The following is a 51,147-nucleotide window of genomic DNA, read 5'->3' on the forward strand; positions in this document are numbered from 1 at the left end:
TTGGTGATCTGGATTTCGCCACCCATATCTATCGCACTCAGGCCCGCAAAGAAGGTGTACCTGCTTCTGAGATCGCCGCATCAATCGCTCAAAGTTTTGGTGTCAAACCCCCCATACTTTTGCCGACTAATGAGGTGGTTCAAACTCAAGTAGAAACGGAAGATGGCTGGCTTTCATTTCAAGAATATTTTGTTAAAAAACGCTGCCAGCCTGATGTTAAAGCCATTCGTTTTGAAGGCATTGAGCAGGCGAAACCTACTCCTGAAGCCTTAGCCGCTATTGCTGACGCTGATGTCATTGTATTTGCGCCAAGTAATCCGATTGTCAGCATTACACCTATTCTTAATGTGCCTGGTATCAGGGAGGCGATTAAAGAGAGTGCAGCGAGAAAAGTGGCCGTTTCTCCCTTTATTGCGGGTAAAACGGTGAAAGGGCCAGCAGATAAAATGATGGCAAGTGCTGGTGTGGACGATGGGCTTTTAGGCGTTGCTCAACTCTATCAAGGTTTGGTTGATGACCTTGTTATTGATACCCAAGATACTGCTTTCATCGACTTGCTTACTCAGATGAAATACGGGGTTCTTAGTCGTAACATCTTGATGCAATCCCTTGCCCAAAAACAAGCTTTAATGGCTGACGTTGTGAACTTTGCTTCTTCGAAATTAGATACTAATTTGCAGGTGGCAGGATGAAGACGATCAATCTTGTTATTCCTATGAAGGCACCAGCAGAGTCTAAACAGAGATTGAAATCAGCTTTAGGTCGGGATCAACGTTTCAAGCTTGCAATCAGCCTTTTTGAGCAAACACTGGCTTTCTTTCATCAACACTTTAATCACCTTCCTATTTTAGTGGTGACAAGTTCTGATCTGATCGCGAATTTAGCAAGACGATATGAGGCTAATGTTTTGCTTGAGGAGCAATCTGATGGTCTTAATTTAGCCTTAGAAAAAGCAACTCAATGGAGCATAGAGCAAGGCTTTGCTAGCCAGCTTATTTTGCCTGCGGATATTGCCTGTCTAAAAGTCGAAGAGATCGAGAAATTGCTTCATTTTGAGATGGGTAAACAAGGCGTTGCTATTGCACTTGCTAAGGATAAGGGGACCAATGCTTTATTGTGTTCTCCCCCAGATGCCATTCCTTTTTGCTTTGGATTTGAATCTTCAAAGGCACATCAAATTGAAGCTTTAAATAAATCCTTAGATTGTCATTTATTAGACCTTCCATTTCTCGGTCAAGATGTTGATTTACCAATAGATCTTGCTTATCTAAAGGCGCCTTTAGATGCTTTGAATCGCATCAATTTAATCTCTAAAAATACCTTAATAGGAGGGCAATATGCCAATCTCAATGGATGAAGAATTAAGTGTTTTTAGACTGCCAAACCTTGCTGACTTTAAGCCAGGTGATGATGCAGCGCTCGCTATTATAGAAGCGGTTAATCAACTCGAATCACCACTGCAAGAAGGTGATATTTTGGTGATTGCGCACAAGATGGTGTCTAAATGTGAAGGTGCTGTTGTCAATCTACATGAGGTGAAAGCTAGCCAAGATGCGATTCAGCTAGCCAAAGAAGTGAACAAAGACCCACGAAAAGTAGAGGTGATCCTATCTCAATCAAAGCGCATTGTGAGAGCCATTAAACGCCCTGATCAGGAAGAAGGTGTGCTTATCGCTGAGCATAAACTTGGCTTTATTTGTGCTAATGCGGCGGTAGATGAATCAAATGCAGATGAGGTAAATCAGTTAATAACCTTACCTAAAAATCCAGATAAAAGTGCAAGAGAGATTTGCCAACGCCTTGAAGAGGCATTTGCCTGTCGTATTGGTGTGGTGATCAGTGACACTTTTGGAAGGCCATGGCGTTTGGGCCAAACCAATGTGGCAATTGGTCTTGCTAATGTGCCCGCCATTACTCACATGCTTGGAGATCAAGATGCCTTTGGTCATGAATTAAAGGTGACAGCCCCAGCTTTTGCCGACGAGTTAGCAGGTGCATCGGGTCTTTTAATGAGTAAGAGTGGTAAGTGTCCCGTCATTATTTTTCGTGGTCTTGAGTGGCAAGCCGAGGATAGTCATGCCTCTGATTTGATCAGGGCAGCAAATGAGAACCTTTTTAAATAATCGCAAATTTTAATAAACAGTGTTGAAGACAATCAATGTGAGGGTAAAGGATGAGTATTGCAATTATTGGGGGCACAGGGCCTCAAGGTAAAGGCTTGGCATTACGTTTTGCTAGAGCTGGAATTGATGTTGTTTTAGGTTCTCGTGATGGAGAAAAGGCGGCTAAAGATGCTTCCCAAATGAGTGAATTGTTGCCAGCGGGTAGTGCCAGTATTTCGGGTATGGGCAATATAGAAGCGACTCAAGCGGCTGAGGAGATGGTGATTTTTGCCGTGCCTTTTAGTGCGCATGAGGCAAGCTTGTTGAGTTTGAAACCACATTTAGCAGGCAAGATATTAATCGATATTGTCGTTCCTTTGGCTCAAGGCAATCCAAAAGCGGTTGATATGCCAGCTGAAGGGTCTGCGACCGAAGCAGCGCAAGCACTTTTAGGTGAGGATATTCCTGTTGTCGGGGCTTTGCATAATGTCTCTGCTGTGACCCTCAATGATTTAGAACACGAGATAAATTGTGACGTTTTAGTTTGTGGTAACCAACTTGCTGCTAAGAAAAAAGTGATGGCACTGATTGATGTATTGGGTGTACGCACCTATAACGCTGGCCTTGCTGATAGTGCTCGTTGTATTGAGGCAATTACGCCGATTTTAATTCGTTTGAATATTTCTAAGGATGTGCCTTTTTCACATGCAGGTATAGGGGTGCTGCCACCTCAACATGACTAGATAACTTAGTTGTGCTGACAAAGGTATTTAACGGCTTTTGACATTATTCAAGAGTGGAACAGATTGTTAGACGTAAATGTAAGTAGATGAAAACAATAAAAACTTGAAGACAAAGAGGAATAAAGAATGGAATTTGGTATTACTTTTAAAGGCTTCGTGAGCCCAAATCGTGCTAGAAATTTAGTGAGACAAGCCGAAGAAGCAGGCTTTGATTATTGCTGGTTCTATGACTCTCATATTTTGTGGCGTGAATCATTTGTTGCTATGGCTATGTGTATGGAGCATACAAAAACCATGCGTTTTGGACCTTGCGTAACTAACCCTAATATTAGAGATTGGTCTCTTTCTGCTAGCCTTTATGGCAGCTTGGCAGCGCAAAGTGGCGGCCGTTTTGATATTGGCTTAGGCCGTGGTGACTCATCTATGAGGGTGATGGGTAAGAAGCCAGCACCTTTGGCTCGTGTGGCTGAATTTACACATAAAGTAAAAGCCATGGTTCGCGGTGAAGAAGTTAGTTATGGCGAGTGTGAAGAGCCTGTTAAGCTACCTTGGGCTGATGGCTATGAGTTACCCGTTTGGATTGGTGCATATGGCCCTAAAGCCCTTGCTACTGCAGGTGAAGTGGGTGATGGTGTCATTTTGCAAATTGCTGAACCCAGCTTGATCACCTGGTTTAAAGACCAAGCGATTACAGCGGGCGAAGCTGCCGGTAAAGACATGTCTAACTTTAAAGTTCAGGCTGCTGCTCCTGCTTACTTCGGTAAGATGGAAGATTGTGTCGAACACACTAAATGGTTCCCAGCTATGGTAGGTAACCATGTGGCAGATATCGTTGAGAAATATGGTGCTGATTCAGGGCTTGTACCAAAGAGTCTAACGGATTATATCGAAAACCGTAAAGGTTATGATTATTCAAAACATGGTCAAAGTGATAACCCTTATCTAGATTTCATCTCTGAAGATATTGTTAAAAGTTTCTGCGTATTAGGCGAGGTGGATGATCATATTGCGAAAATTCGCAATCTTGAAGAAGCGGGTACCACTCAGTTTAATATCTATTTAGATAATGGTGATGAAGAAAACATCATTGCCCAATACGGTAATCACATTATCCCTGAATTTAAAAAAGGGTAAGTTCAGGCTTTCTCCCTTGTGTGGCACTGTCATTTTCATGTTAGTGCCACTTTTCCTCTCTTCATTCCTGCTTGTTTATTCTCAAAGCGTTAACCTCTTGTTGTAGATATATAATTTTTTGTAATTCCACGGCATTAAATCCTTCCTATCAATGTGTTTTTTTCAATCCCTACTAATATTTACTAAGACAAAAAAATTTTGTTTGTCTTAGATAAGAAAACTTTATCAGGCATTTAAAAAGAAAGGCTTAGTTAAGGCTGTTTATGATAAAGAAGTCAGAAAATACGTTACATAAAGGCAGTGGGAAACTACATTGGTACCACTGGTTAGTTGTTGTTTTATCTCTCGTTTTAACCTTGAGTGCTTGGCAAGTGACATCTCGTTTAGCGGATCAGAAAAGTCAGATCCAATTTGATTTCCAGTCAGACCTTTTGGTCGAACTCGTGAAAGAAAGAATGCTGAAATATGAAGATGCTTTGTGGGCTGGTGTTGCTGCCATACACTCCCAAAAAAAAGTGGTTAATACTAAAACATGGAATGCCTTTGCTAACGCTTTATCGATTGAAGAAAAGTACCCAGGTATTAATGGTATTGGTGTTATAGATTATGTCGCACCCGATAAGTTGGATGATTATCTTGAAGAACAAAGACAGCTTAGGCCTGATTACCAAATTTACCCGACCCACGATAAAAATGAGTATTGGCCAATTACCCATATAGAGCCTGTTAAACTTAATAAAAAGGCTGTGGGTTTAGATATGGCCCATGAAAAAAATCGCCACACAGCCTCGATAAAAGCAAGAGATACCGCATCGGCTCAGATTACTGGGCCGATTATTCTCGTTCAAGATGCGAAAAAAACGCCGGGATTTTTGTTTTTCGCGCCTTACTATCAATTTGTTCAACCCCCTAACAGTATTCCTTTAAGACGCGCATCTTTTATCGCTAATGTCTATGCGCCTTTTATCATGGAAAACCTTATGCGAGGCACACTAAAAAATGAAAATCGACTTGTTAACTTTAAAATCAGCGATGGGGAAGATCTTCTTTATGATGAGTTAAAGCCAAACTCTGAAGGATATGATGTGTCTCCTTTGTTTTCGAAAACATTTGAAGTTGATATGTATGGCCGTAGTTGGACTTTTGAAATGCAATCAACAACACTCTTTCGGCATCAGGTTTCGAATGATCAACCTATGATGATTCTAATAGGAGGTATTAGCATTGATATTATGTTGCTTATTCTATTCATTGTACTGGCCAGGTCGAATAAAAAAGCCATTCTTTATGCGGGTGAGATGACCCGTGAATTGAAAGTGAGTGAGAAAAAGCTCACAACAACCATTAATAGTATGCGTGACATACTCATTACGATTGATAACTCAAATAAAATTCTAAGTTTTAATAAAGCAGCAGAAATTGCATTAGGACTTAAAGAGTCTGACGTGATTGGTCAAGACATATCCGTGGTACCTGATCCTAACCTAGTTGCATCAGATAGTGTTGAGAAACATTACTTAAATGTGAAAGGTAAGCACACCTACGAAGAGAAAAAAGTTATCAATATTGCTAACAAAGAGGGACGGTTGTTACCTATAGATTTAACCATTACTAAAGCCAGTTCAAATTCTACTAATTATTATATTGTTCTTATTCGTGATCTATCGAATGAAGTGAAAATCGAGAAAGCATTAGAAAGTTCTGAGGCCTTATTGGATACGGCCGTGAATGCTTCTTCAACTGGATTTGCTATTTTAAATCTAAACCTAGAATTTATTGAATTAAATAAATCGATTTGCTCATGGTTAAGCTTCAATCGGAACGACCTGATAGATGAAAATTTTAATAAGATATTATCAAATGAAGGTTCTTTGATAATAAATGACATGATAAAAAATATGTTAAAGCGTAAGCAATCCTCTATTCATGTTGAAAGTCAATTTATCAATAAAAATGGTAGCTATATTTGGGGCTTACTTACCGCAGCTTTGGTAATTGATAAAAATAATGTTATTTCTAACATTGTTATTCATATTGTAGATATTCAAAAAGAAAAAGGGCTTCTACAAAACCTCATTCTGCAAAATAAAGCATTAGAGAAGAGTAATGCAGACCTAGAACAGTTTGCCTATATTGCATCTCATGATCTGAAATCGCCATTAAATGCAATTCAACAACTGGCTCATTGGATTGAAGAGGACTGTGACAAAGCCTTATCAAAGGAGTCTAAAAATCACTTAGACCTGATGAAGGGCCGTTCTAGTCGTATGATAAGGCTTTTAGATGATTTACTAAATTACTCCCGTGTTAGTCGCTATGAATATAAACATGAAGCACTTGAGTTAAAGCATTTGGTTTATGATCAGTTTAATTTAATTGATAAACCAGATGAATTTATTTGTATTTCATCTAACTCATATTTATTAATTCCTAGAGTGCCATTTGAACTTATTATTCGAAATATTTTATCTAATGCTGTTAAACATCATGATAAAGATAAAGGTTTAATAGAAATTAAATTTAATAAAACCGATACAGATCAAATTATTACAGTTACCGATGATGGTCCTGGTATTCCGCCTGAAATGCATAAAAAAGTATTAGAAATGTTTCAAACACTTAAACCTAGGGATGATGTTGAGGGAAGTGGTATGGGGCTAGCTTTAGCGAAAAGAATAATTAATCACTATAGTGGTGATTTATTTATTGAATCTGATGGTGTAAGAGGGACGTCTTTCATTATTCGCTGGCCATTGCCTAATCAATAATTTTTTAAATTGAGGTTGAAATGAGTATTACAATTTTATTAATCGAAGATGATGATGTTGATGCAATAGGAATCAATAGAAGCTTTGTAAAAGCTGGTTTGAAAAATGAAATAGTAAGAGCAAAAAATGGTAAGGAAGCCCTCCATTTATTAAAAATGGGAGTCGTGGGATATCCTTTTATTATTCTTTTAGATTTAAATATGCCAATGATGGATGGGTTAGAGTTTTTAACTTATTTGCGTGAGTATGAGAAATTTAAGCAAAGTATTGTATATGTATTAACTACCTCTAAATCTGAGCAAGATATTGCCTTGAGTTTTGATAAAAATGTAGCAGGTTATTTTATCAAAAATGAAGTTGGAACGGGTTATGATTCCATTGTTGAATTTTTAGGGTCCTACATGAAAATTGCCCATTTTCCTAAATCAGTGTAACCACTGTTTTTAAGGAGGTCATCTTGAAAGTATTGATTGTAGATGATGATAAGGTTGATCAGGAGCTTGTCTTAAGAGCACTTAGGAAGAGCCACTTAGATGCTTCTATTGATACAGCTAAAACGGTCGATGAGGGTCTCGATCTCTATTAAGAGCATTCTTACGATATTATCTTACTTGATTATCGTATGCCTGAACGTGATGGCACAGAGATGATCTATGAACTTACTCAGTTACCTACAAGTTCAAATACAGCGATTGTTATGATGAGTTCATCGGAAGATGAGCAACTCGCTATAGATTGCCTAAAAGCGGGAGCCCATGACTTTTTAATGAAATCTGAGGTAACAGGCGTCAGGTTAAGACGGGCAGTACTTCAAGCGAAAGCGCGATTTGAGTTAGAGCAAAAACTAACTGAAAGTTATAAAAAAGTTAAGATTTTATCAGAGTCTGATCCTTTAACAGGACTTTCAAATCGGGCTTACTTCGAACATTCCTTAAGAATCAATATCGTTAACAACATTCGAGATAAGCATAAAATTGCTCTTTTATTAATTGATTTAGATAATTTCAAATTCATTAATGATACCTATGGTCATGATGTTGGAGATAGGTTACTGCTATTAGTTGTTGATAGTATTAAATCTTGTCTAAGAGGCAATGAACTGTTTGCAAGGTTAGGTGGGGATGAATTCAGTATTTGCTTATCTAACCTAGATACAGCTGAGGACGCCAGTAAGGTTGCTACTCGTGTGGTTGAAACCTTAACCAAGCCATTCTTGATTAATGAATCTGAAATCCATTCAACAGCCAGTGTTGGCATCTCAATTTATCCCGATAACGCCACAGATTTTGAAGAACTTTTTAAACAAGCAGATATTGCTATGTATCGAGCGAAGAAATTAGGCCGAAGCCGAGTTTGTTTTTTTGAAGAAGAGATGCAAGAGCAGTTTTATTTACGTGCACTATTAGAGAAAGAGTTAAAGTAAGCTCAAGAGTTAAGGCAATTTTTGTTACATTATCAACCCATACTTAATCCTAAGAATAAGACGTTATTTGGCTTTGAAGCTTTGATACGCTGGGGAGTAGATGGCCGCTTACGCTCACCCCGAGACTTTGTACCCGTTGCAGAACAAACTCAACAAATGGTTAGTATTGGACGCTGGATAATAAAAACAGCTATCTCTTCTTTGGGTAAATTTAATCAAGGCAGGGAAAACTTGCTGGTGATGACTATCAACTTGTCTACTATCCAGTTTCACGATGTTAAATTAGTGGATTATATTCAAAAGTGTCTAATTGAATATAAGGTCGCTCCTAGCTTAGTTGCATTTGAGTTAACTGAGAGTGCTTTTTCCGAAAAATCACATCACTCAATTAACATTATCAGAGAGCTAGATAAGTTGGGCTGTAAAATCGCATTGGATAACTTCGGCAAAGGCTCTTCTTCTGTTAACCATTTGAAAAAGTATCCTATTTCTTTGATTAAACTTGATCGTTCATTAATGCCGAAAAATCTAAATGACAGCCAAAATATGGTTTTAATCAAGGGACTAACTGTCATGTTACAGCTGTTAAAGCGTGAGGTAGTTGCAGAAGGTGTCGAGACGGAAGCGCATATTGCCGTGTGTTCTGAACTTGGAATTAACTTGATGCAGGGCTTTTATTTTTCTGAAGCTAAAGGCTATGAGGAGATAGTGCAGGATTATCTGTAATTAGATGATTAAGCACATCTATAAGTTTACTTCAAAAATGAGGCTTATTGATCCTGATACAAACCTGATAGAGGTATCAGGTTTGTGTTTGCAGATTTTAACTAGCAAGCTTGTGATCTAATCACTTTCTTATCCTAGCCATGTTGATTAATGGTTTTAATAATATCTGCTAACGCTTGATCTGCTTCTTCATTTGCCACTTGGCAAGTACCTGCATTCATATGACCACCGCCATTATAGGCTAGGCATAATTCGCCCACATTGGTGTTAGAGCTTCTATCTAGAATGGATTTACCGATTGCAAAAACCGTGTTTTGCTTTTTCAGGCCCCATAGTTTATGGATAGAAATATTACAATTAGGGAAGAGTGCGTAGATGATAAAACGGTTTGTTGCATAAATCGTTTCTTCATCTAGAAGATCAAGCACAACCAGGTTGTCATGACGCGTCGCACAACGGCGAATTTGCAACTTAGCTTGTTCATCATGATGACGATAAAGCTCGACTCTTTCTTTCACATCTTCCAGCTCTAGAATCTGTTCGATGGTATGATTCTTACAATAGTCGATTAGCTTCATCATAAGCTGATAGTTAGAAATACGGAAATCTCTAAAACGGCCTAAGCCTGTTCTCGCGTCCATAATGAAGTTAAGCAATACCCAGTCTTGTGGATTAATGATTTCTTCCTCAGAGAACTGGGCTGAATCGCCTTTATCAACCGCGTCCATCATATCAATTGAGATGCTTGGGAACTTCTTCCAACCACCATAATAGTCGTATACCACTCTGGCTGCCGATGGCGCGTTTGCATCTATAATATGGTTTTTAATATCCGCATCATTTCTAACTGTTTCGCTTAAGTGATGGTCAAAAGCCAGATGACAACCAGCCACATAAGGTAGGTTAGTGGTGATGTCGTTTTCTGTGATTTCTATTTTTCCATCCTGCATGTCTTTAGGGTGAACAAATAAAATATCATCAATAATATCAAGGTCTTTTAAGAGGACTGCGCAGACTAAACCATCGAAATCACTACGGGTAACAAGGCGAAATTTTGTTTCAGACATGATGTTTTCCAAATAGTTGTATAGAGAGTGCTACTTTCATATAGATTAAAGAATATAGTGAGTTCACCATACAAACAATATAATTATAGTTAAATTCAAATTTCATTCATTTATATAAGGTATTGATTTATATAAAGAGAATATCAATAAAAAGTCATGTTTATTTATGAAAAATAAAGTTTTCAAATGCTAATAAATGTTGACTCAACACTTCATATCCTTTTTTGTTTAAGTGTAATTCATCATCGCAAAAAAGTTCAGTTTTTAAACTTTTATCCTGTTTGGTAAAAGCAGAATAAACATCGATAAACTCTGTATTGGGTCTAGTGAAAGCTAATCTTTCTAACAATTTATTCACTTCAATGATTTCTTCATGATGCTTCATTCTAGCAGGACTTGGTTTAACACTGACAAGTGCAACAGGAAGGTCTGAAAAGTGTTGATCAACTTTTTCTAACAACTGAATATAGTGTTCTGTGATCTGGTTATAACTTTGTCGGTTACCTATATCATTATCACCTAGGTAAATAACCAATGACTTTGGCTGACGAGCTACCACTAAGCGCTCAAAATAATAGACGCAAGCTTCAAGTGTTGCGCCACCAAATCCAAGATTTACTGTGTTGATATGGCCTAGATTATGTCGAAGGTCATCCCAGAGTTTGAAGGTAGAAGAACCATAAAATGCGACTGCCTGGCTTTGATTGGATATTTGCGCAAGCTGACTTTCTAGGGCTCTCACGTCCGATTCGAACTCAGCTTCAACTTGATTGAGCTTTAACATGTTAGAGCGATATCCAGGCTGGTGGCTCAAAGAAGGCGTAATGGCTATTTCTCTAGCAAGCTGCCTAGCTTCACTAACATAGCCTTTAAATTCACTTTGATATTTCTTCAAAAACTTAGAAAGTGCATCTTTGCGGTTAAGGTTAACCCTATCCGAAAGTTTAAATGCAGGCTTGATCACGACAGAATATATGGTGTGATCGACTCGCTTATCAAAGTTTGCAACGGCAATAGGTACAATCCAAGGTTCTTCATTTAAAAGGTTTGATTGAGTTAAGGAAAAGGCAGACTCACCAAAAGTAGAGGGAGAGTCTTCCGTTGAAAAACGCGCGCCTTCAGGGGAAATAAGTAAAGGGATATCATCATTGATGACATTCGTTGCATCTTGAAGAAAGCTATTATTTGCCGTGTCATCCTGGCTTAATGATTGCCAACTATCAACAAAGATATGGCCAAACTTGTGGTAATAATCGTCTCGCCAGTATTCATTTTTTTGGCTACGACCAACGACCCTTAACCCTGTCACACCATACTGGTTATCTATGATTAAAGAGCTTATAAACTGAGCGTCTAAAGGAAAGTTAAAACCGTTAGGTAAGGTGGTGCTTTCAGCATTGGCTAGGTGGTTATATATAAACAGGCTACCCGCTTTTTTGGGAAGGTTTTCTAAACCTTTAATTACATAGGGGACTTTTTCAAAGGCTTGCTTAAATAGTTGGGCATTCTCACGCCTGATATCCATTTTAGGGGTATCTGAGTCCAGTTCTTTGACTCTGTCGTAGGCCTTTTGTAATTGTAGGTAAAATCCATTTTCCCTTTGCACATCTTTTAAAATATCAAGACACATGCCGGCAATGGTTTTTTCTAAAGCACTGCCAAAGTGAAGGCTTTGATATAAAAGGCCAAAGGCTTCATTTGTGGTGATCTGGCTCTTAAGTAGTTCGCTGATTTTATATAAAGGTGAGCTGACCGATAATAGTGCCGCATTTTGTGCAATAACATTGCTTACGGCTGTGACTTCGTTATTGAGGGTTTGGGATAAGAGCCTCATCCTTGCTGCTAACAAATGTGTACCGACTAACCAAATTAAGCGATACCAGTACTTATGTTTAATCTTAGGTGACATCTCTAACAGTTGATCTAGCTTTTCTTGGGATATATACAAGATGCTGCTATCTCTGGAAGCTATGATAGAAGTTCGGTTATTAATATTTTGATTTGGTGCTGTCCAACTAAGTACAGTACCCCTTCTTGATATCGTGCGTGTGGTTAAGGTTTTACCTTTATTTGTTTGGTAACTAACGATGACCTTACCCTTGATCAAAAGGTATAGGCCATCTGATACTTTTTCTTGTTGGCTAATAATATCGCCTTGATTCACTAAGAAAAAATTACCAGATTTACTGAAAATGCGTTTTTCTTGTTGGTTAAAGCCTTCAAAAAATGCGCTCGACTTAATTAAGTCAAATGCCTCTTGGGCAGAAAATTTATGATGACTAGTTGGTTCTAAGGGTCTCGTTTCATCAAAGGCTAAACTTTCGTTCGAGAAAAATGGTCGTGTTTGGTTTTGAACCTCTTCTAATACGGGCAGGCAAGAAGTATAGATAAATGACAAGATATCATTGCCGAACTCAGGGTTTTGATTAATTAAGGTGGTGAGGGCCTGTATTGGCAGCCTTAGTAACTGTGTTTTTTTATTCGCTATGTAAGTTGTTGTATAGCGAGCAGGTGATCTAAATGCAGACCAGCCTATGGGAGTATTCTTGATTTTGACACTGCCAATATTGTGCTCAACATTATTTTCTTTTAGTGGAATAAGTGTGCCGAGTTCCCCAGATAGAAGAAAATATAAATGCTGGCCAATATCAAACTGCTTAACTAAATACTCATCTTTTTCCAGCTCTATAATGTCGGCAATTTGAATTAAACTGCTAATGACTTCTGGTGCTGCTTTCTCGATAAAGGGCAGTTGCTTAATTTGCCTTGTTAAATTCACAGAACGTCCTCTTCTTATGACTAAATTTAGCTGGGTCTTTTAAGGGTTAGTTTTTCATTTAAAACACCATAATCACTACCGCCTAGTCGACTTAGGGGTGATAAACCTAAACTATCTATAAAATATCTGCCTTCGGCTTCACTTAGGATTGAATCTTCAACATGAATGTTCAGTACTTCTAGATAGCAGGCACTTTGGCTTTCACTTAGTTGATGTACATCATATAAGCGACAGTGCATGGCAACTTTAGCATCCGATAATCTCGGTAAATTTGGGCTAAAAGGGGTAAGTGCTAACCCTTGTTCACTCACTTCTGACTGACCATACTTTAAGGTTGCTGCACTTGTATTAACATCTTCTGCATTTTGCACACTAGGAATATGCAAAATGCATTCTTTATCTCTTAATAAGTTGGTTTTTGTATCTTTGTTCAGGTTTTTTTCTTTGTTACCTATGGAAACTACCAGTAAAGCCGGCTCTGAGCTTAATGCGGCAAAGTAAGAAAAAGGCGCTAGGTTGAAGCTGTCTTCTTCATTCGCTGTCAGTATCCATGCTATGGGCCTAGGTAACACTGTTTGAGTGATTAAATGGTACCTCTGATTTGCCGACATTTTTTCTAGTTCAAAAATCATACTTAGTTTCTCAATTGAATCCCGATATCTAACATTATTCTTTTTGCATCAATTTGTTAATAGACTTGCCGAAGTTTCGGACTGTGCTAAACCTTAGTTATGGAATCAACAAAAACTTTGCCAATAATAGGCAAAGAGTAATCTTGATTATAGGGGACAATAACATGAGTATATTTGACCATGTTCAATCTCGTTATGATTCTCAGCAAGACGAAGAGATGTCATTAGACGAATACTTGAACCTATGTAAAACGGATGTTGGTGCATATGCAACACCTGCGGAGCGCCTGCTAAAAGCCATTGGTGAACCTAAGATCATAGATACATCAAAAGAACCTAGGTTAAGCCGAATTTTTTCGAACAAATTAATTAAACAATATCCAAGCTTTGAAGCTTTTTACGGTATGGAAGAAGCCATAGAAAGGATAGTTGCTTTTTTAACACATGCTTCTCAAGGTTTGGAAGAATCAAAGCAGGTTCTATATCTGCTTGGGCCTGTTGGGGGGGGGAAATCCTCGCTTGCTGAAAAGCTAAAAGAATTAATGCAAAGTGTTCCTTTCTACGCGATTAAAGGATCACCTGTTTTTGAATCGCCTCTGTCTGTATTTGATGTCAGAGAAGATGGCGATATTCTTAATGAAGTCTATGGTATTCCAAGACGTTACCTTAAAGGTTCTATGTCACCATGGGCAACAAAACGCCTAACCGAATTTAACGGTGATATTAGCCAGTTTAAAGTGGTTAAGGTCTATCCTTCTATTCTTCAACAAGTAGCTATTTCAAAAACAGAACCTGGAGATGAAAACAACCAAGATATATCTGCATTAGTAGGTAAAGTTGATATTCGTAAGCTAGAGTTCTTCGAGCAAAATGATGCTGATGCTTATAGTTTCTCTGGCGGCTTATGCCGAGGCAATAGAGGTATCATGGAGTTTGTGGAAATGTTTAAAGCACCTATAAAAGTGCTGCATCCACTTCTAACGGCCACCCAAGAAGGTAACTACAATGGTACTGAGGGGTTAGGTGGTATTCCATTTGATGGCATTATCTTAGCTCACTCGAACGAATCTGAGTGGCAGTCATTTAAGAATAATAAAACCAATGAAGCTTTCATCGATAGGGTATATACCGTCAAGGTACCTTACTGTACTCGTGTCTCTGAAGAGATGAGTATTTATCAGAAGCTTTTGGAGCATAGCTCTCTTAAATCGGCACCTTGTGCTCCAGATACATTAAAAATGCTTGCTCAGTTTACTGTCTTATCTAGGGTGAAAGAGCCTGAAAATTCATCAGTTTACTCGAAAATGAGAATCTATGATGGTGAAACATTGAAAGATGTGGATCCAAAAGCGAAATCTTTGCAAGAGTATAAAGATGCTGCTGGTGTTGATGAAGGAATGGATGGTCTATCAACTCGATTCGCATTCAAAATTTTATCTAAGGTCTTTAACTTTGATCCGGTTGAAGTTGCTGCTAACCCAGTTCACCTTATGTATGTTCTTGAGCAGCAAATTGATCAAGAGCAGTTTGATCAAGAACGACATGATAGATATTTAAGAAGTTTGAAAGAGTATCTCGCTCCTAGATATGTCGAATTTATCGGTAAAGAAATACAAACAGCTTATTTAGAGTCTTATTCTGAGTATGGCCAAAATATCTTTGATCGATATGTGACTTATGCTGATTTCTGGATTCAGGATCAGGAATACCGTGACCCTGAAACTGGAGATATTTTAGATAGAGCATCAATCAATGATGAACTTGAAAAAATAGAAAAGCCAGCGGGCATTAGTAACCCTAAAGACTTCAGGAATGAAGTGGTTAACTTTGTTTTAAGGGCGAGAGCTAATTACAACGGTAAGAACCCATCCTGGTTAAGTTATGAAAAACTCAGGATAGTGATTGAGCGCAAAATGTTCTCCAATACGGAAGATTTGTTACCTGTTATCTCATTTAGTGCGAAATCTTCGACCGAAGATAAAACCAAACATAATGAGTTTGTGAAACGTATGGTGAAAAGAGGTTATACCGAGAAACAGGTGAGGCTACTTTCTGAGTGGTACTTAAGAGTGCGTAAATCACAGTAAAGAAAACCCAACAACACTTCCTATGTTGGAAGTGTTGTTAGCCTATTTCAGGCATTGGTGAGAAACCAGTGTCTCTTCTTTAAGCTGCATAGGAGGTGAGCCCATGTCTTATATAATTGACCGCCGCCTGAATGGAAAGCACAAGAGTAGTGTCAACCGACAGCGATTTTTACGCCGTTACCAAAAGCATATTAAAAAAGCGGTAGAAGAAGCTGTTAACGAAAGAAGCATTAAAGACTTGAATCGTGGTGAAAAAATCACCATACCACAACAGGATATACACGAACCTTCTTTTGGCCATGGCCAAGGAGGAACTGGCTCCATTGTTCACCCAGGTAATAAAGAGTTCAACACTGGAGATCGTATTCCAAAGCCACCTAGTGGTGGAGGGCAAGGCAGTGGCTCGGGTGATGCCAGTGATCAAGGGGAAGGGGAAGACGATTTTGTTTTTCAAATCTCACAAGAAGAGTTTCTCGACTATGTTTTCGAGGACCTTGAATTACCTAACCTTTTGCAAAAAGAATTAAAAGAAATTAAAGAGTTTTCTTTAAAACATGCGGGTATCGTATCAGACGGTACACCATCTAAATTGAACATAGTGCGTTCTATGCGAAATGCTCAAGCACGCCGTATTGTTATGAGTAGAAGTTCAAAACGGCTTTTACTTGAAATTGAAGAGCAGATTGAAGAAATTGAAAAAAAAGATGCTGCTCTTAAAGATGAAAGCTTGCTGAAAGAATTGTTATTACAAGCTGAACAGTTGCGTCAAAAAATTGATAAAACGCCTTTTCTAGACAGTTATGACCTTAGATACAACCATCATGTTAAAGAACCTAAACCAAGTAGTCAGGCGGTTATGTTCTGTATTATGGATGTATCGGGTTCTATGACCCAAGAAACTAAGAATATTGCTAAACGCTTTTATATTCTCTTATATCTATTTCTTCGCCGTAATTATGAAAAAATAGAAGTCGTCTTTATTCGGCATCATACGAGTGCAAAAGAAGTCTCTGAAGAAGAATTTTTCTACTCAAGAGAGACTGGTGGCACCATAGTATCGAGCGCACTCAAGCTTATGGATAAAATCATTCAAGATAGATATCCATCCAATGCTTGGAATATCTACGCCGCTCAGGCTTCTGATGGTGATAACTGGGATGATGATTCTGATACTTGTCGTAAAATCTTGGAAGAATCCATTATTGATCAGGTGCAATATTTTACCTATATCGAAATCACACCAAGAAACCACCAGAGCCTTTGGTATGCTTACGAGCAGGTTCAAAATACACATCCTAGCTATTTTTCCATGCGCCACATTACAGACCTGACCGATATTTATCCGGTATTTAGAGATTTGTTCCAAAGGAGGTTGCATGAGTCAAGCCAAAACTAAGCGGAATTTCTTGTCAACAGGATCTGATTGGACATTTGATTTAATAGAAACCTACGACAAAGAAATCGGCAAGATAGCAGCAGAGTTTGGTTTGGATACCTATCCAAACCAAATTGAAGTGATTAGCTCTGAGCAGATGATGGATGCTTATGCGTCTGTAGGTATGCCATTGGGCTATCACCATTGGTCATATGGTAAGCAATTTTTAGATGTTGAACAGAACTATAAGCGCGGCCGTATGGGGTTAGCTTATGAGATAGTGATTAACTCTTCTCCTTGTATTGCTTACCTTATGGAAGAAAATAATATGATGATGCAGGCCTTGGTAATTGCCCATGCCTGTTATGGCCATAATTCTTTCTTTAAAGGAAATTACCTTTTTAAAACCTGGACAGATGCAACGGCTATTATTGATTACCTTGTATTTGCGAAGAAGTATGTTCAAAAATGCGAAGAAAAATATGGCATAGAAGATGTTGAGCTCACTTTAGATTCATGTCATGCCTTGATGAACTTTGGGGTAGATAGGTATAAGCGTCCTGTGCCTCTATCAGCAGAAGAAGAAAAAGCAAGAGTTTCTGAAAGAGAGCATCAATTACAACAGCAAGTTAACGACCTTTGGCGCACTATCCCTAAGTCTGATAAGCCTGGAGATGGTGAAGATATTAGAGAATCTTTCCCTAGCGAGCCTCAGGAAAACCTACTTTATTTTCTAGAAAAACACGCGCCTCTTTTAAAACCATGGCAACGTGAATTAGTTCGGATTGTGCGCAAAATGGCGCAATATTTTTATCCTCAAAGACAAACTCAGGTAATGAATGAAGGGTGGGCGTCATTCTGGCACTACACGCTTGTTAATAGCTTATATGACAAAGGCTTAGTAGAAGATGGCTTTATTCTAGAGTTTTTACAGTCGCATACGAATGTGGTTTATCAACCTTCTTTTGATTCTCAGTTTTACTCTGGCATTAACCCTTATGCTCTTGGTTTTGCTATGTATACCGATATTAAGAGAATTTGTGAAAACCCAACCCAAGAAGACAGGGAGTGGTTTCCTGATTATGTTGATAAGCCTTGGTTAGAGGTTTTAGATTTTGCCATGCGTAACTTCAAAGATGAGAGCTTTATATTGCAGTTTTTATCACCAAAGTTAATGCGTGATTTTCGCTTTTTTGGCTTAGAAAATGATGTGTTAGATCCTTTTGTTGAAGTTAAAGAAATTCATAATGACGAAGGTTATCGTTTACTAAGAGACCGATTGGCACAACAGTACAACTTGAGCTATCGAGAGCCTAATATACAGGTGCAAAAAGTAAACATTTTGGGAGATAGGAGCTTAGTATTAAAACACACTATGAATGGTGATCGACCACTTAATGAGGACACAGTTGAAGTGTTAAAGCACTTTAGACGTTTATGGGGGTTCGATGTTAGGTTGGAATCATGGGGCAAAGATGGCTTAGTAAAAAGCTATACCTGTACCGACGATTCAGAGTAAAACAAACTGAGTAAACTAACTAGGGGAAAGTATTTAATGTCTGATGCTTTCCCCTTGATTCTCTTCCCTAGAATGTGATCTCATTTGTTGTTTAATGTCTTGAGCAACATTTCTTTTATGAATAAACCCCAAATAATTGATGCCATTGTTAGCATGCTTGAAAAGCGGTTTGAAACTGCCGCGGCAGCAGCCCTTCAAGCCTATGAAGCGGCTACGGATAAAGAAACTGTCGCAGAAAATAAATACGATACATTTGGTTTAGAAGCTTCCTATTTAGCCCATGGGCAATCTCAGAGAGTGATTGAATGTGAGAATGATTTAAAACACTTTTTAGCTACTGATTTTAAGCAATTTAGAGAAGATGATGAAATTGCTATGGGGGCTTTGATCCGCTTAACTCATGACTCGGGTAAAGTGATGAACTGTTTCATATCGCCTTGTGCTGGTGGACAAGCATTTGAGTGTGGTGAAATGAATGGTATTTTGATCACACCTAATTCACCTATGGGGAAATCGTTAATGGGATCCTTCCTTGAAGATGAAATAAAAGTGGCGATTGGCCATGAGACCAAGTACTACGAAATTACCTACCTTTGCTAATTTAATATATTTTTAAGTTGTCCATAGATAAACACTCGAATCATTTTTTTAGCTATGTTATTTTGCCCGCCCATTTTTTAAAACGAACTGTATAGGCTGATAAATAAATGATAGCTGGATTTGACTATGGTACTTCTAATTGCGCGATATCAGCTATTTCTGGTGACACCCAAGAGGTTGGCCTTGTTGAGTTAGAGCAGAGTAAATGCTTTGTACCTTCAACTTTGTATGCTCTAGAGCGTGAACTGATTGTTGAATCTGTGGCGCTGAATATTAAAGATGCCAACTGTAAATCTGAGTTTCTTCAGAATCGTAAGAACCAGTTAAACATGGCTCAAAGGGTGAGGCGAGAAGCTGATATACAACAGGATGAGCAAAGTTTGTTCTTTGGGCGTGATGCTTTTGCCCAATATTTAGCTCAGCCTGATGAAGGCTACTTTGTAAAATCTCCTAAATCTTTCTTAGGAGGCAGTGGCTTTAGAGCAGAGTTCATTCATTTCTTTGAGGATGTTGTGACTGCTATGATGCAAAACATTAAGCAGCAAGCAGAGCAGAGTTTAGGCCACGAATTACTTCATACAGTTGTTGGTCGTCCTGTCAATTTTCAAGGCATTAATGCGGATAACGCTAACCGACAAGCGTTAGATATTTTAACAACCTCAGCTAAACGTGCTGGTTTTAAGTCTGTTGAGTTTCTGTACGAACCTATTGCTGCAGGTTTAGCGTTTGAGAGCCGTCTGGAAGATGATAAAACCGTATTAGTGGTAGATATTGGTGGTGGTACGAGTGACTGTGCCATGGTTCGTATGGGTCCAAATTACCGTAATAAACTTGATCGTTCAGCTGATTTTCTTGGTCATACAGGGGAAAGAGTCGGCGGTAATGACTTGGATATTCAACTAGCAGGCAAAAACCTTATGCCTTTATTTGGTATGGAGTCTAGCTTGAAAAACGGCCTTCCTATGCCAACGCAAGTTTTTTGGGATGCGGTAACAACTAATGATGTAAGTGCTCAAGCAAGTTTTAATAGTTTGCAAACACAAGTACATCTTGAGCAAATGTATCGTGATGCGAAAGAGCCAAATTTATTAGAGCGTTTTATAAACTTGCGAGAAGAAAAGCAAAACTTTCATCTTGTTAGAGATGCAGAGCAATGCAAGATTGCTTTGTCTGATAATTTGATTCATACCTTAGATTTAGATTATGTTGAATCTGGCTTAACTTGTGATGTTTCTCGTGACAGCTATGCGGATCGCATTCAGCCTCCTTTAACAAAAATGCTGAACCTAATGGAAGATGTAGTAAAGCAAGCTGGTGTACAACCGGATCTTGTCTTTGTGACTGGTGGTTCTGCTCAATCGCCAGTGATTAGAGAAGCGATTGCTCAAAGGTTAGGACAGGTTGAAATTCTTGATGGGGATCATTTTGGTAGTGTGGCCGCAGGGCTAGGAGTCTGGGCTAACAAAATTTACGCCTAGGGAAGCTGCTATTATCTTAAACCCTTTAACGTGATATTAATGTTAATGGGTTTAAGCTATTAAGTCATGATTCTATATCGAGTTCGGTCTGCACTGCTTTAACACCACAAAACATCATCACTAGATTTCTCATGCCAGTATCTATATCTAGGGCGTGAAGGCCCTTAATGGTTTGATCAACTAACGCCATATAGCGCTGCATATAGTTTAAAGTATTAATATTATGACGGCTTAGGGCGCTTTCATAAAAAGGGATACGCTTGTCCCAAATTCTTTGTTTTTGGCAGGCCTGCCTAACTGGCATGCTGGTACTTGCTTGAACCAGTTTATCTAATGTTTGTATCTCGCGATTCAGTAACCAAAGTAGGATGTTGTTATCAACCCCTTCAGCACTTAATTGCTGTAAGCAGTGTAATGATTCTTTTACTTTACCCATGAGAATTCGATCACTTAAATCATAAACTGAATAGCGACTACTATCAGAAACAGAGTCAGCTATCATTTGTTCATCAATCTTGCTTCCAGGAGCATGGGTTAAGACGAGCTTTTCAAGTTCCTGTGATAGAGCTAGTAGGTTGCCTTCATTACGCTCACAGATCAAAGCAGCGGCGTCACGAGTCAGGCTTAGCTCTAAACTAGTGGCTCTCTTTTGTAGCCATTGACCAAGGCGGTTGCTTCCAACGGGCCATATTTGAACAAAAACACCTTGTGATTCAAGCTTGGTGAACCACTTAGTTTTTTGGCTGCGGCCATCTAATTTAGGTAAGGTAAGCAGAATAATATTATCTGTGCTTAGCTCATTTCCTAATTGAGTTAAGGCTTTAGTATGTTTCTCTGAAAGCTTGTCAATTTGTATATCGAACAGACGCTGAGAGGAGAATAGAGACAGAGCTTGGTTTTCTTGGATAACTTCTTGCCAATCAAACTGAGCATCAGCGACAAATCGTAAGCGCTCGTCTATGCCTTTGCTTGGGAGTATACGGCGAATAGCATCACTGGCTTCTTGAACCAACAAAGTTTCATCACCAGAGATAATATAAATCGGGTGAATTTGCTTATTAATCGTTTGTTCAATTTGCTCTGTTTTAACTTTCATCTAATGGTTTTCTTAAGCTTATTCTGCTGATGTTATAAAGGGGAATAAGCGAGGTCGTTTACTAGCTGTTTTGCTAGATCTTCCGCCATATCTTGCATTTGCTCTTTATTGTAAGCAAGCACAGTATCGTCGCTGGCATCCTGATTAGATAAGGTTCTTGATAGGGTTACTATGCGAGGCCCATACAAAGATTTCCCAGTATTATTACGAATAAAGTAACTTACCTTTAAGGTTCTTTCTCTTTCAGTGACATCATTATTGCTAGCGGTTGATAAGGTTCTATCAGTAAAAGTGATTTTTAGGACTTTTAGTTCGAGTACTGAATCATCAACTTGGGCATCTTCATCAATGATGGAAACATCAGCAAGAATAAGCGCTTTATTAAGCGATTGATCAAAACTTGGCATCTCACTTTGAGTGTTAAGTTTAAGATTTTTAAGGGCAAGAGGGATGGGCACTTGTCCTTTTAGATGGAAACCACATGCACTGATGAATAGTGCAATAAAACCAATAATGAATGCTTTCGTACTGAATGATATGGATTGCTTTTTGAGCTGAGTAAAGGCCATTTATTTATCCCAATATAGAATGAGAGAGGGTGAGAAAGAGATTCTCACCCTCTAGCCGTACTAGTTTGCGACTATGTTTACTAGTCGACCAGGTACTACGATGACTTTGCGAACAGTCTTGCCTTCAATAAACTTGATAACATTTTCGTTAGCAAGTGCTAAGGCTTCAATTTCATCGTTGGTTGCATTGGCAGACACAGACATTTCTGCGCGTTTTTTACCTAATACCTGGACTACGATTGTAAGCTCATCTTTAATAAGAGCGCTTTCATCTACTTTTGGCCAAGGCGCATCTACAACGTTAGTCTCATGACCTAGTGCTCCCCATAACTCATGAGAAATGTGTGGCACGATTGGAGAAAGACATAAGGTTGCAGCTTCTAGTGCTTCTTGCTCTACCGCTAATCCAAGCTCTGATTTATCTTCGAACTTGCTGATTTCATTACATAATTCCATCAGTGCAGCAATCGCCGTATTAAAGGTCTGACGACGTTCAATATCATCTGTCACTTTTGCAATGGTTTCATGTGTTTTACGTCGTAGCGCTTTTTGGTCTGAGGTTAGCTTGCTTGTATCAAGTTCACCGACTGTACCTGCATTAGTGTGACGGTAAGCCAGAGACCATAAACGGCGTAGGAAACGAGAAGAGCCATCAACACCCGCATCATTCCATTCAAGTGATTGCTCTGGCGGCGCAGTGAACATGATAAATAGACGTACTGTGTCAGCACCGTACTTCTCAATCATTTCTTGAGGGTCCACTGTGTTGCCTTTAGATTTAGACATCTTAGTGCCATCTTTATTTACCATACCTTGAGTAAGTAGGCGTTTAAATGGTTCGTTAGATGTGACTAGACCTGCATCACGAAGTAGTTTGTGGAAAAAACGAGCATAAAGTAAGTGCAAGATTGCGTGTTCAACACCACCGATATATTGGTCAACAGGAAGCCAGTAGTTTGCTTCTTCTGTTAGCATCATCTCATCACTTTCAGGGCTGCAATAACGAGCATAATACCAAGAGGATTCCATAAAGGTGTCAAAGGTATCTGTTTCACGTTCAGCAGCCATGCCATCAAACTCAATGGCAGAAAATTCTGGGTTGTTTTTGATTGGAGAGTTAACACCATCCATCACAACATCTGTTGGAAGTTCAACAGGCAGTTGATCTGCAGGTACGGTTTTAACTTCGCCATTTGGCATGTTAATCGTTGGGATTGGTGTTCCCCAATAACGCTGACGGCTAACACCCCAGTCACGCAGACGGAAGTTAACTTTAATGTCACCTATACCTTGGTTTTTCATCCATTCACTTACCGCCTTAAATGCAGTACTGAAATCTAAACCATCAAATTCGCCAGAATTACATAGAATTCCTTTTTCTGTGTAAGCAGCTTTAGTTAAATCAATCTCATCATTTTCAGCTGTGATAACTTGTTTGATTGGTAAGTCATAGGCATTTGCGAATTCAAAGTCTCTTTGATCGTGAGCGGGTACAGACATTACTGCGCCTGAACCATAGTCCATCAAGACAAAGTTAGCGGCATAAACTGCAATTTCATCACCAGTAATTGGATGAATGGCTTTAAAGCCAGTATCCATACCTTTTTTCTCCATTGTTGCCATATCAGCTTCTGTTGTAGAAGTCTTCTTACAGTCAGCAATGAAGTTTGCAAGCTCTGGGTTTGTCTCAGCGGCTTCTAGAGTAAGAGGGTGCTCTGTTGCTACTGCCATGTAAGTTACACCCATAATTGTATCTGGGCGTGTTGTGTAAACACTGATTCTATCTTCGTTCTTGTCACCTTTGCCTTTGATTGCAAAGCTGAACTCTAATCCTTCTGAACGACCAATCCAGTTACGCTGCATGGCTTTTACTTTTTCTGGCCATTCATCTAGTTGATCTAGATCGTCCAATAGCTCTTGTGCGTAATCTGTAATACGGATGAACCATTGTGGGATTTCTTTTCTTTCAACTGTTGTACCACAACGCCAGCAACCACCATCTTCAACCTGCTCATTAGCTAATACAGTTTTATCATGTGGGCACCAGTTAACTGCTGAAGTTTTTTTGTACGCCATGCCTTTTTCAACAAGTTGAGTGAAAAACCATTGTTCCCAACGGTAATACTCTGGTGTACATGTTGCAATTTCTCTATCCCAGTCATAACCAAAACCAAGTTGCTTAAGTTGGTCTTTCATATAAGCAATGTTTTCTTTGGTCCATTTAGCTGGTGCAGTTTGGTGTTTGATCGCTGCATTTTCAGCAGGAAGACCAAAAGCATCCCAACCCATAGGCTGGAGAACATTTTTACCCTGCATACGCTGGTAACGAGAAATAACGTCACCTATGGTGTAGTTACGCACATGACCCATGTGAAGACGACCACTTGGGTATGGGAACATGGAAAGGCAATAGAACTTTTCCTTGTTGCTATCTGCAACCGCTTTAAATACTTTATTTTCGTCCCAGAATGACTGAGCGATACTTTCTATGTTTTGCGGATTATATTGTTCTTGCATGACGGTAAAATTGTCCCATTTTGGCTTGATAAAAGCGCTTTAGATTCAAGCCTAGTGTTAATTATCGATAGAATTGTTAATTGTGAGCTATTTTATATAGATGAGGCACTAATTAGAAGGCACAAGAGGGTCTAGTTATGAAATCAGATAAAAAAGAAAGCAAAACCAATGAGGGAATCGTAAAAGAGACACGAAAAACACTGGAAGCGGCTAAATCATGGGTGGTTGATGATGCACATCTTGCTACAGCATATTGGCATCATAAGATGGGATACATGGAAGCTTGGGTGTCTGCTCATTGGCATTTGGTACTTGAAAAGGGGCATGATGCACTAGAAGATCTTGAAGAAATTGAAGACTTAGGTTTGTTGTGGTTGGTGGATCATGTTAATCAAAACCCAGTTCCTTTAGCCCATTGTCATACGGCAGGTAGTCGTTGTGAAGCAGGAGAGTATTTATGTATGTCTTGCAATCAAAATCAGATATTAGAAATAAGTACTGAATTAGAGGTTTGTGATAACTGCGGTTATGGTGTGTTTTCAAATCACCCTAAGTCTGCTGAAGAATGATTTAAATCACAGTTAAGCTCACATTTTACTAGATGAGACTCATCTGGTGAACCAGCTTGAATTGATGGAAGACAAAAGCCCTAAAACCCCCCCTCAAGGTTTGCACAGATAACCTTTGCTATATTACTCTTGCTCTCGAAAAATGGTTTCAAGGATAGAAACTGCCGCTATAAATTGAAGGATGCCTCCTCTTTGTTATCCCTTGCTGCCATTTCATGTCGGCTAAGCCGAGTTCACAGCTTTCTATCACCCTAAAATTTATGTGCGGCTGAATAGAGCATGTTTTTTATGCTTGTTAATAAGGATATTAATTATGAAAATGAGCCAACCGCAAAATGTTGCGGTCATATCTCAAGGCGCAAAGCCTAGAGAAGCGTATTTTAACCTTACTAGGTTTAACCCTGTTTTACTCTTATCTTCTGCTGTCATACTGATTGTCTTACTTGTGTGCCTCTTTGTTCCTGAATGGGCTAAAGGTATTTTTGTGGGAGGTAGACGTTGGTCTGTGATACATCTTGATTGGCTCTTTATGCTAAGTGCAAATCTATTGCTTGGCTTTTGCTTAGTCTTGGCTGTTTCGCCTTTAGGTAAAAGAAGGCTAGGTTCTGAGTCTGTACAGTTTTCAAATTTCGCATGGTATTCAATGATTGTAATGACAGGCGTTGGCTTAACCTTGGTATTCTGGGGAGTAACCGAGCCTGCTGCATTTTATACTGATTGGTGGGGAGTGCCTTTTAACCAAGAGGCGAGGAGCCAGGAAGCGGAGAACTTAGCATTGGCTGCCAGTTTATACCACTGGGGCTTACATCCTTGGGCTATCTATACTGTCATGGGGCTAGCCATTGCTTATGCTACATATAACAAGGGCTTACCTTTAAAGTTTAGTTCCATTATTTATCCATTTTTAAAACAAAAAACACACAGGTTAAGTGGAAATGTGCTTGATACCTTGGCTGTGGTGGCAACCGTATTTGGGGTTGCCACCACTATGGGACTAGGGGCAAGACAAGCGGCTAAATCCTTAGAATATTTATATGCCATACCTAATACCCTGATCAGTCAGAGTGTTTTGATTCTTGTTGCAAGTCTTCTTCTCTTTTTAGTTATGCACTTGGGGTTAGTAAAAGGGATTAAAAAATTCAGTTTGGCTAATTTGATTTTAGCTTGTGTATTTGCGCTTGCGCTAGTTGTGTTAGCTGGCTTAACTAATGCCTTGTCAGTGTTAGGTATTACGGCTTTTGAGTATGCGAACAACTTTATTGCCTTCAGCCAGTGGTCAGAACGAACTGATCTTAAGTTTTTCCATGGCTGGACTATTTTTTATTGGATTTGGTGGTTTTCTTGGGCGCCTTTTATTGGTTTGTTTATTGCCCGAATTTCAAAAGGTCGCAGTATTAGAGAATGTGTTTTTGCAATTCTTATTATTCCAAGTTTGTTTTCATTGTTTTGGTTTAGCGCTTTAGGTGGTATTGGTCTAGAGCAAATATCTCAAGGCATTGGATCGATAATGGAGCCGAGATTATCACCAACTACTGCCTTATTTAAAATGTTAGAAATATTGCCATTTACTCAAATGCTAGCTTTTATTGGAATAGTGCTTGTGCTGATTTGCTTTGTATCTACAAGCAATGCGTCTGTCTATTCGCTTGAGTTGCTAACAAGAAATACTAAGCAGATTAGAAGCAAAAAAGTGAGTCAGTTTTGGGTTCTAATTCAAGCTTGTGTAGCATTAAGCTTATTAGTGTTTGGTGGTAAAAAAGCCCTTGAATCAGCCCAATCAGCATCGCTACTTATAGGTGTTTTATTATGCTTTCTGCTGTTAATTGCCAGTGTGGGTTTGATTTATAATCTCAAAAAAGACAAGCTCTAGAGTCCATTAGACTGACAAAAAATTCCAATAAAAGAAAAGCCAAGGTTAAAGCACCTTGGCTTTTTAGCTTCAATCCTTAGCTTTGATTAGGTAATAGAGTAGATATAAAGCTATGAGTGAAAAAAGGAAGCTCAGCACAATGAGGTTGCCGTAAGTAACATAGGGAGTAATACCTTTTAAAAGTTTTACGTCTGCTGTTAGGCTTGAGCGAGTAAATTGTGGTAGCTGTTTTATAATGTTGCCTTTCTCATCCATAATTGCCGTAACACCGGTATTTGTTGCCCTGATTAAATATCGGCTACTTTCTTTGGCTCTAAATTGAGCTATCTGTAGGTGCTGTAATGGCCCTATGGACTCACCAAACCAACCATCATTGCTCACCGTTAATAAGATATCACTGTCTCTCACCATATTTCGCACTAGATCTGGATAAACAATCTCATAACAAATAAAGCTAGATATTGCCCATTCGCCAATTTGTAAGCTTGGTTGGTTAATCTCTCCTTTTTGGAATGAGGTCATTGGTTGTCCGAAGATATCAAAAACTGGACCGAGTAAATCTTGAAAGGGAATGTACTCACCAAAAGGAACAAGTTTTTGTTTAAGGTATAAACCAAAACCATCACCGAATGTCCAAAGGCCATTATAGAAACTGCCTTGGCCAATGTCTTTATCGGGGGATTGAGTAAAAACAGGAACACCCGTGATTAAGCTGGTATTAGACTCTTTTAATACTTTATCGAACGGGGCTAAAAAGGGTGCCACTTGATGATGTAAATAGGTGATGGCGGTTTCTGGCCAAACAATGAGGTCACTATCAAGGTGCTCTAGACTTGCTGCCTGATAATAGTCGAGAGTTGGCCCTGCGTTCTCGGGTAACCACTTTTCATCCTGCTTAATATTGCCTTGAATTAAGGTTGTTTTTAACTTGCCAATTTCCTGACTAAATTCGATAGGGGTGTTGTGAAGATACAAGCTTGTTCCCCACGCAAGCAATATTGTAATACCTAAGAGGGATTGTTTTTTTAATCCCTCAAAAAAAGCGGCGACAGGGAAACTAAAGGTCAAAATGGCGAGGCTGGTTAACAGCCATATCCCACCAATAGGTGATAACTCAAATGCCCACGTTGTATGTAAGCTATAGCCAGGTAATAGCCAAGGGAAACCTGTAAATAAAGTACTTCTCAGGTATTCAGATAAAAGTAGGCTGACAGTGAAAACGAGACTAATTGGCCAGTGTTGAAATCTTGTTATGAGTTTCCAAGTTAGGCTGAAGGCAAGTGCATAAAAGCTTGCCAATACAGCGACAAAGGCGAGAGTAATTAGAACCGAGAGAAGCCAGCCTATTTGCCCATAAGTGGCAATACTGACATAAACCCATGAGATACCAGCTCCAAAAAAACCTAACCCTAACGCGAGACCACTTCTAAAAGCTGTTTTTAATGTATCTGCTTGTTTGATAAACCAAATACTAGAACAGATGCTAATGGCATAAGCTGGCCAAAAATTAAAGGGAGCGAAGGCTAATACGCCAAAGACACCGCTTAATAAGGCAAATAAGTAATTAACTTTATTGCCATATTTTGCTTTGCATTGGTTAATGAGTTCGCCGCATTTCGTTAGCAGATTAAGAAGTAATGTATTAGTTGTTAAACGTCCATGTTTCATTATTAATTAGGCAAAATCTTCAGCTTCAGGAAAAGTCACCTGTAACGTTTTCACACGACGACCATCTGATTTCACAACTGTGAAGTTAATATCGTCAATTGCGATTTCCTCTCCACGACTTGGTACATGACCAAACTGCTGAACTATAATGCCGCCAATAGTATCAAACTCTTCTTCACTGAATTGTGTTTTAAAGTACTGGTTAAAATCTTCAACCGCATAAAGGGCAGGTACATGGTATGTGCCCGGAGACTCAAGCTTTTGCACATCTTCATTTTCTAACTTGTCAGTTTCATCTTCGATTTCACCAACAATCTGTTCTAGAACATCTTCGATTGTCACTAAACCAGAAACACTGCCATATTCATCTAATACAATCGCCATGTGATAGCGCTTGGTACGAAACTCATTTAACAGTACATTTAAGCGTTTACTTTCAGGAATAAAGTTAGCTTCTCTTAATCTTTCTAAGAAGTCTTCATTAGTGACTTCACCTTCATTAAAAAGAAGAGGAAGTAAATCTTTTGCTAGTAATACACCTAATATTTCATCGGAATCTTCACCCACAACAGGAAAACGCGAGTGTGATGATTCAATGATTTTTCTCAAGGTTGTTTTTGGGTCATCATCTGACTTGACTACCACCATCTGAGAAGGGGGGATCATTATGTCTCTTACTTGAACCTCGGATACCTCAAGTGCGCCTTCGATAATTGTGAATGCATCCTTGTCGATAACTTCTGATTGAACAGAAGCTTCCAGTAGATTGATAATATCTTCTCTACTTTTTGGTTCATCATTAAAAGCCTGACTTAGGCGCTCAAACCATGATTTTGGCTGTTGATCGTTTGAGGGACTCGATCGGTCTTCGCTCATAGTAGTCTGATCTCACTCATTTATCAGATAGGGATTAGGAATGTTTAATTGCGCTAGTATGCTTATTTCTAAGCTTTCCATTTCTTGCGCATCATCTTCATTTATATGGTCATAACCAAGTAAATGCAAGGTACCATGAATTACCATATGTGCCCAATGATGAAATAAGGTTTTATTTTGATCTTTTGCTTCAAGTTCAACAACCTGCTTGCAAATGATGAGATCACCCAAAAGTGGGATTTCTATTCCTTCGGGCACATCAAAAGGAAAAGACAATACATTGGTTGACTTGTCTTTTCCTCTATATTGATGGTTAAGCTGTTGGCTTTCTTCTTCATCAACAATACGCACTGTTAATTCGAAAACAGTACCGTTTTGAGGAAGTGCTGGTGCAATCCAGTTTGCAAAGTCTTGTTCACTGGGTAGGTTATCAGTGTTCTCACTTGCAAGTTGTAAATCGAGATCTAGGTTTGTCATCTTATTCACTGTCTGCATTTAGCATTTCTGCTTTTTCTTGTTGAGCTTTGATATTGGCTGCTTTTTTTGCTTCGCGCTCTTTTTCTTGCTCTTCATCAAAGGCATCATAAGCTTCAACAATGCGTTGTACAAGTGGGTGTCTGACAACATCCATTGAACTAAATTGAGTCATGCTAATGCCTTTGACATTATCCAAGACGTGCATGGCATGAGCTAGTCCAGACGAGGTGCCTCTTGGTAGATCAACCTGAGTTCTATCACCAGTAATAACCGCGGTTGAACCAAAGCCTATACGAGTCAAAAACATCTTCATTTGTTCTCTTGTCGTATTTTGAGATTCATCAAGAATGATAAATGCATTATTCAGTGTTCGACCACGCATGAAGGCTAAGGGTGCAATTTCAATAACATTTTTCTCAATAAGCTTATCAACTAGTTCAAAGCCGAGCATTTCATACAAGGCGTCATAGAGAGGGCGTAAATAAGGGTCGATTTTCTGGGTTAGATCACCCGGCAAAAAGCCTAGTTTTTCACCTGCTTCTACGGCAGGACGAACCAACATAATTCGTTCGACTCTATCGCTTTCTAATGCTTCTACTGCGCAAGCTACTGCTAGATAGGTTTTACCTGTACCAGCAGGGCCAATGCCAAAATTAATATCATTCTGGCGAATTTGCTTCACATAGCCCTGTTGGTTACGACCTTTTGCCTTTACATGTAGTTTACGTGTTTTAATTGTTTGGAATTCAGGTGTGCTGTCTTTTGACGATAAAGCTTCTACCGCAGATTCTTGTAAAAACAAATGAATCATTTGCGGGCTTAAATCGGCTTCAACCAATGCTTCACGGTACAAATTCTCAAGCAAGGTTTTACAGCTTGATAAAGCCTTTTTATCAGCCCCTGTGATGGTAAAAAGCTCTCCACGATAACCTATCTCTACTTCAAGTCTTTCTTCGATAAGCTTTAAATTACTATCAAGTTGACCACAAAGGTTAGCGAGTGCTGCAGCTTGTGCAGGCTGCAGTCTTGTATGTAGGGTTGCTAGTGTGTCCAAGAGTTACCTTAAAACGAAAATGAATGTTAAAAATTAAGCTAGTTCAAACTCTAATTCTAGTTCAGAGCTGATCAACTCACCTAATAAAGAATTAGGATAAGCGTTAGTGATAATAACGTCTGCAAATTTACCAACAAGCTGAGGTTCAACAGCCGAGAAGTTAACAATTCGGTTGTTTTCAGTTCTACCTTGCATTTGTCCTGGGTCTCTGGGCGAATAGCCACTGACAAGAATACGTTGGGTTGTGCCTATCATAGCTTGGCTATAGTCGTAGGCATGCTGTTTGATACGACGTTGAAGTATCGCTAGGCGCTGCTTTTTCACGTCTTCAGAAATGTTATCTTCTAAATCAGATGCTGGAGTGCCTGGTCTTTGGCTGTAAATAAAGCTAAAGGAGTGGTCAAACCCGATTTCTTGAATCAGATTCATGGTATCAATAAAGTCTTCATCAGTTTCGCCTGGGAAGCCAATAATAAAGTCTGACGATAAGCTAATCCCAGGGCGCGCTTCTTTAATACGATTAATTTTATCGATATAAGATTGTCTGTCATGACCGCGTTTCATTGCTTTTAGAATGTTGTCAGCACCGCTTTGAACAGGCAAGTGCAAGTGGCTGACTAGTTTTGGAATGTTTCTAAACGCTTCTATTAAGCTGTCAGTAAACTCAACCGGGTGAGATGTTGTAAATCGAATACGCTCTACTCCGTCAATTTGAGCAATTGCACTGATAACATCTGCAAGATCAGACTCTATACCATCTGCGTCTGTACCTCTATAGGCGTTTACATTTTGGCCAAGTAGGTGGATTTCACGAACACCTTGTTCTGCCAGCTGCATCACTTCAACAAGTATATCTGTGAAAGGTCTGCTTACTTCTTCGCCACGTGTGTAAGGTACAACGCAGAAAGTACAGTATTTACTACAGCCTTCCATAATAGATACAAATGCTTCAGCGCCCTCAACCTTTGGTGCTGGAAGGTGGTCAAACTTTTCAATTTCAGGAAAAGTGACATCCGTAATAGGGATGGAATTCGCCGCAGCATCAACCATTTCTGGTAATTTGTGTAAAGTTTGTGGGCCAAAAATCATATCAACATGTTTGGCTCTTTTACGGATTGAGTCACCTTCTTGGCTGGCAACACAACCACCAACGCCAATCTTTAAATCTGGATTCTTATCTTTTAGCTTTTTCCAGCGACCAAGTTGATGGTAAACCTTATCTTGTGCTTTTTCTCGAATAGAACAGGTGTTTAAAAGAAGCACATCTGCTTCTTCTGCATTATCTGTAAGCTCCATTTCGTGACTATCGCCAAGTAAATCTGCCATACGAGATGAATCATATTCATTCATTTGGCACCCATGGGTCTGGATGAAAAGTTTTTTTGCCATTGTGATGTTAAGAACCGCGTAATTAATCTAGATAAAAAGGTGTCAGTTAGACTTGGTCGACATTATATGGAGCTTTGCTTTAGAAACCTAGACTAGAATACTAAACATTGTGTTTTTCTTAATATTTATGAAGTGGGTCTTCATTAGGGGCGCTAGCTTGAACTCCTTATAAATTGGCTATTTATATGATGATTTAAATTATTATGTGTTTTGGATTCGCCTTTTAGTCGTGTAAAAACAAGAAAAACTACACATTAAGATCTAGTCTTGAAATATAAGAATAGGATTATAGGTATCAGCTTTCTCATTTTATTTGAATGGTGGATCTATTATGGGGCAAGTAGTTTGCAAAAACTTTTCTTCTTTAGATCATGAACTAAAGAAAGATTTGGTTGAATGTTATAAGGAGGCTCAGTTAGAAATTGAGGAAATTATCAATGATATTGAGGATCAGGGGTTTGCGTTTGATAAGTTAGATACGCTATTTCGATCACTGCATAGCATGAAGGGTAATTGCTCAGTATGTTTTCTTGACCCACTTGTGGAGGTGCTTCATAAGTTAGAAGAAATCGTTGATGGAATGCGAGGAAGGTACATTGCTTATACCGTTTCCTTGGGTGAGTTAACGAATACTGTCATTGAAGAGGTTGGCGAAATCCTGCTAGAGCTTTTTAACTCTCATGTCGTTGAAGATAATCAATTAACTTTAATGAGAGAAAAGCTGACCGAGTTATATGATTTAGAAGATGATGCTTTAAGGGGGAGTAAAGCAGAAGAAATATTGTCACTTTTGACAGCGGAAGAGAGTCAAGATACTAAAGATGAGGATAAGGATGCCCTATTAGTAAAAGTTGAATTTACAACTGAACAAAGTAGCGACATTGAGCAGTTTAAAGCTTTGTCAGCCAAGCTAAATAGATTATTAGGTTACTCTCCTGAAAGAGGTGAACGAATCGTGAAATTGTGTCTCTTGATCAATAACGATTTAGCTAACCCTGTTGATGCAGCTCAATTAAGCGCCGCTGCTTATATGCATGGTATGGGGAGAGCCTTGGTGTTAAAAGCCCGTGATGATGAGCAAGCGAGAATAGCAGCAGAAAAAAACCATCCCATTGTTGGAGCCAAACTTTTAAGTAAGCATCCAGGGTGGGAGGAGGCTGTAGTGATTGTTAAAAGTCATGAAGAGCGTTTTGATGGGACGGGGTTTCCAGAAGCCTTAGTTGGATCTTTAATTCCACCAGGTGCTTTTGTTTTGTCTATGGCGGTTAAATTCATTGATCTTGTTTGGGGTGCTTCGGGCAATGAATATAAATCGAGCGCTATGAAGGCAGTACAAAAAATTAACTTCGAGAGTGGGAAGCAATTTCCGCCTCATTTTATTGATGTGTTTAATCAAACGATTAGAAAAGTGTTAGTTGCCAAAAATAGGTAGGTATGAAAAAAAGCCAGCAGTTTGCACATACTGGCTTTTTAAAAGTGCAGAATTATTGCGGTAAAGCTTCTTGATCAGCTAAATCTTGAGTTAACTTATCAACCAAAGACTGCTTTAAAGTAAGCTGTTGTTGTAAAGACTCGATTCTTTCTCTGAGTACTTCCTGCTGTTTGTTTGCTTCAGCTAGAGATGTTTCCTCTTGGCTAAGCTTGTTTTGGCTAGCTTCAAGCTTTGCTTTTAAACTGGCAACTTCATTTTCAAGTCGTGTCGCATTATCTGTATTGGTTAGCTCTTCAATCAGGTCGACAATCATGTCTTTCTGAACACGTACAGGTTTGTCTCTAAAGTCTGATCCATCGATTGCTTTAGATATTTCAAGTAAACGGTTTTCAACTTCCAGAGCAACCGCTTCAAACTTAAGGTTAGAAGTAGATCTTAAACGCTGAACTTCATTGGCTACTTGTGTCGTGTGATCAATTTCAAACTTCACTTTTTTAGTCGCAGCAAGAATAACATCTTGGTTACGTGCATTATTTTCTACTTCGCTGGTCGCCAAGGTCAATTCTGCTGTTACCTTGTTATAGCTAATAGGGGCGAGTGTTGCTATGCCACTTTTCTTAAGTTGAGCCGCTTCTTTTTCTAATGGTTCAATGTTTACTTTAAGAACGACTCTTAATTCGAGTTTTTTTGCTGTATTTAAAAATGCTGCCTGTTTGTTTTGAGCATCACCAATATCGTTATCTGCAACATAGGCAAATAAGGCAACATAGGCATTTTTAACGGTACGGTAATTTTGTTTGAAATGTTTTTCCGCTTCAATGCTATCAAGGTATTCCATCTGATCAATTGAATCGGCCAGAATAGTGTCTGCCTTGTCTTTTAAGTCAAGTAGCTTGGCATGATTGACTTTTACGATAGCTAATTTTTCGTTGTACTCTTCTGCATAAGTGCCAGATGAAAAAATAGAGTAATCTTTTACTGCTTTAGCTGGGTCATCAGCAAAATCTTCATAAACATCAACCGCTTTAGCCCAAGAGCTTAATGTTTCTTTGTAAATGCTTTTTGAATATAGCTCTAGCGGTTCAATTTCCTTCATCTTGCCTAACCAAAGCTCATAGTCAGCTTTGGCTGAATTATAAATGCTTTCTGCCTGAACGCTTTCATCCACAGGCGAAATACTGCCAGCAACTTCTGCAGGTTTAGTGCTTGAGCTTCCACATGCAGTTAAGGCGGCACCAGTTACAATGACTAATGCACATTTTTGAAATTTGTTCATATCATATCCCTAAAAAAGACATTTTATTCTTGGTTGATTTAGTAAAGGTTAACACTCTGAGACAAATGATTAAAAAGATATTTGATTATTTCTAGTGCTTATAAGTTAATGCCGATAAAGGCTTTAATCAAGATAGATTTTAACCCTAGCTTTAAATGTATAAGCTTTTAAATGTCCCGTGAAGAAGTTATAAAAAATTGTTTTAAGAGAGTTTCATTAAATTACATAAAATTAGCCAGCAAGTGCCTTGACCTTAATTTTTTCTTCTATTTTTAGTAAATGGATGTAAAAAGATGTGGCTATGCAAGTATATACAAAGAGTATTCTAGTTAAGTTGTTTGTTCCCGTTATTCTGATATTTATCATAATGGGAGTGGTGCTAGTAACTTACTTTTCTTCTGCTATGCGGGAAAATGTCGAAGATAGTGCGTTACCTTCTGCTATTAGCACGGTGCAACAATATAAGACCATTCGAGGTTACTATACCAATAATGTTGTTAAGAAGGTGCTAGCTGGGTCTGATATGAAACCGCACTTTGAACACAAGTCTAATGCTAATCAAATCCCTTTACCTGCCACCTTTATACACGACCTTAGCGAAGAATTTTCAAAACAAGGTATGACACTAAAGTTATATAGCCAATTTCCTTTCCCAAACCGTAAAAATCGTCAACTTGATGAGTTTGGGTCTCAGGCTTGGTCTAAGCTCAATGATGATCCAAAAGCGACAGTTAGTCGGGTCGAAACAATTGATGGACGTGAGGTTGTTCGTGTTGCTCTAGCCGACACCATGACTCAGCAAGGCTGCGTTAACTGTCATAACTCACATCCTGATACACCTAAAGTTGGTTGGAAGCTAGGGGATGTTAGAGGCGTACTTGAAGTTCAAATCCCAATAGATGAACAGATAGCGGCAGGCAATGCACTCAATCTAAACCTAGTTAGTTTCTTAGTGATTACTCTTATTGTCTCTTTATTAGCACTTATGTTTACCTTTAAGCGTTTGGTTACTGTCAGACTAAACAGTGTCAGCCAAGCTTTACAAGGAATAGCAGACGGGAAAGGTAACCTATCACAAAGGCTTGATGTTTCTGTTAATGATGAACTTGGCGCAATCTCTACCGCGTTTAATAGTTTTATGGAGAAAATGGAAGCTTCTTTAAATGTGGTTGCCAGCCAAGTTGGAGGACTTGTAAACACCTCAAAATCTTTAGCGGGTGTTGCAGAGCGCTCACAACAAGGAATATTAAGGCAACAAGAAGAAACGGACTTAGTTGCAACTGCTATGAATGAAATGACGGCTACCGCCCAGCAAGTTGCGGAGTTAACGTCTAGTGCGTCCCAGAGTGCGCAACAAACGCAAATTGACGCAGAAAAGGGTAAGCAAGTAGTCGTCTCGAATATGCAAGCGGTTCAGGCATTGTCGAAAGAAATGCAATTGTCTGCTGATGTTGTCACCAAACTTGAGGCTGATAGTCAAAATATAGGTGGAGTGCTAGATGTGATTCGGGGTATTGCTGAACAAACTAATTTATTAGCACTTAATGCAGCAATAGAAGCTGCTAGGGCAGGAGAGCAAGGGCGTGGTTTTGCAGTGGTAGCAGATGAGGTAAGAACTCTAGCAAGCCGTACTCAAGCGTCTACTGAAGAAATACAGACAATGATCACACGACTCCAGGATGGAGCGAAAGAAGCGGTAACTACCATAGTAAGAGGGAATCAAAGTTTAAATTCAAGTTTAGAAAATGCGGATGAAACAAATGCTATGATTGAGAGTATTGCTCAATCAACAAAAAGTATTTATGACCTTAATAGTCAGATAGCAGCGGCGGCAGAAGAGCAAACTAGGATAAGTGACGAGATAAACCGTAATATTAGTAACATTGTGGATGTCGCGGAAAACAACACCCATGATACTGAGCAATTATTAACCTCAGTAGATAAAATTGCTGATGCGGTTAAGTCTGTGAATCAACAATTAAAAGGGCTATCAGACGATTAAAACTAAACTAAATAAGGTACTTATTAATGTTAATAAGTGCCTTATTTGATAGGTCGATTAAAAAGAGAAAACTTAAAAAGGGCAAACCGCGATAAATTTAAGCCAAGCTGTGGTGAAAGGATGGCTAAACTCAAGGCGATAAGCGTGAAGGTGAAGGCGTTCATCCGCTTTTGAGCACATGTCATCATAAAATTCATCACCTAAAATAGGGTGGTTCATACTCTGCATATGTACTCTTAGTTGATGTGACCTTCCTGTGATAGGAAAAAGGGCGACTCGACTATTTCTTCTGTCCCGATTAATTAGCTTCCAGTGAGTTGTTGCTGTTTTCCCCCACTCTCTATGTACCATTTGCCTTGGGCGATTAGGCCAATCACAAATAAGTGGTTTAGAGATAGTGCCTTCTTTAGCTAGAACCGGGCCTCTTAAAACGGCTCGATATTCTTTCTGAACACGTCTTTCACGAAAGTGTTCAGATAAACGTTTATGGCATTCCAAGGTTTTTGCCACAATAATTAGACCAGAAGTAGCATAGTCAAGACGGTGTACCGCATGGGCTTCTCCAAATAGAGTAAAAGCCCTATGCGTAATACTGTCTTGTTTTTCTACCCCGCGTCCAGGAACAGACAAAAAGTTCGCTGGCTTATTAATAACAGCGAACCATTCATCTTCATAGAGAATATTGAGCATCTCGTTTGCAGGCATATTTACTAAGGTTTTGTTGTCAAAATAATGCGTATCGCATCTAGGCGAATCTGGCAATCATCAATACGACTCAAACCTTCTTGTAAATTGTTTTCTAGGCGCTCAAGCTCATCATCTTTGATTTGATTGTTTTGCTTTTGCAGTTCGATCAAACGATCAAGTTCGCCTTGCCACTTTCTTTGGTACTCTTGCTTAGCTTGCGAAATGATTGGTCTTGCTTGTTCATGAGCATTTAGTTGGTGGTTTTGTAATAGCTCAATTAGATCTTTACGTAATGCAGCCACCCATTGTTCAGCAACGCGATTAGGTACACTTTTTAGACGATCTGCCCACTTTTCTGGAGTGAACTGATTATGTAAAAATTTACCGTTAGCATCTGATAGTTGCCAAATAGGTGTCATAGGTAAAGACTGGCTCAATTTCAAACGAGGGTGCGCACTTGCTTCAATCACAAACAGGCTTTCTATTAGGACTGTGCCTTCAGGTAAGGCTGCAATAGGCATAGTTGAGGCTGTCAGTTTGCTTGAGTCAAAAGTATGGACTTCATCCATCAACATAGAAATTAATGGGTGTTCCCATGTGGCAAAAGCAACATCTTCTCTCTGGCTTGCTTTACGGCGATTTAAGACTAAGGTTTTGCCTTCTTCTTCAATGCCTGGCAATGCTTCTAACATCATATCGGTAGAAGGGCGGATGAACCATTCGCTTTCATCTCCTTCTTTTTCAATGCGGTCAGTATGGATGTTGAATGCATGGGTCACTTTTTCGATATATTCATCTAAGCCTGCTGATGCGTTCTCTTCTATATTATCGATCAGTTCTTTTGCTCTTTCTGGGCGACAAGACGTCATTTCGAGCAGGCGATTTCGTCCTTGATCGAGCTGAAGTAATAGCGCTTGGTGGTAAGCTTTAGCTTCAGAAATTAAGGTGTCGTCATCGTCATTACCTTGTAAGAAACTGGCTAAGTTGTCTTTAAAAGTGTGATTAACTTTGTCGCCACAAGGTGTCGTATGACAGAAAGCATTCAAGGCAAGGTGATACCATTGATAAAGCCTTTCTTGCACTGTGCCTTCTATATAAGGCACATGGATTTTGACATCTTGGGTTTGGCCAAGTCGATCCAGACGACCAATGCGTTGCTCTAATAAGTCTGGGTGTTCAGGTAGATCATACATAACCAAATTATGGCTGAACTGGAAGTTACGACCTTCACTGCCTATTTCAGAGCACACGAGTACTTGCGCGCCTTCTGGATCTGCAAAGTAAGCTGCTGCCCTATCTCTGTGAATAAGTGGCATTTGTTCGTGGAAATCTGCACTTTGAAAGCCTGCAAAAGTGAGTTGTTCACTCAGCCATTGAGCCATGTCTGAACTATGGCAAATAACTAAAACTTTATCGGCTTGGCACTCTAAAAACTCTTTTAACCATTCCCAACGAGGATCTTCGCCCCATTTAGCTTGTTCTAAGCTATTTTGTGGAAAGACTGAGTCTTGGCTATAACTATGTGCTGGGTTTGCTGCCAAAGGGTAATGATTAAGTATTCTGTCTGGGAAGCCACCAATTGCCGCACGTGTATTACGGAAAACCTCACGGCCAGTTCCATGGCGATCAATAAGCCAACTAATGGCATCTTGCACAGCGGTCTCAAATGTCGCTTGATCTTTTTCATTTAAAGACTGGAACCACTCTTTTGAACTGACTTCTTTTAAATAAGGTGCAAACCATTTGTCCCAATCAGGACTTGTTTCTGGCTCTTTGCCTTGAGTTAAAGGCAAAAGTTGCTCAGCAAGAAGAGCGGCTTGTTTAAAATCTGCTTGCTGCTCCTGATACTGCGAGAAACTATGGTAGCTTTCTGGATCTAGCAACTGTAGACGAGAGAAATGTTCTTCTTCACCTGTTTGCTCTGGTGTAGCACTTAACAGCAATAAAGACTCTGACTTAGCGGCTAGGGCTGCTGCGAGCTGATAACCATTGCTTGGCGCTTCAGGGCTCCAGCTTAAGTGATGTGCCTCATCGATAATTACCATGTCCCAATCAGCGCTTAACATTTGCTGAGCGGCTTTCCCATTACCTGCCACCCAATCAATAGGAGCAATGACAAGAGGTTGTTCTTCGAATAAGTTAGCGTCTTCATCCCAGCTTTCTTCGTAAGCGGCTTCATTAATTAATGAAAAATGCTGATGGAAGCGGCGTAACATCTCAACTAACCACTGATGCTGTAAATTAGTTGGAGTTAGGATGAGTGCGCGTTTACATAGACCGTTCAGCATTCTATGGTGAAGGATCAAGCCCGCTTCTAAGGTTTTACCCATACCCACTTCGTCACACAATAGAGCTCTTGCTTTAGGGCGGTTTGCAATATCATGAGCGAGATAAATCTGGTGAGGAAGCAGCTCTGCTTTCAACCCCATTAAGCCCCTAACTTCAGAACTTGCTAGTTTAGACTGATGATTTAATGTTTGATGGCGAAGGTCAAACCACATGCGTTTAGCAGGGGATAATGATAGTAAGGCATCGATTTCATTTTTATCATTGCGTGGGAATTGAATGATAGATTCCTCTATCCAATCATCACCAATAAAATATTCAACAAGGCCGTCAATCTCTCTTACATCTTCAATAACAAACGCTTCATCTTGAAAGTAAAGCTCATCACCTTCTGTCAAAGTGCGTCTGACAAGGCTAGTTTGGGATACAGAGTAGTGTCGATCAATTTCTGACTCTGCAAAATGCACAGTGAATGATTTGGATTCTAACTCTACTATCATGCCGACACCTAGATCAGGTTCGTTACGGCTACTCCATCTTTGTCCAGTTTGGTACATATTAATTATTCATCCAGATTTGTAAGGGTCAAACTGCCTTGACATAAATTCGTCAAGGTAGCTTTCTGTTCTATCCAAGAGTTAGGTATGACAGCTAAATCAAAAATAATGTCTGTATCAAAGTGTTTATTAATGACATCAATATCACTTTGTTCTAACCAATACTCTACCTTGCCTAATAAAGCGTAGGATATTTTTAGCTGTATATTATCCCTTGGAAAAATTTGTTGAGTTTGGGTGTTTGTTAGCGCTTCTTGTACCGCTTGGCTGTAGGCGCGAACTAATCCTCCAGCTCCGAGTTTGATACCACCAAAATAACGCGTAACAACGACACAGGTTTCGCCAAAATCTGAGTGTTGTAATACGTTTAACATGGGCTTTCCTGCCGTTCCTTTTGGCTCACCATCATCGCTTTGATCCCATAAATGTACATTGTCTGGGTGGCCTGCGATAAATGCTGAACAATGGTGGTTGGCATCTGGAAAGGTTTCTTTGACGCTTTGTATAAATGCTTTAGCCTCTGCTCTCCCTTTGGTACGGCATACCTGAGTGATAAATTGACTTTTTTTGATAATAAGATCAAAACGCTGAGGCTCAGTTGGGCTTAAGAAATAATCCATGTACACTTGAAAAATTAGTTTTGATGATTGATTTGTATAAGATTTTAGCAGGTGGCAAGTAAATGAATAATGATCAAGTTGCAAACATGATCGAGCCTTTTTCTTTGGCGATGACAGGCTTTTTTGTTGGGGTCATTCTTTGCATCGTGCTTTTTTTCGCTATTGTACATTCAATGCGGCGTAAGTGGCAGCTTGAGAAAGAAAAAAGTGAACAAGAATTACTAAAGCAGGTGGGAGTAAATCAAGAACTTGATCGAAAGTTGTTACATCAGGCCGAGCTAATTCACTCAATGGAAAAAGAAGCGCTGATCCTAGAGCAGCAATTCGCTGCGGCGCAAACAGTTTGGCAAGAAAAAGATACCTTGTTTCAATCGCAAAAACGTCAGATGGAAGTAGAGTTTAAACAGTTGGCGCAAGACATAATGCAGCAACAGCAAACTAGAATGTTATCTGAAAATGAAAAGCAGTTAGGTTCTTTACTGAACCCATTAGGCAGCCAAATTAAACATTTTCAGGAAAAGGTTGAACAGAGTTATCAGGCTGAAGCAAAAGAGCGTTTTTCCTTAGTTCGTGAGATTAAAAATCTGCAGCAACTGAATCAAAGAATTAGTGATGATGCGGCAGGGTTAACGCAAGCTCTAAAAGGTCAAAATAAAATACAAGGCGGTTGGGGAGAAGTTATTCTTGAGCGTGTATTGGAACGTTCAGGGTTAGAAAAGGGAAGGGAGTACCTAGTGCAGGTGTCTGCCACAACTGAATCTGGAAGGCGTCTTCAGCCTGATGTGATTGTAAACTTACCTGAAGGTAAGCAAATTATTATAGACTCTAAGATGGTACTTATTAGCTATCTTGCCTATGTAGAAGCTCAAACAGAAGAAGAAAAGCAAAAGGCGTTAAAACAGCACCTTGAATCTATCAAACGTCATATTAAAGACTTAAGTGCTAAGGCATATGAAACCTTGCCTGGAGTAAAGAGCTTGGACTTTGTACTCCTGTTTATTCCCATCGAAGCAGCTTATCTATTGGCAATACAAGCGGATGCTGATGTGTTTAGTGATGCCTTTGATAAAAATATTATTGTGGTTGGGCCGTCGAACTTATTGGCAACCTTAAGAACTATTCAGAACATTTGGCGAAATGAAAAACAAAGCCAAAATGCGGTCGAAATTGCTAAGCAAGCAGGTGCTATGTACGATAAATTTGTTGGCTTTGTTCAAGATATGGATGATGTTGGTAATCGTTTAGATATGGCAAGGAAAGGTTATGATAATGCCATGAATAAGCTTAACTCTGGACGAGGTAACTTGGTAGTTCGAGCTCAGCAATTAAAGGTGATGGGAGCGAAAACCAATAAACAGCTCCCTGACTCGCACCTTGAAGAGTCTCAGGCAAGTTTAGTGATAGGTGACAATAAACTTGAATGAGATGCTATAAGGAATCTGCTTAGCTCTTAATTGTGTTCTAAGTACCTGCTATTCACTTAATCATTGCTTGAGAGCTTATCCTGAATGTTCCAAAGCAAGTTTACTGATTTAGCATAACGAATATTCATGCTATCCATCTCGACACCAGCAGTGGCCCGTTCCATGGATTCATTTTCTCTAAGAGATTTTGCATAGGCTATTAAGCTTATTTCAAGGCCTGAATCTAGGTAGTCGAGTTTAACCTTAGTTAAGTCGATATAGTGCTTATGAGACCGCATAAGGAAGCCCAAATCTGCGAGTATTTGATTTCTCGCAGGCAACTTGGCAATGGTTTGTTTGATTGTTTCATCATTCGCTAAAGAGCTTAAATCTATGTGAATAAGAATGTCTTCAACCTTTGTATTATGTTGGCGAATTTTGCTTGATACTAGTTCTCCTAAATAATGGCCTTCACTAGCACTAATATGTTTATTCACTTCTAAACGCATATCCAAATAGACTTTACCCGCCATGGTTCTTGCTCTGATATTACTTGGCACAGCAAGTGGTTCTATACTCTTCGCACATTCAATAATGCTATGCATTGTTTCTTTGTTTGGTGCTGTATCTATCAGCTCGGCCAGTGTTTTCCAAATGGTGGTAATAGCGATCTTAGAAATAAGTAATGCAATAATAATGGCTGCAATTTTATCTAGCCAAGCATGGCCTAAATAAGTACCTAGCATACTCACTAATACAATGAATGAAGAAAGTGAGTCAGTGCGGCTATGCCAAGCATTAGTAATGAGTAATTGGCTCTGTATTTTATCGCCCGCTTTTTTTGTGTAAAAGAAAATGCCTTCTTTGCAAATGATGGTGGTAATCAGAGTGCCGACGCCTAGCCAAGTGATTTGTGCGGCACTATCTCTTAGGGCTGAGTCTAAACCTATGCCAACAGCTACTAATAATAGGATGAAGCCAAGTAGCAGATTACCTAAAGACTCAAACCTAAGATGGCCAAATTGATGGTTTTTATCGGGTGATTGGCGAGAAATTTTGAAGCTAACAAGTACCATTAAGTCTGTGAGTAAATCTGATAGGCTGTGTATGCCATCTGCCATTAAGGCTTGTGAACCTGAAATACTGGCTGCGAAAATTTTTAAGAGACCTAACAAGGCATCAATAGCACCACCTAATAAGGTTACTTTTTGTGCAAGCCTTTGTTCCGTTTCGATTTTATTCATTTTATTTAATTAATTTTTAAGGTAAGGTGAGTTAAGAAGGTAAAAAAAAAATTTATAAATTGCTTGCATTAAGAGGGATGCTAGAGCTGCTCTAGCTTGCCTGTATTTCTCCCCAACTTATCCACCTAAACTGTGGAAAAGCTAACAGCTGTGTGCTTCATTCAAAGAACTTTCATTTATGAGCTGAACTATATGAGTATAGTTCAGCTCTTTGTCCTTGGTTACTTCTCTTGTATGTCAAACCAAAGTTTGTAAGAGTCGTAAAACTGGCGCAGTTCAAGAGACATAAGTGCAAAGTTTGCATCTAAATCTGAAAGACCGCCGCCTTGAGAATCATTAAAAGCTTGCTCTTTAATTGTGTCATCGAACTTGATCTTACGTAACGATAAGTCGTCATGAAGCACGAAATTAAGTTTTTCAGTCCATTTCAAGGCTAGGCTTTTAACTCGCATTCCTTGTTCTATATGGCGAGTAACATCTTCAGATAGGGGCTCTAATGCTTTAAAGCGAATGCTTGCTTTCTCTTCAGAGCCATCTTGAATCTCACATTCTTCACCTGTGTTTAGGCTTGCAGGGAGCTCATTCTTTAATAGCCAGTTACTCATTAAGCCGCTTGGAGACTCTTGTGCCATGAGTGGTGCCATGGGGAAGCTGCCAAGTGTAGTTTGAAGTTGCTTGAATAGAAGCTCTGTCATTGACGCATTGGTACTATTGATTACCAGTAACTTGGCTTCCATATCCAAGTATGCCCAAATATCTGAGCGTTTTGAAAAGGCTTTCGGTCTTAGGGTGAAAACAAGCTCATCTTTAATGTCTGATTTTTCTTTACGACCAACTTTACGACCTTCCATTAATTCAATTTCGGAGATCTTGGTTTCTAGCTCTTCCCTAACGACAGATGAAGGTAGCACCTTCTCTTCTTTGCCTGCTCTAATAAGAAGGCATTTGTTGCTAGCAAGGTACCATTGCTCACTATTTCGAATTAAAGGCATCCAGCCAAAAGAGTATTCATCTTGACTGCCACACTCTTTTAGGGGGAAATCAGCAAGCTTGTCTATTAACTCGTTTGTATCAATTGCGTCTGTATCTGTTAACTGAAAGAACTGTACGTTTTTAAACCACATAATTAATCTACAACCGCCTCTTTAAAATGTTTACGGCAAACAGAAATGTAACGACTATTGCCACCAATCTCGACCTGTTCCCCCTCACGTAGTGGGTTACCATCACCGTCAATACGTATCACCATGGTTGCCTTGCTTCCGCAATGGCAAACAGTTTTAAGTTCAATTAACTTATCGGACCAAGCCAGTAATGCTTTACTGCCTTCAAACAGTTGGCCTTTAAAGTCAGTTCTAATGCCAAAAGCTAAAACGGGTATTTTAAGTTTATCGACCACCTCAGATAAAGCATAAACCTGAGCCTCAGTTAAAAACTGGGCCTCATCAATTAAAATGCAATCAAGTTTACTTTTATTTGCAAGTTGGCGGACTTCTTCCAGTAAATCTGTGTCAGGTTTGAAGGTTTGAGCGTCTGCTGCAATGCCTATACGAGAGGCTATTTTACCGATAGCTTCCCTATCATCAATGGCGGCAGTAAATAGTAAAGGTGTCATACCTCTTTCTTTATAGTTATGTGCAGACTGTAATAAAACGGTCGATTTGCCGGCATTCATGGCCGAATAATAAAAATACAATTTTGCCATAGGTTTATATATATCAAAGTGTTAGTTTAGTTTGGTTGCAGAGTATAACAAATACACCATGATAGGGGATTATATGTGGGGAAAAGCGAAACAAGTTGCTGAATTAGAGTCAAAACTTGAAGCGAGTCAGTTAGATTGCGCCGGTTTGTCGACAGAACTTGATCAATTACAAGGTAAATACCAGCAATCACTTGCTGAGTTAGAAGACTTGTTAACCCGTAGGAAGGTGTCACCATTAGAATCTATGTATTTAGAGGCTATGTCTCCTTTTGATACTATGCGTGAATCTTTATCCAATAGTTTGGTGGATTTAAGCCAAGAGAAAGAAAATCTGGCTGATTTTAGTGAACTTGCTGACAGTAGTAATGCAGCAATGCAAACTCTTGAGACTGAAATAAAACGTATTCAAGACGGTGCTCGTGAAAGTAATGAGAGTGTTACTGAGTTGAAGACACTTGCGAGTAACATTACGCAATTTGTTGGAATTATTAGTGGTATTTCTGAGCAAACCAACCTTCTTGCTTTAAATGCTGCGATTGAGGCTGCCCGTGCGGGTGAGCAAGGTCGTGGTTTTGCTGTGGTAGCGGATGAAGTAAGATCCTTGGCACAAAAAGCTGGTGACGCAAGTTCTGAAATTGCGCAATTAGTTGAGTCCATCGAACGCAATACTGGTATTGCCGATGGTCATATTAATCTTGTGGTATCTGGTTGTAATAAATTAGTTGAAAGTACAGACGAAACCTTTAAAGGGGTTAAGACTGTTTTCAATAAGGCATTAGATACGCAAACAACCGTGAATAAGCAGAGTGTTCATTGCATGCTACATACGGCAAAAATGGATCATATGGTCTGGAAAGCTGATGTTCATCGTCATTTTGTTGAGCAATCATTGAGCACTCATCATGACTTTGCTGATCATACTCAATGTCGTTTAGGGCAGTGGTATGAGGGTGAAGGGCGTGCTTTGTTTGCTGGTAACCATTCTTTTAAGCAGTTAGGTGAAGTACATGCAGACTTCCACCAACATGGATTGGCTGCTGTAACAGCTAAGCAGGGTGGGGAGCTAGAAAAAGGTATTGAACATCTTGCGAAGATGGAAGCTTCAAGTCGCCGAGTTGTTGATTTACTAACTCAGTTAGAATCTTAAGCTATTGACTAAGGCCCATCTCATTTATGAGGTGGGCTTTGTGTTTTCCGCTTGCTCTTGAGTTACTTTAAGTTGTTTCTTTGCTTTTGGTTTTGAATGCGCAAGAGAAACCTGCTGTACAATCCATTCGGCTCTTTTGATGCCTTCAAGTTCACATAATTGATCAAGCATTTCTAATACATTGCTTTCAAGTGTAATTTCTACGCGTTTAAGTCCCTGTTGTTTTTCTTTAAGTCGTTGATTTCGTTTATTTGTTTTTAATTGGTCTTTTCTTGTTAATGGACGAGTCTTAGGTCGGCCTCGTGTTTTTGAAAATAAATCTATAGTATTGCGGTCTGAAGAAGATTTTGCCATTTGAATATAATATCTGAGGTCGTTAGATTGTTATGGAAATAGAAGAAATAGAATCCATTATGTTGACAGTTTGTGTAACTGGCATTGTGATTTTTATGGGCTTTATTATGGTTGATTTAGCGCGTAAATCCAATGCTGGAAAGCTAGGAACTTTTGTTATTCTTGGTGGTTTGGGCTTAGGCGTTCTTGGGTTTGTGATGAAAGGCGTGATAGTAGAGTTAATTTTAGGGGTTAAGCTGTAGCCCTGATTTAACAAGAAATGACCCGTCACTTAGGTACGAGTCATTTCATATGTTAATGATTACTTATTTTGCTGGCGTTGATTCATGCCGATAAAATCTAACAAGATTTCAGACGCTTCTTTAGAGTAAATATCTTCTGCATCTTCATCATTGATATCGTCTAATGATGTGATGAGTTCTAGTCCTAGGGCTTCACGGCGAGTATTTTCTCTATTTAACTGAGTCTCTTCGCTTTCTTCCCTTTGCTCAACTCTGTTAGTTTCATTTAATGAAATAGCGCTAAATCTATCTGATTGTTCCTTTATCTGATCAAGCTGCTCACTTAGGGCAATAAAGTTAGGGTTCTTTTCTACCCTTTGATTATGGCGTTGCTCCAACTCAGGTAAAAAGTTTGGAATGTCCCAATACACTGGATAACGGGTTTCCATGATTTTGTCCCAAGGCAGTGGGTTATCTAAGGCGCTTTCTCCCACGCTGTTTTCATCTAGCATAGATGGAAAGGCGATATCAGGCATAACACCTTTATGCTGCGTACTTTCACCAGAAACACGATAGAACTTAGATTGAGTGATTTTAAGTTTACCTTGATCAAGATCTTGCAGTATTTGCACTGTGCCTTTACCAAAGGATTGGCCGCCTAAAATAAGGCCTCTACCATAGTCTTGAATTGCACCTGCTACGATCTCAGAGGCTGATGCACTCATTCTATTAATAAGTACAGCCATAGGGCCACTGTAGGTTACGCTTCTATCTTGATCACCCAAGATGCTCACTCGACCTGCAGAATCACGGATTTGAACCACAGGGCCTGCTGGAATGAAAAGGCCTGTTAATGCATTCGCTTCTTGAAGTGAGCCACCACCATTGTTTCTAAGGTCAAGAATTAGAGCGTCAATACCATCTTGTCTTAGTTCTTCTATGAGGTTTTTAGTGTCTCTTGTTGAGCTCTTGTAATTACGGTCCCCAGCTTTAATTGCTGCGAAGTCTGAATAGAAAGTTGGTAGCTGAATAACGCCTACTTTATAGGTGTCACCATTTCTTTCGACTTCGACTATCTCTTTTTTGGCTGATTGATCTTCTAGTTTTACTTTTTTTCGTACTATCGTAATGATCTTATTGCTTTGGCCATCACTGTTAGAAGGGATTATTTCTAATAAAACTTTCGTGTCTCTTTCGCCACGTATCATATCGACAACATCATCTAGGCGCATGCCGACAACGTCGATCATCTCTTCGCCTTCTTGGCCTACAGCAACAATCTTGTCATTTGGTTTAAGTTCACCCTGATTGTCTGCTGGGCCTGCTGGAACGAGCCTAACAACTTGTGTGTATTCGTCTTCTTGTTGTAGTACTGCGCCTATACCTTCAAGCGACAAGCTCATATTGATACTGAAGGTTTCAGAGGCTCTTGGGGCAAAGTAACTGGTGTGAGGGTCAAAGGCTTCAGTGATTGCGTTAGCAAAAATTTGATACACATCAATTGAATTAGTTTGCTCCACTTGGTGCAATTGGTTGGTATATCGACGAGTTAAAGAGGTTTCAATTTTATCTTCTTCTTGGCTGTTTAGGCGCAAGGTAAGTGCTCTGTTCTTGATACGCTTACGCCAAGTCTCTTGTAGCTCTTGTTCTGTTTCTGCCCAAACTGCTTGATCTGGGTCTGCGTTGAAGGTCTCTTCTTTGTCAAAATCAAACCCTTCAACCATGCTAGGCATAGCTTCAATAACCTGATTTAGTCTGGTTTCAACTCTTTGTGAGTAAATGTTATATATGACGAACGCATCGCTAACATCCCCAGAAGTAATTGCGTCATCAAAGCGATATCTGTATTTCTCAAACTGCTTGATATCTTCAGCTAGGAAAAAGCTTTTACTCGGGTCTAAAGAGTCTATATAGGCATCAAATGCGAGGCTTGAAATTCGATCATCGACTTGAGTTTTGTTATAGTGAATGCCTTCTAACATTTCGACTAACTGAATGGATACTTTTTTATACTCAGCTGGTGGCTTAAGTTCGTCAAAAGCCTGAAGTGAAGGTGACGCTAACGCACACCCTGTGAGAAGGCTTAACAATAGTCGTTTATATTTTCTCGGCATATTTGTCTCTTTAAAGTTGAGTCTGGCGCATGTTGAAATCATATTAGACTCATTCGTTTATGGCCAGCTAATCTACGCAAAACTATTAATTATTTACTTAATTTTGTACAAAGGAAGTTATGGAAAATCAATCTTTTAATGCCTCATTGTTATCTTTTTTAAAGGCATCACCCACTCCGTTTCATGCAACTACTAGTATGAAGACAGCATTAGTTGAAAAAGGTTTTGTTGAACTAAAAGAAAATCAAGATTGGAGCATTCAAGCTGGTGGTCGTTATTTTGTGCGCCGTAATGCTTCTTCCATTATTGCATTTACTACACCAAGCCTTGATTTTCATAAAACTGGCTGGCGCATGATGGGGGCACATACAGATAGCCCTTGTTTGAAGCTTAAACCAAATGCTCACGTCAATAGATATGGGTATGACCAGTTAGGCGTTGAGGTTTATGGCGGTGTATTAAGACACACTTGGCTGGATAGGGATTTGTCTATCGCTGGACGTGTAAGCTTTAGCCAGTCTAATGGTGATATTGTAAGTCGTCTGATTGATTTTAAAGACCCAATTGCTGTTATTCCTAACTTGGCAATACATCTTAACCGTGGCGTGGTAGAAGGGTTTAGTGTTAATCCGCAAGAAGAGTTGTTACCTATCCTTGGAATGGGGGATAGTCAATTTGAGCTTGAGGAAATGATTAAGCAGCAACTAGAGAAAGAGTATTCAGATCTAGATGTTTCTAAAATTCTTGATTTTGAATTAAGCCTTTATGATCACCAAGCACCAGCACTGGTTGGTTTGAAGCAGGAGTTCATTTGTTCGGCGCGATTAGATAACTTACTCAGTTGTTTTGTTGGTATGGCAAGTTTGCTAGATGCCAGTGATGAAAGACCGAGTCTGTTAATTTGTACTGACCATGAAGAAGTCGGTAGTCTTTCAACAAGTGGGGCGAATGGACCTTTCTTAGAAGATGTCTTGCGACGCCTGTCCCCAGAGCCTGCTCACTATGTGCAAGCAATGAATCAATCTATGATGATTTCTGCTGATAATGCCCATGCTTTGCACCCAAACTATGCTGCTAAGCATGATAAGTTGCATGCGCCTTTAATTAATTCGGGTGCTGTCATCAAGGTGAACTCTAATCAAAGGTATGCCACAAACAGTGAAACAGCGGCTGTTTATAAAAAACTTGCAGCAGCTGAAGGCTATCAAGTCCAAACGTTTGTCGTACGTAGTGATATGGCGTGCGGCAGTACGATTGGGCCAATTACGTCTGGTGAAGTGGGTGTACCAACTTTAGATATTGGCTTGCCTACCTTTGCTATGCACTCAATTCGAGAGCTTGCAGGCAGTCAGGATGCCATTGGCCTTTATCGTGTTTTAAATCGCTTTTTAAAGTTAGAGACACTGATTAGTGAATAACTTTCTGGGCAAATAAAAAGGGCGCTGTATGCGCCCTCAGACTGCTGACAAAGTCCTCGCCAACCTAGGCGGGGATTTTTTATAATAAGCCATGCTTAATTCTCGCCCCCAAACTCAGTCTTCTCTTGAGTTCGTCTGTATTGACGAGCTTGTTCCTAAAGAT

The 51,147-nt window shown here is 39.4% G+C and carries 42 protein-coding genes and 3 pseudogenes (1 of these 45 cut by a window edge); 25 read left to right on the forward strand and 20 right to left on the reverse strand.

Translation table 11 applies throughout. From position 1 onward, the window contains the following. The 11 genes and pseudogenes from cofD to OA91_RS24130 form a co-directional block, all read left to right on the forward strand. A protein-coding gene (cofD, locus tag OA91_RS21510) for a 2-phospho-L-lactate transferase (protein ID WP_063339797.1) crosses the window boundary here: on the forward strand, positions 1-692 show its 3' portion. Its footprint begins 289 nt before the window's first position; the window shows 692 of its 981 coding nt (coding positions 290-981); the start codon falls outside the window, past its left edge; its stop codon occupies positions 690-692. Then, positions 689-1,357 (forward strand): 2-phospho-L-lactate guanylyltransferase, encoded by a 669-nt coding sequence (gene cofC, locus OA91_RS21515; protein WP_063339798.1) that lies wholly within the window; start codon positions 689-691, stop codon positions 1,355-1,357. The genes cofD and cofC overlap by 4 nt, the downstream gene beginning before the upstream one ends. Then, positions 1,338-2,123: a coenzyme F420-0:L-glutamate ligase gene (gene cofE / locus OA91_RS21520; protein WP_231870436.1), complete on the forward strand. Its 786-nt coding sequence runs from the start codon at positions 1,338-1,340 to the stop codon at positions 2,121-2,123. Before cofC ends, cofE begins: the two co-directional genes overlap by 20 nt. 50 nt (positions 2,124-2,173) lie before the next feature. Further along, a complete protein-coding gene (gene npdG / locus OA91_RS21525) occupies positions 2,174-2,845 on the forward strand; it encodes an NADPH-dependent F420 reductase (RefSeq protein WP_063339799.1) in 672 nt (223 codons plus the stop codon). Between the two features lie 126 nt (positions 2,846-2,971). Then, positions 2,972-3,979, forward strand: a complete 1,008-nt coding sequence (locus OA91_RS21530) for a TIGR03842 family LLM class F420-dependent oxidoreductase (protein ID WP_046018804.1) — start codon at positions 2,972-2,974, stop codon at positions 3,977-3,979. 263 nt (positions 3,980-4,242) lie between these two features. After that, the gene (locus OA91_RS21535) at positions 4,243-6,747 is read left to right on the forward strand and encodes a CHASE domain-containing protein (protein WP_063339800.1); all 2,505 of its coding nucleotides are present in this window, start codon (positions 4,243-4,245) and stop codon (positions 6,745-6,747) included. Positions 6,748-6,767: 20 nt separating this feature from the next. Then, positions 6,768-7,181, forward strand: a complete 414-nt coding sequence (locus tag OA91_RS21540; protein WP_063339801.1) for a response regulator — start codon at positions 6,768-6,770, stop codon at positions 7,179-7,181. A gap of 23 nt (positions 7,182-7,204) precedes the next feature. Then, positions 7,205-7,333, forward strand: coding sequence for a hypothetical protein (locus OA91_RS24765; protein WP_269433043.1), 129 nt, complete (start codon positions 7,205-7,207; stop codon positions 7,331-7,333). A gap of 12 nt (positions 7,334-7,345) precedes the next feature. Beyond that, a pseudogene (locus OA91_RS24805) lies at positions 7,346-7,510 on the forward strand (response regulator); the annotation flags it as partial. 3 nt (positions 7,511-7,513) lie between these two features. Then, on the forward strand, positions 7,514-8,170 hold the full coding sequence (locus OA91_RS24125) for a GGDEF domain-containing protein (RefSeq protein ID WP_331709780.1): 657 nt from the start codon (positions 7,514-7,516) through the stop codon (positions 8,168-8,170). A gap of 18 nt (positions 8,171-8,188) precedes the next feature. Then, a pseudogene (locus OA91_RS24130) lies at positions 8,189-8,896 on the forward strand (EAL domain-containing protein); the annotation flags it as partial. A 134-nt stretch (positions 8,897-9,030) separates the two neighbouring features. Here OA91_RS24130 and OA91_RS21550 read toward each other — a convergent pair. The 3 genes from OA91_RS21550 to OA91_RS21560 all read right to left on the reverse strand — a co-directional run bounded on the left by OA91_RS21550 (position 9,031) and on the right by OA91_RS21560 (position 13,374). Next, on the reverse strand, positions 9,031-9,963 hold the full coding sequence (locus OA91_RS21550; RefSeq protein WP_046018801.1) for an exopolyphosphatase: 933 nt from the start codon (positions 9,961-9,963) through the stop codon (positions 9,031-9,033). A gap of 160 nt (positions 9,964-10,123) precedes the next feature. Next, positions 10,124-12,742, reverse strand: coding sequence for a cyclic nucleotide-binding domain-containing protein (locus OA91_RS21555; RefSeq protein WP_063339802.1), 2,619 nt, complete (start codon positions 12,740-12,742; stop codon positions 10,124-10,126). Positions 12,743-12,768: 26 nt separating this feature from the next. Further along, complete coding sequence (locus OA91_RS21560; RefSeq protein WP_063339803.1) at positions 12,769-13,374, reverse strand: flavin reductase family protein; 606 nt, start codon at positions 13,372-13,374, stop codon at positions 12,769-12,771. A 164-nt stretch (positions 13,375-13,538) separates the two neighbouring features. Between OA91_RS21560 and OA91_RS21565 the strand changes: the two genes are divergently transcribed. The 5 genes from OA91_RS21565 (at position 13,539) to yegD (ending at position 20,433) form a co-directional block, all read left to right on the forward strand. After that, entirely contained in the window at positions 13,539-15,461 is a 1,923-nt protein-coding gene (locus OA91_RS21565; RefSeq protein WP_063339804.1) for a PrkA family serine protein kinase, read from the forward strand. 103 nt (positions 15,462-15,564) lie between these two features. Further along, complete coding sequence (locus tag OA91_RS21570) at positions 15,565-16,857, forward strand: YeaH/YhbH family protein (protein WP_063339805.1); 1,293 nt, start codon at positions 15,565-15,567, stop codon at positions 16,855-16,857. After that, positions 16,838-18,355, forward strand: coding sequence for a SpoVR family protein (locus OA91_RS21575; protein WP_063339806.1), 1,518 nt, complete (start codon positions 16,838-16,840; stop codon positions 18,353-18,355). The genes OA91_RS21570 and OA91_RS21575 overlap by 20 nt, the downstream gene beginning before the upstream one ends. A 117-nt stretch (positions 18,356-18,472) precedes the next feature. Beyond that, positions 18,473-18,955, forward strand: coding sequence for a hypothetical protein (locus OA91_RS21580; protein ID WP_063339837.1), 483 nt, complete (start codon positions 18,473-18,475; stop codon positions 18,953-18,955). Positions 18,956-19,062: 107 nt separating this feature from the next. After that, complete coding sequence (gene yegD / locus OA91_RS21585) at positions 19,063-20,433, forward strand: molecular chaperone (protein ID WP_063339807.1); 1,371 nt, start codon at positions 19,063-19,065, stop codon at positions 20,431-20,433. Positions 20,434-20,497: 64 nt separating this feature from the next. Here yegD and holA read toward each other — a convergent pair whose 3' ends face one another. The 3 genes from holA to leuS are packed head-to-tail and all read right to left on the reverse strand — an operon-like array spanning position 20,498 to position 24,615. Further along, the gene (gene holA, locus OA91_RS21590; RefSeq protein ID WP_063339808.1) at positions 20,498-21,529 is read right to left on the reverse strand and encodes a DNA polymerase III subunit delta; all 1,032 of its coding nucleotides are present in this window, start codon (positions 21,527-21,529) and stop codon (positions 20,498-20,500) included. A gap of 32 nt (positions 21,530-21,561) precedes the next feature. After that, positions 21,562-22,098 (reverse strand): LPS-assembly lipoprotein LptE, encoded by a 537-nt coding sequence (locus OA91_RS21595; protein ID WP_063339809.1) that lies wholly within the window; start codon positions 22,096-22,098, stop codon positions 21,562-21,564. A gap of 60 nt (positions 22,099-22,158) precedes the next feature. Next, positions 22,159-24,615 (reverse strand): leucine--tRNA ligase, encoded by a 2,457-nt coding sequence (gene leuS, locus OA91_RS21600; protein ID WP_063339810.1) that lies wholly within the window; start codon positions 24,613-24,615, stop codon positions 22,159-22,161. A gap of 137 nt (positions 24,616-24,752) precedes the next feature. On the opposite strand from leuS, the gene OA91_RS21605 reads away from it, so the two are divergent. Together OA91_RS21605 and OA91_RS21610 are read left to right on the forward strand one after the other, a co-directional pair. Next, positions 24,753-25,184 carry a zinc ribbon-containing protein gene (locus OA91_RS21605; RefSeq protein WP_063339811.1) on the forward strand — a complete coding sequence of 144 codons (432 nt, stop codon included), beginning with the start codon at positions 24,753-24,755 and terminating at the stop codon, positions 25,182-25,184. 313 nt (positions 25,185-25,497) lie between these two features. Next, entirely contained in the window at positions 25,498-27,054 is a 1,557-nt protein-coding gene (locus OA91_RS21610; RefSeq protein WP_063339812.1) for a BCCT family transporter, read from the forward strand. A gap of 69 nt (positions 27,055-27,123) precedes the next feature. On the opposite strand, the gene lnt is transcribed toward OA91_RS21610, so the two are convergent. Genes lnt through miaB form a run of 5 tightly spaced genes read right to left on the reverse strand, consistent with a single transcriptional unit; the run spans position 27,124 to position 32,518 of the window. Then, positions 27,124-28,722: an apolipoprotein N-acyltransferase gene (gene lnt, locus OA91_RS21615; RefSeq protein ID WP_082828067.1), complete on the reverse strand. Its 1,599-nt coding sequence runs from the start codon at positions 28,720-28,722 to the stop codon at positions 27,124-27,126. A gap of 6 nt (positions 28,723-28,728) precedes the next feature. Next, on the reverse strand, positions 28,729-29,598 hold the full coding sequence (locus OA91_RS21620; RefSeq protein ID WP_046018790.1) for an HlyC/CorC family transporter: 870 nt from the start codon (positions 29,596-29,598) through the stop codon (positions 28,729-28,731). A 12-nt stretch (positions 29,599-29,610) separates the two neighbouring features. Further along, the gene (ybeY, locus tag OA91_RS21625) at positions 29,611-30,075 is read right to left on the reverse strand and encodes an rRNA maturation RNase YbeY (RefSeq protein WP_063339813.1); all 465 of its coding nucleotides are present in this window, start codon (positions 30,073-30,075) and stop codon (positions 29,611-29,613) included. Between the two features lies 1 nt (position 30,076). Beyond that, positions 30,077-31,129, reverse strand: coding sequence for a PhoH family protein (locus OA91_RS21630; RefSeq protein ID WP_046018788.1), 1,053 nt, complete (start codon positions 31,127-31,129; stop codon positions 30,077-30,079). Between the two features lie 33 nt (positions 31,130-31,162). Continuing rightward, a complete protein-coding gene (gene miaB / locus OA91_RS21635; RefSeq protein WP_063339814.1) occupies positions 31,163-32,518 on the reverse strand; it encodes a tRNA (N6-isopentenyl adenosine(37)-C2)-methylthiotransferase MiaB in 1,356 nt (451 codons plus the stop codon). A 331-nt stretch (positions 32,519-32,849) separates the two neighbouring features. On the opposite strand from miaB, the gene OA91_RS21640 reads away from it, so the two are divergent. Continuing rightward, positions 32,850-33,950 carry an HD-GYP domain-containing protein gene (locus tag OA91_RS21640; RefSeq protein WP_063339815.1) on the forward strand — a complete coding sequence of 367 codons (1,101 nt, stop codon included), beginning with the start codon at positions 32,850-32,852 and terminating at the stop codon, positions 33,948-33,950. Positions 33,951-34,002: 52 nt separating this feature from the next. Here the strand turns inward: OA91_RS21640 and OA91_RS21645 are convergent, their stop codons facing one another. Then, positions 34,003-35,226 carry a hypothetical protein gene (locus OA91_RS21645; RefSeq protein ID WP_063339816.1) on the reverse strand — a complete coding sequence of 408 codons (1,224 nt, stop codon included), beginning with the start codon at positions 35,224-35,226 and terminating at the stop codon, positions 34,003-34,005. Between the two features lie 301 nt (positions 35,227-35,527). On the opposite strand from OA91_RS21645, the gene OA91_RS21650 reads away from it, so the two are divergent. Then, on the forward strand, positions 35,528-37,228 hold the full coding sequence (locus OA91_RS21650; protein ID WP_063339817.1) for a methyl-accepting chemotaxis protein: 1,701 nt from the start codon (positions 35,528-35,530) through the stop codon (positions 37,226-37,228). A 72-nt stretch (positions 37,229-37,300) separates the two neighbouring features. Here the strand turns inward: OA91_RS21650 and OA91_RS21655 are convergent, their stop codons facing one another. The 3 genes from OA91_RS21655 to OA91_RS21665 are packed head-to-tail and all read right to left on the reverse strand — an operon-like array spanning position 37,301 to position 41,378. Beyond that, a complete protein-coding gene (locus OA91_RS21655) occupies positions 37,301-37,933 on the reverse strand; it encodes an RluA family pseudouridine synthase (RefSeq protein ID WP_063339818.1) in 633 nt (210 codons plus the stop codon). Positions 37,934-37,938: 5 nt separating this feature from the next. Then, positions 37,939-40,758, reverse strand: coding sequence for an RNA polymerase-associated protein RapA (rapA, locus tag OA91_RS21660; protein ID WP_063339819.1), 2,820 nt, complete (start codon positions 40,756-40,758; stop codon positions 37,939-37,941). 5 nt (positions 40,759-40,763) lie between these two features. Then, complete coding sequence (locus OA91_RS21665; RefSeq protein ID WP_063339820.1) at positions 40,764-41,378, reverse strand: YigZ family protein; 615 nt, start codon at positions 41,376-41,378, stop codon at positions 40,764-40,766. A gap of 62 nt (positions 41,379-41,440) precedes the next feature. Between OA91_RS21665 and OA91_RS21670 the strand changes: the two genes are divergently transcribed. After that, a complete protein-coding gene (locus tag OA91_RS21670) occupies positions 41,441-42,802 on the forward strand; it encodes a DNA recombination protein RmuC (RefSeq protein WP_063339821.1) in 1,362 nt (453 codons plus the stop codon). 56 nt (positions 42,803-42,858) lie between these two features. Here the strand turns inward: OA91_RS21670 and OA91_RS21675 are convergent, their stop codons facing one another. From OA91_RS21675 to OA91_RS21685, 3 genes are all read right to left on the reverse strand, one after another. Continuing rightward, positions 42,859-44,025 (reverse strand): cation diffusion facilitator family transporter, encoded by a 1,167-nt coding sequence (locus OA91_RS21675; protein WP_063339822.1) that lies wholly within the window; start codon positions 44,023-44,025, stop codon positions 42,859-42,861. Between the two features lie 221 nt (positions 44,026-44,246). Then, positions 44,247-45,149, reverse strand: a complete 903-nt coding sequence (locus OA91_RS21680) for a recombination-associated protein RdgC (RefSeq protein ID WP_046018779.1) — start codon at positions 45,147-45,149, stop codon at positions 44,247-44,249. A gap of 2 nt (positions 45,150-45,151) precedes the next feature. Further along, entirely contained in the window at positions 45,152-45,730 is a 579-nt protein-coding gene (locus tag OA91_RS21685) for a thymidine kinase (RefSeq protein ID WP_063339823.1), read from the reverse strand. Positions 45,731-46,103: 373 nt separating this feature from the next. On the opposite strand from OA91_RS21685, the pseudogene OA91_RS24865 reads away from it, so the two are divergent. Both OA91_RS24865 and OA91_RS24870 read left to right on the forward strand, forming a co-directional pair. Further along, positions 46,104-46,454, forward strand: a pseudogene (locus OA91_RS24865) (methyl-accepting chemotaxis protein); the annotation flags it as partial. A 120-nt stretch (positions 46,455-46,574) separates the two neighbouring features. Continuing rightward, a complete protein-coding gene (locus OA91_RS24870) occupies positions 46,575-46,877 on the forward strand; it encodes a CZB domain-containing protein (RefSeq protein ID WP_442919131.1) in 303 nt (100 codons plus the stop codon). Between the two features lie 24 nt (positions 46,878-46,901). Here the strand turns inward: OA91_RS24870 and ybfE are convergent, their stop codons facing one another. Continuing rightward, a complete protein-coding gene (gene ybfE / locus OA91_RS21695; protein WP_063339825.1) occupies positions 46,902-47,231 on the reverse strand; it encodes a LexA regulated protein in 330 nt (109 codons plus the stop codon). A 32-nt stretch (positions 47,232-47,263) separates the two neighbouring features. Between ybfE and OA91_RS21700 the strand changes: the two genes are divergently transcribed. Then, positions 47,264-47,473 (forward strand): DUF2788 domain-containing protein, encoded by a 210-nt coding sequence (locus OA91_RS21700; RefSeq protein ID WP_046018776.1) that lies wholly within the window; start codon positions 47,264-47,266, stop codon positions 47,471-47,473. Positions 47,474-47,532: 59 nt separating this feature from the next. Here the strand turns inward: OA91_RS21700 and OA91_RS21705 are convergent, their stop codons facing one another. Continuing rightward, positions 47,533-49,566 (reverse strand): carboxy terminal-processing peptidase, encoded by a 2,034-nt coding sequence (locus OA91_RS21705; RefSeq protein ID WP_063339826.1) that lies wholly within the window; start codon positions 49,564-49,566, stop codon positions 47,533-47,535. 119 nt (positions 49,567-49,685) lie between these two features. Between OA91_RS21705 and OA91_RS21710 the strand changes: the two genes are divergently transcribed. Further along, complete coding sequence (locus OA91_RS21710; protein WP_063339827.1) at positions 49,686-50,984, forward strand: M18 family aminopeptidase; 1,299 nt, start codon at positions 49,686-49,688, stop codon at positions 50,982-50,984. Positions 50,985-51,147: the final 163 nt, after the last annotated feature.

It is taken from the genome of Marinomonas sp. SBI8L (assembly GCF_001624705.1).
In the GTDB taxonomy this organism is placed as follows: domain Bacteria; phylum Pseudomonadota; class Gammaproteobacteria; order Pseudomonadales; family Marinomonadaceae; genus Marinomonas.

Excerpts from the sequence above, each read along its gene's own strand:
- lnt (WP_082828067.1), bottom strand. The coding sequence starts at position 28,722 with ATGAAACATGGACGTTTAACAACTAATACATTACTTCTTAATCTGCTA.
- OA91_RS21685 (WP_063339823.1), bottom strand. The coding sequence starts at position 45,730 with ATGGCAAAATTGTATTTTTATTATTCGGCCATGAATGCCGGCAAATCG.
- cofE (WP_231870436.1), top strand. The coding sequence starts at position 1,338 with ATGCCAATCTCAATGGATGAAGAATTAAGTGTTTTTAGACTGCCAAAC.
- npdG (WP_063339799.1), top strand. The coding sequence starts at position 2,174 with ATGAGTATTGCAATTATTGGGGGCACAGGGCCTCAAGGTAAAGGCTTG.
- OA91_RS21575 (WP_063339806.1), top strand. The coding sequence starts at position 16,838 with ATGAGTCAAGCCAAAACTAAGCGGAATTTCTTGTCAACAGGATCTGAT.
- miaB (WP_063339814.1), bottom strand. The coding sequence starts at position 32,518 with ATGGCAAAAAAACTTTTCATCCAGACCCATGGGTGCCAAATGAATGAA.
- OA91_RS21640 (WP_063339815.1), top strand. The coding sequence starts at position 32,850 with ATGGGGCAAGTAGTTTGCAAAAACTTTTCTTCTTTAGATCATGAACTA.
- OA91_RS24125 (WP_331709780.1), top strand. The coding sequence starts at position 7,514 with ATGAAATCTGAGGTAACAGGCGTCAGGTTAAGACGGGCAGTACTTCAA.
- OA91_RS21535 (WP_063339800.1), top strand. The coding sequence starts at position 4,243 with ATGATAAAGAAGTCAGAAAATACGTTACATAAAGGCAGTGGGAAACTA.
- leuS (WP_063339810.1), bottom strand. The coding sequence starts at position 24,615 with ATGCAAGAACAATATAATCCGCAAAACATAGAAAGTATCGCTCAGTCA.
- OA91_RS21560 (WP_063339803.1), bottom strand. The coding sequence starts at position 13,374 with ATGATTTTTGAACTAGAAAAAATGTCGGCAAATCAGAGGTACCATTTA.
- yegD (WP_063339807.1), top strand. The coding sequence starts at position 19,063 with ATGATAGCTGGATTTGACTATGGTACTTCTAATTGCGCGATATCAGCT.
- OA91_RS21610 (WP_063339812.1), top strand. The coding sequence starts at position 25,498 with ATGAAAATGAGCCAACCGCAAAATGTTGCGGTCATATCTCAAGGCGCA.
- OA91_RS21705 (WP_063339826.1), bottom strand. The coding sequence starts at position 49,566 with ATGCCGAGAAAATATAAACGACTATTGTTAAGCCTTCTCACAGGGTGT.
- OA91_RS21665 (WP_063339820.1), bottom strand. The coding sequence starts at position 41,378 with ATGGATTATTTCTTAAGCCCAACTGAGCCTCAGCGTTTTGATCTTATT.
- OA91_RS21710 (WP_063339827.1), top strand. The coding sequence starts at position 49,686 with ATGGAAAATCAATCTTTTAATGCCTCATTGTTATCTTTTTTAAAGGCA.
- OA91_RS21595 (WP_063339809.1), bottom strand. The coding sequence starts at position 22,098 with ATGGCCTTTACTCAGCTCAAAAAGCAATCCATATCATTCAGTACGAAA.
- OA91_RS21570 (WP_063339805.1), top strand. The coding sequence starts at position 15,565 with ATGTCTTATATAATTGACCGCCGCCTGAATGGAAAGCACAAGAGTAGT.
- OA91_RS21540 (WP_063339801.1), top strand. The coding sequence starts at position 6,768 with ATGAGTATTACAATTTTATTAATCGAAGATGATGATGTTGATGCAATA.
- OA91_RS21700 (WP_046018776.1), top strand. The coding sequence starts at position 47,264 with ATGGAAATAGAAGAAATAGAATCCATTATGTTGACAGTTTGTGTAACT.
- OA91_RS21655 (WP_063339818.1), bottom strand. The coding sequence starts at position 37,933 with ATGCCTGCAAACGAGATGCTCAATATTCTCTATGAAGATGAATGGTTC.
- OA91_RS21675 (WP_063339822.1), bottom strand. The coding sequence starts at position 44,025 with ATGAATAAAATCGAAACGGAACAAAGGCTTGCACAAAAAGTAACCTTA.
- OA91_RS21645 (WP_063339816.1), bottom strand. The coding sequence starts at position 35,226 with ATGAACAAATTTCAAAAATGTGCATTAGTCATTGTAACTGGTGCCGCC.
- OA91_RS21620 (WP_046018790.1), bottom strand. The coding sequence starts at position 29,598 with ATGAGCGAAGACCGATCGAGTCCCTCAAACGATCAACAGCCAAAATCA.
- OA91_RS21605 (WP_063339811.1), top strand. The coding sequence starts at position 24,753 with ATGAAATCAGATAAAAAAGAAAGCAAAACCAATGAGGGAATCGTAAAA.
- OA91_RS21565 (WP_063339804.1), top strand. The coding sequence starts at position 13,539 with ATGAGTATATTTGACCATGTTCAATCTCGTTATGATTCTCAGCAAGAC.
- holA (WP_063339808.1), bottom strand. The coding sequence starts at position 21,529 with ATGAAAGTTAAAACAGAGCAAATTGAACAAACGATTAATAAGCAAATT.
- OA91_RS21580 (WP_063339837.1), top strand. The coding sequence starts at position 18,473 with ATGAATAAACCCCAAATAATTGATGCCATTGTTAGCATGCTTGAAAAG.
- OA91_RS21530 (WP_046018804.1), top strand. The coding sequence starts at position 2,972 with ATGGAATTTGGTATTACTTTTAAAGGCTTCGTGAGCCCAAATCGTGCT.
- OA91_RS21550 (WP_046018801.1), bottom strand. The coding sequence starts at position 9,963 with ATGTCTGAAACAAAATTTCGCCTTGTTACCCGTAGTGATTTCGATGGT.
- rapA (WP_063339819.1), bottom strand. The coding sequence starts at position 40,758 with ATGTACCAAACTGGACAAAGATGGAGTAGCCGTAACGAACCTGATCTA.
- OA91_RS21680 (WP_046018779.1), bottom strand. The coding sequence starts at position 45,149 with ATGTGGTTTAAAAACGTACAGTTCTTTCAGTTAACAGATACAGACGCA.
- OA91_RS21650 (WP_063339817.1), top strand. The coding sequence starts at position 35,528 with ATGCAAGTATATACAAAGAGTATTCTAGTTAAGTTGTTTGTTCCCGTT.
- cofC (WP_063339798.1), top strand. The coding sequence starts at position 689 with ATGAAGACGATCAATCTTGTTATTCCTATGAAGGCACCAGCAGAGTCT.
- OA91_RS21670 (WP_063339821.1), top strand. The coding sequence starts at position 41,441 with ATGAATAATGATCAAGTTGCAAACATGATCGAGCCTTTTTCTTTGGCG.
- ybeY (WP_063339813.1), bottom strand. The coding sequence starts at position 30,075 with ATGACAAACCTAGATCTCGATTTACAACTTGCAAGTGAGAACACTGAT.
- OA91_RS24870 (WP_442919131.1), top strand. The coding sequence starts at position 46,575 with ATGGTCTGGAAAGCTGATGTTCATCGTCATTTTGTTGAGCAATCATTG.
- ybfE (WP_063339825.1), bottom strand. The coding sequence starts at position 47,231 with ATGGCAAAATCTTCTTCAGACCGCAATACTATAGATTTATTTTCAAAA.